The organism is Marinobacter sp. DY40_1A1 (assembly GCF_016597815.1).
Lineage (GTDB): Bacteria > Pseudomonadota > Gammaproteobacteria > Pseudomonadales > Oleiphilaceae > Marinobacter > Marinobacter xiaoshiensis.
The window spans coordinates 1-57,671 of the sequence record NZ_VCHA01000004.1 but is presented as its reverse complement, the minus strand read 5'-3'; the positions used below and the strand labels follow the sequence as shown (position 1 = coordinate 57,671).

Annotated in this window: 46 protein-coding genes and 2 pseudogenes (1 of these 48 running past the window's edge); 27 read left to right on the top strand and 21 right to left on the bottom strand. The window is 54.0% G+C overall.

The features are described 5' to 3' along the window. The 3 genes in view from FFI61_RS11135 to FFI61_RS11125 are tightly spaced (each overlapping or abutting the next) and all read right to left on the bottom strand, a layout consistent with a single transcriptional unit that may run on beyond the window. On the bottom strand, window positions 1-131 hold the 5' portion of the coding sequence (locus FFI61_RS11135) for a c-type cytochrome (RefSeq protein ID WP_200370424.1). It extends 526 nt beyond the left edge of the window; the window shows 131 of its 657 coding nt (coding positions 1-131); the start codon lies at window positions 129-131; its stop codon lies beyond the left edge, outside the window. Continuing rightward, a complete protein-coding gene (locus FFI61_RS11130; protein WP_200201359.1) occupies window positions 128-757 on the bottom strand; it encodes a cbb3-type cytochrome c oxidase subunit II in 630 nt (209 codons plus the stop codon). The genes FFI61_RS11135 and FFI61_RS11130 overlap by 4 nt, the downstream gene beginning before the upstream one ends. Next, the gene (locus FFI61_RS11125; RefSeq protein WP_200370423.1) at window positions 754-2,370 is read right to left on the bottom strand and encodes a cbb3-type cytochrome c oxidase subunit I; all 1,617 of its coding nucleotides are present in this window, start codon (window positions 2,368-2,370) and stop codon (window positions 754-756) included. The genes FFI61_RS11130 and FFI61_RS11125 overlap by 4 nt, the downstream gene beginning before the upstream one ends. A 386-nt stretch (window positions 2,371-2,756) precedes the next feature. On the opposite strand from FFI61_RS11125, the gene FFI61_RS11120 reads away from it, so the two are divergent. Beyond that, a complete protein-coding gene (locus FFI61_RS11120; protein ID WP_200370422.1) occupies window positions 2,757-5,087 on the top strand; it encodes a DUF6351 family protein in 2,331 nt (776 codons plus the stop codon). 16 nt (window positions 5,088-5,103) lie between these two features. Here FFI61_RS11120 and FFI61_RS11115 read toward each other — a convergent pair whose 3' ends face one another. Genes FFI61_RS11115 through FFI61_RS11105 form a run of 3 tightly spaced genes read right to left on the bottom strand, consistent with a single transcriptional unit; the run spans window position 5,104 to window position 11,426 of the window. Then, complete coding sequence (locus FFI61_RS11115) at window positions 5,104-7,323, bottom strand: EAL domain-containing protein (protein ID WP_200370421.1); 2,220 nt, start codon at window positions 7,321-7,323, stop codon at window positions 5,104-5,106. Then, entirely contained in the window at window positions 7,274-8,185 is a 912-nt protein-coding gene (locus tag FFI61_RS11110; protein ID WP_200370420.1) for a GGDEF domain-containing protein, read from the bottom strand. The genes FFI61_RS11115 and FFI61_RS11110 overlap by 50 nt, the downstream gene beginning before the upstream one ends. Window positions 8,186-8,189: 4 nt before the next feature. Continuing rightward, entirely contained in the window at window positions 8,190-11,426 is a 3,237-nt protein-coding gene (locus tag FFI61_RS11105; protein WP_200370416.1) for a CHASE domain-containing protein, read from the bottom strand. A 130-nt stretch (window positions 11,427-11,556) separates the two neighbouring features. Between FFI61_RS11105 and FFI61_RS11100 the strand changes: the two genes are divergently transcribed. Further along, window positions 11,557-11,790, top strand: a complete 234-nt coding sequence (locus FFI61_RS11100; RefSeq protein WP_200201353.1) for a hypothetical protein — start codon at window positions 11,557-11,559, stop codon at window positions 11,788-11,790. On the opposite strand, the gene FFI61_RS11095 is transcribed toward FFI61_RS11100, so the two are convergent. Further along, on the bottom strand, window positions 11,787-12,842 hold the full coding sequence (locus FFI61_RS11095; protein ID WP_200370409.1) for an AraC family transcriptional regulator: 1,056 nt from the start codon (window positions 12,840-12,842) through the stop codon (window positions 11,787-11,789). The genes FFI61_RS11100 and FFI61_RS11095 overlap by 4 nt on opposite strands. 188 nt (window positions 12,843-13,030) lie before the next feature. On the opposite strand from FFI61_RS11095, the gene FFI61_RS11090 reads away from it, so the two are divergent. The 5 genes from FFI61_RS11090 (at window position 13,031) to FFI61_RS11070 (ending at window position 17,613) form a co-directional block, all read left to right on the top strand. Continuing rightward, window positions 13,031-13,351 carry a 2Fe-2S iron-sulfur cluster-binding protein gene (locus FFI61_RS11090; protein WP_200370408.1) on the top strand — a complete coding sequence of 107 codons (321 nt, stop codon included), beginning with the start codon at window positions 13,031-13,033 and terminating at the stop codon, window positions 13,349-13,351. 58 nt (window positions 13,352-13,409) lie between these two features. Continuing rightward, entirely contained in the window at window positions 13,410-14,801 is a 1,392-nt protein-coding gene (locus FFI61_RS11085; RefSeq protein WP_200370404.1) for a cytochrome P450, read from the top strand. A 4-nt stretch (window positions 14,802-14,805) separates the two neighbouring features. Beyond that, on the top strand, window positions 14,806-16,083 hold the full coding sequence (locus FFI61_RS11080) for an NAD(P)/FAD-dependent oxidoreductase (protein WP_200370403.1): 1,278 nt from the start codon (window positions 14,806-14,808) through the stop codon (window positions 16,081-16,083). Window positions 16,084-16,230: 147 nt separating this feature from the next. Further along, window positions 16,231-16,620 carry a DUF6858 family protein gene (locus tag FFI61_RS11075; protein ID WP_200370402.1) on the top strand — a complete coding sequence of 130 codons (390 nt, stop codon included), beginning with the start codon at window positions 16,231-16,233 and terminating at the stop codon, window positions 16,618-16,620. A gap of 24 nt (window positions 16,621-16,644) precedes the next feature. Continuing rightward, a complete protein-coding gene (locus FFI61_RS11070; protein ID WP_200370400.1) occupies window positions 16,645-17,613 on the top strand; it encodes an arsenic resistance protein in 969 nt (322 codons plus the stop codon). Window positions 17,614-17,625: 12 nt separating this feature from the next. On the opposite strand, the gene FFI61_RS11065 is transcribed toward FFI61_RS11070, so the two are convergent. Continuing rightward, entirely contained in the window at window positions 17,626-18,795 is a 1,170-nt protein-coding gene (locus FFI61_RS11065) for an acyl-CoA dehydrogenase (protein WP_200370399.1), read from the bottom strand. 261 nt (window positions 18,796-19,056) lie between these two features. Here FFI61_RS11065 and FFI61_RS11060 point away from each other — a divergent pair, with 261 nt between their 5' ends. Then, window positions 19,057-21,969 carry a ricin-type beta-trefoil lectin domain protein gene (locus FFI61_RS11060; protein WP_200370397.1) on the top strand — a complete coding sequence of 971 codons (2,913 nt, stop codon included), beginning with the start codon at window positions 19,057-19,059 and terminating at the stop codon, window positions 21,967-21,969. A gap of 152 nt (window positions 21,970-22,121) precedes the next feature. After that, window positions 22,122-23,168 (top strand): AraC family transcriptional regulator, encoded by a 1,047-nt coding sequence (locus FFI61_RS11055; RefSeq protein WP_200370396.1) that lies wholly within the window; start codon window positions 22,122-22,124, stop codon window positions 23,166-23,168. 18 nt (window positions 23,169-23,186) lie between these two features. Here FFI61_RS11055 and FFI61_RS17805 read toward each other — a convergent pair whose 3' ends face one another. Together FFI61_RS17805 and FFI61_RS11045 are read right to left on the bottom strand one after the other, a co-directional pair. Then, window positions 23,187-24,659, bottom strand: a complete 1,473-nt coding sequence (locus FFI61_RS17805) for a fibronectin type III domain-containing protein (RefSeq protein WP_227714857.1) — start codon at window positions 24,657-24,659, stop codon at window positions 23,187-23,189. A gap of 196 nt (window positions 24,660-24,855) precedes the next feature. Continuing rightward, window positions 24,856-25,485, bottom strand: a complete 630-nt coding sequence (locus FFI61_RS11045; RefSeq protein ID WP_200370395.1) for an HPP family protein — start codon at window positions 25,483-25,485, stop codon at window positions 24,856-24,858. A gap of 174 nt (window positions 25,486-25,659) precedes the next feature. On the opposite strand from FFI61_RS11045, the gene FFI61_RS11040 reads away from it, so the two are divergent. From FFI61_RS11040 to FFI61_RS11030, 3 genes are all read left to right on the top strand, one after another. After that, the gene (locus FFI61_RS11040) at window positions 25,660-28,065 is read left to right on the top strand and encodes a neutral/alkaline non-lysosomal ceramidase N-terminal domain-containing protein (protein ID WP_200370394.1); all 2,406 of its coding nucleotides are present in this window, start codon (window positions 25,660-25,662) and stop codon (window positions 28,063-28,065) included. A gap of 100 nt (window positions 28,066-28,165) precedes the next feature. Next, a complete protein-coding gene (locus FFI61_RS11035) occupies window positions 28,166-29,212 on the top strand; it encodes a spermidine/putrescine ABC transporter substrate-binding protein (protein WP_200370387.1) in 1,047 nt (348 codons plus the stop codon). A gap of 15 nt (window positions 29,213-29,227) precedes the next feature. Further along, on the top strand, window positions 29,228-31,714 hold the full coding sequence (locus FFI61_RS11030) for an EAL domain-containing protein (RefSeq protein WP_200370385.1): 2,487 nt from the start codon (window positions 29,228-29,230) through the stop codon (window positions 31,712-31,714). Window positions 31,715-31,750: 36 nt separating this feature from the next. On the opposite strand, the gene FFI61_RS11025 is transcribed toward FFI61_RS11030, so the two are convergent. The 4 genes and pseudogenes from FFI61_RS11025 to FFI61_RS18050 form a co-directional block, all read right to left on the bottom strand. Next, window positions 31,751-34,576 carry a M66 family metalloprotease gene (locus FFI61_RS11025; RefSeq protein ID WP_200370383.1) on the bottom strand — a complete coding sequence of 942 codons (2,826 nt, stop codon included), beginning with the start codon at window positions 34,574-34,576 and terminating at the stop codon, window positions 31,751-31,753. Between the two features lie 159 nt (window positions 34,577-34,735). Continuing rightward, the gene (codA, locus tag FFI61_RS11020; protein WP_200370382.1) at window positions 34,736-35,992 is read right to left on the bottom strand and encodes a cytosine deaminase; all 1,257 of its coding nucleotides are present in this window, start codon (window positions 35,990-35,992) and stop codon (window positions 34,736-34,738) included. A gap of 130 nt (window positions 35,993-36,122) precedes the next feature. After that, complete coding sequence (locus FFI61_RS18055; RefSeq protein WP_353962130.1) at window positions 36,123-36,437, bottom strand: hypothetical protein; 315 nt, start codon at window positions 36,435-36,437, stop codon at window positions 36,123-36,125. Window positions 36,438-36,500: 63 nt separating this feature from the next. After that, window positions 36,501-36,614: pseudogene (locus FFI61_RS18050) on the bottom strand (CarD family transcriptional regulator); the annotation flags it as partial. Between the two features lie 203 nt (window positions 36,615-36,817). Here FFI61_RS18050 and FFI61_RS11010 point away from each other — a divergent pair. The 10 genes from FFI61_RS11010 (at window position 36,818) to FFI61_RS10965 (ending at window position 46,295) form a co-directional block, all read left to right on the top strand. Next, a complete protein-coding gene (locus tag FFI61_RS11010) occupies window positions 36,818-37,510 on the top strand; it encodes a MotA/TolQ/ExbB proton channel family protein (protein ID WP_200201335.1) in 693 nt (230 codons plus the stop codon). After that, window positions 37,500-37,898, top strand: a complete 399-nt coding sequence (locus tag FFI61_RS11005) for an ExbD/TolR family protein (RefSeq protein ID WP_200201334.1) — start codon at window positions 37,500-37,502, stop codon at window positions 37,896-37,898. Before FFI61_RS11010 ends, FFI61_RS11005 begins: the two co-directional genes overlap by 11 nt. Continuing rightward, window positions 37,895-38,320: an ExbD/TolR family protein gene (locus tag FFI61_RS11000; RefSeq protein ID WP_200201333.1), complete on the top strand. Its 426-nt coding sequence runs from the start codon at window positions 37,895-37,897 to the stop codon at window positions 38,318-38,320. Before FFI61_RS11005 ends, FFI61_RS11000 begins: the two co-directional genes overlap by 4 nt. Then, the gene (locus tag FFI61_RS10995) at window positions 38,317-39,156 is read left to right on the top strand and encodes an energy transducer TonB (protein WP_200370381.1); all 840 of its coding nucleotides are present in this window, start codon (window positions 38,317-38,319) and stop codon (window positions 39,154-39,156) included. The genes FFI61_RS11000 and FFI61_RS10995 overlap by 4 nt, the downstream gene beginning before the upstream one ends. Before the next feature lie 143 nt (window positions 39,157-39,299). Continuing rightward, window positions 39,300-41,324 carry a TonB-dependent receptor gene (locus FFI61_RS10990; protein WP_320159566.1) on the top strand — a complete coding sequence of 675 codons (2,025 nt, stop codon included), beginning with the start codon at window positions 39,300-39,302 and terminating at the stop codon, window positions 41,322-41,324. Between the two features lie 25 nt (window positions 41,325-41,349). Continuing rightward, complete coding sequence (locus FFI61_RS10985; protein WP_200370378.1) at window positions 41,350-42,513, top strand: HmuY family protein; 1,164 nt, start codon at window positions 41,350-41,352, stop codon at window positions 42,511-42,513. Window positions 42,514-42,518: 5 nt separating this feature from the next. After that, window positions 42,519-43,610 carry a hemin-degrading factor gene (locus FFI61_RS10980; protein ID WP_200370376.1) on the top strand — a complete coding sequence of 364 codons (1,092 nt, stop codon included), beginning with the start codon at window positions 42,519-42,521 and terminating at the stop codon, window positions 43,608-43,610. Beyond that, window positions 43,601-44,482 (top strand): heme/hemin ABC transporter substrate-binding protein, encoded by an 882-nt coding sequence (locus FFI61_RS10975; protein WP_200370374.1) that lies wholly within the window; start codon window positions 43,601-43,603, stop codon window positions 44,480-44,482. The genes FFI61_RS10980 and FFI61_RS10975 overlap by 10 nt, the downstream gene beginning before the upstream one ends. Then, entirely contained in the window at window positions 44,472-45,512 is a 1,041-nt protein-coding gene (locus FFI61_RS10970; protein WP_200201328.1) for a FecCD family ABC transporter permease, read from the top strand. Before FFI61_RS10975 ends, FFI61_RS10970 begins: the two co-directional genes overlap by 11 nt. A gap of 12 nt (window positions 45,513-45,524) precedes the next feature. After that, complete coding sequence (locus tag FFI61_RS10965) at window positions 45,525-46,295, top strand: heme ABC transporter ATP-binding protein (protein ID WP_200370370.1); 771 nt, start codon at window positions 45,525-45,527, stop codon at window positions 46,293-46,295. A 43-nt stretch (window positions 46,296-46,338) separates the two neighbouring features. Here FFI61_RS10965 and FFI61_RS10960 read toward each other — a convergent pair whose 3' ends face one another. The 5 genes from FFI61_RS10960 to FFI61_RS10940 all read right to left on the bottom strand — a co-directional run bounded on the left by FFI61_RS10960 (window position 46,339) and on the right by FFI61_RS10940 (window position 51,026). Further along, a complete protein-coding gene (locus FFI61_RS10960; RefSeq protein ID WP_227714856.1) occupies window positions 46,339-47,100 on the bottom strand; it encodes a M15 family metallopeptidase in 762 nt (253 codons plus the stop codon). A 4-nt stretch (window positions 47,101-47,104) separates the two neighbouring features. Further along, the gene (locus FFI61_RS10955; protein WP_200201326.1) at window positions 47,105-48,382 is read right to left on the bottom strand and encodes a TRAP transporter large permease; all 1,278 of its coding nucleotides are present in this window, start codon (window positions 48,380-48,382) and stop codon (window positions 47,105-47,107) included. Next, window positions 48,379-48,870, bottom strand: a complete 492-nt coding sequence (locus FFI61_RS10950) for a TRAP transporter small permease (protein WP_200201325.1) — start codon at window positions 48,868-48,870, stop codon at window positions 48,379-48,381. The genes FFI61_RS10955 and FFI61_RS10950 overlap by 4 nt, the downstream gene beginning before the upstream one ends. Window positions 48,871-48,947: 77 nt before the next feature. Continuing rightward, window positions 48,948-49,973, bottom strand: a complete 1,026-nt coding sequence (gene dctP / locus FFI61_RS10945; RefSeq protein ID WP_200201324.1) for a TRAP transporter substrate-binding protein DctP — start codon at window positions 49,971-49,973, stop codon at window positions 48,948-48,950. A 126-nt stretch (window positions 49,974-50,099) separates the two neighbouring features. Further along, window positions 50,100-51,026, bottom strand: a complete 927-nt coding sequence (locus FFI61_RS10940) for a LysR family transcriptional regulator (protein WP_200201323.1) — start codon at window positions 51,024-51,026, stop codon at window positions 50,100-50,102. 95 nt (window positions 51,027-51,121) lie between these two features. Here FFI61_RS10940 and FFI61_RS10935 point away from each other — a divergent pair, with 95 nt between their 5' ends. Next, window positions 51,122-52,057 carry a ketopantoate reductase family protein gene (locus FFI61_RS10935; protein ID WP_200370369.1) on the top strand — a complete coding sequence of 312 codons (936 nt, stop codon included), beginning with the start codon at window positions 51,122-51,124 and terminating at the stop codon, window positions 52,055-52,057. Between the two features lie 73 nt (window positions 52,058-52,130). Here the strand turns inward: FFI61_RS10935 and FFI61_RS10930 are convergent, their stop codons facing one another. Then, entirely contained in the window at window positions 52,131-52,310 is a 180-nt protein-coding gene (locus FFI61_RS10930) for an RSP_7527 family protein (protein ID WP_200201321.1), read from the bottom strand. Between FFI61_RS10930 and FFI61_RS10925 the strand changes: the two genes are divergently transcribed. From FFI61_RS10925 to FFI61_RS10905, 4 genes and pseudogenes are all read left to right on the top strand, one after another. Beyond that, complete coding sequence (locus FFI61_RS10925; protein WP_200370368.1) at window positions 52,299-53,078, top strand: LysR substrate-binding domain-containing protein; 780 nt, start codon at window positions 52,299-52,301, stop codon at window positions 53,076-53,078. The genes FFI61_RS10930 and FFI61_RS10925 overlap by 12 nt on opposite strands. A 617-nt stretch (window positions 53,079-53,695) precedes the next feature. Beyond that, complete coding sequence (locus FFI61_RS10915) at window positions 53,696-54,139, top strand: hypothetical protein (RefSeq protein ID WP_200370366.1); 444 nt, start codon at window positions 53,696-53,698, stop codon at window positions 54,137-54,139. Between the two features lie 948 nt (window positions 54,140-55,087). Then, window positions 55,088-55,327: a hypothetical protein gene (locus FFI61_RS10910; protein WP_200370364.1), complete on the top strand. Its 240-nt coding sequence runs from the start codon at window positions 55,088-55,090 to the stop codon at window positions 55,325-55,327. Further along, a pseudogene (locus FFI61_RS10905) lies at window positions 55,320-56,210 on the top strand (IS3 family transposase); the annotation flags it as partial. The gene FFI61_RS10910 and the pseudogene FFI61_RS10905, both read left to right, overlap by 8 nt. Here the strand turns inward: FFI61_RS10905 and FFI61_RS10900 are convergent. Then, window positions 56,120-57,298, bottom strand: a complete 1,179-nt coding sequence (locus FFI61_RS10900) for a DNA phosphorothioation-associated putative methyltransferase (RefSeq protein WP_200370362.1) — start codon at window positions 57,296-57,298, stop codon at window positions 56,120-56,122. The pseudogene FFI61_RS10905 and the gene FFI61_RS10900 sit on opposite strands and share 91 nt — an antisense overlap. Window positions 57,299-57,671: the final 373 nt, after the last annotated feature.

Below are 57,671 nucleotides of genomic sequence, written 5' to 3'. Positions count from 1 at the left end.
CAGGTGTAATAGCCCACGCCCCATACAATCAGTATTGCGATCCAGGCCAGCACAATTTTTGGCGTGGCGCGTGTGCCTTCTTCCGGTTCGGGCGCTTCACGGTATTGAGCGCGATGGTCATGCTGGTTCATGGCGCACGGTTCTCCTTGGGCTCATCGGATTTTGGCTGGGCTTTTGGCAAAGTCGGTGCCGGATAAGTGTGGTCAAGGGCGAGCATGTACTCAGCCAGGGCTAAAGCGTCCTCAGTGGCAACGATTTTTCCGGTTTCTGGACCGTAAGGTGGCGGAATGTTCACCACTTTGTCGCCTTCTGCCGGTTCATTCACATGACGGAACAGGAAGGGGTAAGACGGCATAATGCTGCCTTTAATGATCGCCCTCGGGTTGTACAAATGCATCAACTGCCAATCGATACTGGGCTGGCGAGCGCCAATGTTGAACAGGTCCGGGCCGGTACGCATGGTGCCCAGTAAATGTGGCTCATCGTAGGCGTAGTCTCCGGGAACCGATGGCCGGCCCCAGCCCCGAGCCTTATCGCCGGGTGCAAAGCTCGGGTCCCTCGGTTGCTGGCTGTGGCAATAAACACAGCCATTGGCAATGTACACCTGGCGGCCACGTTGCTGCTGTTCCGTGTAGGGCTTGAGATCGGGCGGTACCTGTTCTGCAGACATTTGCAGATAAGGCATAACCACCAGGGTAAGCGTGGCCAGCAACAGAATGAGCGCTGCGCCGACCATGATTGCAAGAGCACGTTTCATTGGGCGTTCTCCTTGGTGGCTGGGCGGAAGAGAGTCGGTTGCTCAGTGGCGGCGCCACTTCGCATTAACATGGCGATGAAATGGAACGCGAACACCAGGTGCCCCAGCGTCATCAGAGCACCACCGACGGTGCGGGCCTGAAGTGCGGGCAGTGTCATTTTCACTATGTCCATGAACGGCATGGCGGCATCAAGCAATGCAACGCCTTGCTTCCAGCCTGCGATGGTCAGCGACACCACGTAAATCAGAATGCCGATGCTCACCAGCCAGAAATGCAGGCTGATCAGCTTGCGCCATGGCCATTCCCAGTTCGTGAGGCGAGGCATAATGAAATACACGGCACCAAACAGAATGAAGCTCAGGAAGGCATACATGCCGAGGTGCGCATGAGCCACGGTGTAGTGGGTGAAGTGAGTAATTACGTTAATGCTGCGCAGTGCTTCCATGGAGCCTTGAAGCGAAGCCACGGTGTACATGAGCGCACCAATCCATACAAAGCGCAGGGTTGGCGAGTCTTTCAGGCGCCCGAAACTGCCCATCATGGTGCCGTGATGGTTGATGGCTACGGTAATCACCGGAATCGACATCATCACACTGTGCACAATCGAGAGTGTGACCAGCCAGGTTGGAATGGGGCCGCCAATCAGGTGGTGGATACCCACCTGACTGTAAAACAGCGCCAATGACCAGAAGCCAATGAGCGATAGCTGATAGGAAATAATCGGCTTGCCGAGAATTTTCGGGATCATGTAGTAAGCAATGCCAATGCCGATGGGCGTTACCCAGAGCCCAAGTACGTTGTGAGCGAACCACCAGTTAACTGTGGCGCCAGAGGCACCGGGAAAGGCAAAAGGCAGATTGGCAATAAGGAACAGGAAAGGAAACCAAACCAGCGCCGCCATCAGGTACCAGCTGGTTACATACAGGTGCTCCACCTTGCGGTTGGCAGCAGTGAGCAACAAGGGAATAGCACACAGAGCGCCTCCTATCACAAACAAAATGTCGATTTGCCAGGGAAACTCCAGCCACTCCTCGCCATCGGATAGGCCCAGCGTGATGGCGCTCAGCCCGAGAACCAGACCAATGTTCCAGATAAAGCCGCCAAGAACAGCGTATTTTCCGCCAGCCAGAGAGGTTTTAAACAATCGTGGTATCAGGAACAGCGCAACGCCAATACCGGCCATGGAGGCCCAGCCGTAGGTAACGGCGTTCAGGTGTACGGGGCGAATCCGGCCGAAGGTAAGGAACTCACTGGCCGTCAAAAAGTCCGGAAGGTGCATTTTCATGGAAGAAGCCAGCCCGAAAAACGAGCCCAGAAGCAGCCAGAAAACCGACGAACTCAGCCAGGTGAGGACCGCTGTTCTTGAGGATTGATCAGCTGTCCAGCGTGCCTCTATGGCCGCGGCCTGCTCACTGGTGTTGCCGGTAAACGTCGGGTCTGAAGGGCGCGCAGGGTCCTCACTGTGGCCTTCCTCCCCCGGAGAGAAAATAGTGCGTGCCGCTGCCTGACCGTGACTGAACTGATTGTTGGCAATAGACCAGATCAGAAGCAGCAAACCTACCGTGGAGAGCACGAAGGTAATGATCAGGAGAATGGCGATGGTGGGCGTCATAGACTGTCCTGTTGATGCATTACAAATACCTCTTTGTGGGAGCCGCCACTCCGAATCTTGGGAAGGCGGACTTTCAAAGCGGTATGTGTATTCGTTTGGAAGATAACGAAGAGTCGCAATACAGTAACGCGACAAGCCAGATCGGACGATAGTTGTCGTTGTTCTAAATCAAGTCTGGGCGGCAGCGTGAAGGTTTACGCTTTACCGGTGGCGCCCTGTACCTGCGGTGAAAGGTGGACTAGGATTGAAAAGAAAAAAACACAGCTTTTCGTGTAGTGCCAGCTTCCAGCTTCGATAAAACGCTCGGTGACAATAATAACGCCAAGAGGGTATTTTCGATGCTTACTCGCCTGATAGCGCAATCCTTAACGATTGCAGGAATATCTGTGTTTCTGCTTAGTGGTTGTTTTGGTGGCTCCAGTAGCAGTTCCTCAAGCCCGCCAGATCTTGATCTCGTCAGTCTTTCCAGTGCGCCAAACCAAGTCAGCGGCAATACGGTGCTGGTTGGTCTGGAGGGTGATGCAACAACAGTCTCCAGAGAAATGAACAGCCTCAAATTCTGGCTCAACGGCACGATGGTCAGCCCGGAAGTAAGGACTGGTCGGAATGGCCCCGAGATTCTGGTGGCCGGGCTCGTGGAGGGGGAAAACCGGCTGGAGCTGCACCATAGTGAATCCGGCCCCCTGAGTGATCTCACTTTGACCGTTCACCCAGTGAGTGGGCCAATATTCTCTGGCCCTCAGCAATATCCGTTCGTATGTACCGTTACAACCGAGCTGGGAAAACAGCCTTTGGTGGATACCCAAGGCGATGCCGGCTTCCCGGTTATGGATAGCGATGCTAACAAGATAGGTTTGAGCAAGGACTGTTCGATCGATTCTTATGTGGAGTTTGTCTATCGCACAACAGGCGCTAGCTGGGCTGCGTTGCCTGACGATGGTTCCCGGCCTGCAGATATGGCCACCACTGAACTGACCGATGGTCGCACTGTTGATTTTGTGGTTCGACAGGAGCGGGGCACTATCAATCGGTTTATCTACAGTTTTGCCACACTTGCCCGTATCGGGGATGAGCCGGATGACACATCGGCTGCAAACTGGAATGGCCGGCTTCTGTTCCACTTTCAGGGCGGCGTTGCCATAGGGCATTCACAGGGCCGTGTTAGCAACAGCCGAGCGTTGCGCCCAGATGCCCTTGCGAAGGGTTATGCCATTATTTATTCCACCGGTACCAAAGCAGACACCCACTACAACCTTCAGGTGGGTGGCGAAACGGCATTGATGGTGAAGGAGCACTTCATCAAGCGCTTTGGTGTGCCTGAGTACACCGTGTCCGTCGGCGGATCTGGTGGCGCTATCCAACAGTACGTTTATTCTCAGAATCATCCCGAATTGCTGGATGCAGGTATGCCCCAGTACTCCTATCCCGACATGGTCACCCAGACCATTCACATCGGTGACTGTGAGCTGTTGGAGTACTACATGGACGTTACCGATAAGGCCAATACCAAGTGGCAGATCACCAAAAACCGTTCCTGGCTGGTGGGGCTGAATGCCACCGACGACTACCCGGACCCGTTTGCGGGTGCAAAGCAAACGCTTGGGTTCAGTACCGCGCCGGGAATGACTGAGTGCATCCCGGCATGGCGCGGGCTTACGCCTTTGGTGATGAACCCTGCGTTTGGGTATGCGGATAATCAGGAACTTATGGAGCCAGCCGGCGTGATGGGTACTGTGGAATGGTCTCATTATGACGACCTGCGAAATATCTACGGCGTTGATGAGAACGGCGACCCACGTACTCTGTACGACAACGTTGGCGTACAGTACGGCCTCGGAGCATTGGTTAATGGCAAAATCACCAAAACCGAGTTTCTCAAGCTGAACGCGCAGGTTGGCGGATGGAAACATCCTTCCGAAATGGTGCAGGAGGGCTTTCCGTTTATTGGTACGGAAGCAGACGTCTTTGCTGATCCAACCAAGTTCGACCCCTGGAGCTCCCGCAACATGAACCTGAGTGCCGATGGTACGGCGCCAGCACCTCGCACTGAGGGTGATTTGTTAGCGATTCAGGCGGCCTATGACGTTGGGATGGTCTTCGACGGCCAGCTCAATATTCCGGTTATAGATTGGAGGCACTACTTGGAGGAAGTGCTGGATATGCACAACAGTCACCAGTCCTTCTCGGTGCGCCAGCGCATCATCAACAAGATGGGAGACTCAGGTAACCAGGTAGTCTGGTTTACCGACGGCAGACCAACCGACACTTCGGATGGAAACAGACCGAGGCCGGATAAAAGCTCAGACCCAACGATGGATGCGCTGGGAGTGCTGCACGACTGGCTGATGAATATGCGTGAGAATCCCGAGCTGAGTATCGCCGACAACAAGCCGGCGGCAGCGGTAGATAGCTGCTTTAAAGCGGACGGTACTCTTATCGCCAAGGGAGACAGCGTATGGAACGGCATTCTTGATGACCAGCCAGATGGCGCTTGTACTGCCGAATTCGAAACCTACACTACTTCTCGGATAGTGGCGGGTGGCCCTATCGAGGGTAGTATTTTCAAGTGCGCGCTAAAGTCGGTTGAAACAGCATTGAACGACGACACCTACGGAACCGTTTCATTCACGGAACCCGAGATTACGAGGTTGAATGAAATCTTCCCGGATGGGGTTTGTGACTACAACCAGCCGGATCAAGGACGCCCCGCAGGCTAAATGAAACCCGGAAGAGTCAGTTGAGCACTGACTCTTCCGGGTCTATAAACGTTTCAATAGGCTGTGGAATCCCGAAGAAGTAACCCTGCAGGCATACGTGAGGATGCCAGGCTGCGAGAAAATCTGCATGAACTTGGGTTTCGACACCCTCCGCAACAACGCGAGCGCCCATGGTGTCGCCAATCCTTACAACCATTTCAACGATGTTGGCGTTCATAGGCTCATTGGGAGCTAAAAGCACGAAGCTGCGGTCAATCTTGACCTCGGATATAGGCAGGCGTTGCAAACGGGATAGCGACGAATAGCCGGTTCCAAAATCATCGAGTGAGAAGGTGCACCCCAGGCTGCGCAAGGCCTGCATCTTTTCGATAACGGTTTCCAGATTGTCAGCTGAAACGCTTTCTGTGAGCTCCAGGGTAAGCAGCTTGGCGGGAAACTCGGACGCGGCTAACAGGTTTTCCACAGCCGCTACAAAATCATCTTCTGCGAAGTGCTTGATCGATATGTTGATAGCGCAGCGAAGCTCGGGATGAGTTCTGTGAACTTCTACCATTCTTTCCATGGATTTGCGCAGAATCCAGCGCTCAACCTTCACAATTTGCCGGGTATTTTCCGCAAGAGGGATGAACTCGCCCGGGCCCAGAAGACCGCGTTCGGGGTGATCCCAGCGAACCAGAATCTCAAGCCCGTAGAGAACCCTCTCTGGAGACAGTTGGGGCTGTGCGTATAGCACCAGTTCATCCCGCTCTAGCGCCAGCTTCAGTTCCGATTCAATCTGAAGCTGGTGGCGAATTTGATCGCTCATCGAATCTTCAAAAATAGCGATTGGCCGATTAGCCGCTTTGGCACTGCGGTGTGCTGTTTCCGCGTGTTGGAGTGCGGATGTCGGTGAGTCTGAGCTGTCGGTAGGATATAAGGCGGCACCAACTGTGACTTCAAGGTGGAGAACGGGGTTGTCGCCATTTTGAATTGGCTCGGTCAGGCTATCCTGGATACGATCGTATAACCCCAGTACAACCCGATACGCGTCATCAATGGCCCACTGTTTAGGGGCCAGAACGATACCAAACTCGTCGCCAGAGAGCCTGGCTATGGAATCGTCGGTAAACACCGCACTGCGCAGGCGTTTCGCGAACTCTCTGATCACCAGATCGCCGGATTTAAAACCGAAGGTTTCGTTGATATAGCGGAAGTTATTGATATCAACTACGAGAACAGCGGTAGACACACTGCCACGGGTGCAGAACTTCAATACTGTACCGAGCTGATTCAGAAACAGGGCGCGGTTTGACAGGCCGGTAACCGGATCGCGCCACTTCAGTTCTTCCAGCCGCTGTTCTGTCTCTTTTACGCTGGATATGTCATTAAACACGACTACGTAGTGCGTGACATTATTGGTGTTGGAGCGAATGGTGCTGATGGTACGGAGCTCCGGATAGAGCTCGCCGGATTTTCGCCGGCTATGTAGCTCGCCAGACCAGTGGTCGTTCTCCCTCAGATACTTGCGGATGCTGTTCAGGCTTAGTTGAGTATCAATATCTTTACTCAGATTTGCGTAGCTTTCATTGAGCACGTCTTTTTCGGAATACCCCGTAATGCGGGAAAACGCAGAGTTCACTGCGATGATGGTGTTGTTGGCGTCCAGGAGGATAATGCCTTCCGAGGTTGCCATGAAGACTCTTTCGAACAGGTTGTTGTCGGGCTGTTCGGAGTTGCTCTGCTTTTCAATCTGTTCTTTGAGTTCTTTGTTGAGAGCTGTGATGTGATCAAGCATACCGCTGAGGGAAATATGCGTGCGCACTCGCGCTCTCACGGCAGGTAAGCGGATTGGCTTGTGGATATAGACCACGGCACCGGCCTTAAATCCCTTCTCCTCCGATTTGGAGTCGCTCAGGGCCGTGATAAATATAACTGGTATATGCTGCAAATCGCGCCTGGCTTTCAGGTCGCGGCACATCTGGAGCCCATCCGTTCCTGGCATCATGATGTCCAGAAGAATCAGGTGGGGTTTATCGCCTTGTTCAAGAATGCTCATGGCTTCCGCCGCGCTGGATGCGACCACCAGATCGTAGTCCTGGCTGAGGGCATCTGTAAGGACGCGAATGTTGGTCGGCTCATCGTCAACGACCAGGATCTTGGGGTTGCCACTTAGCCTGAACATTTCTGATCCATCTTGCGCGGTTAATTCAAAATAAGGGTCTGACACAGTTGCGCCCTCCATCTTCCTTGGCCTCATAAAGACTCCTGTCTGCGGCTTCGACCAATTCGGCGGCATTTGACAAAGATGACGGTTGAATGGCCGAGCAACCGACGGATATAGTGAAAGGGGTGCAGGTTTTCGCACGCTTTGGGCAGCTCTGACATTCTGCCCGAATGGACTGGATCAGGTTGTTTGCCGCCAATACGGTGCTTTGTAGATCGGCCCCGGGTATAAGTGCGACAAACTCGTCACCTCCGAGGCGCGCAACCACCTCACCAGCCCGTGCGAAGCTGGTATTCATGGTAGCTGCGAGTTTTTGCAGGCACAAGTCGCCTTGAGCGTGACCGTGCTGATCATTGATCTGCTTGAAATGGTCCAGATCGATCAGTACCAGTCCAAGGGTGTTGTTCTGGCGCGAAGCTCGTCGCCATTCCAGGTCAAGCTGCTGATTGAACAGGCGCCTGTTGCCAATCCCGGTTAAGGGGTCAATGAGTGCTGCTTCTGCCAACATGTCGGTTTTGCGTTTAAGGTCAATAAACGTCGATACTTTGGAGCTTAGTATGGTTTTATTGAACGGCTTCAGCACATAGTCTGTTGCGCCATGCCGAAAAGCCTCCTCAATATCCCGTGTATTGTCAGAAGCGGAAATGCAGATAACAGGTACGTAGGCGTACCGCTCAGACGCCCTGAGCTCGTTCAGAAAGACGAGCCCTGAGCCGTCGGGCAGATACAGGTCGAGAAGAACAGTATCGATTTCCCCAGACAGAAGCCCTCTTGCTTCAGCCAGGTTCTGACTGATGATCAGCTCACAGGCGTCCCCCAGAATGCCAACGAGGCTGGCAATGCCTACGGGTTCATCTTCTACGATCAGCACCGTTGGTGCTCTATTTATACTCATCAGGCTAACTGCCCCGGCCTTCAGATTCGATCTTCGAGAGCAAATCGGTGGCCTCGCTAAATTTGTAGGTTTCAAGTGCCCGGCACAGGCGGGACGCTAAGGTGGTTTCGCCATTCTCTCGCAGAAATTCCAACACCTGATCAATATCACCGTCACTCGCAATACGGTTGCCACCTAGTCGCTGCATCATCCGCTCAATGACCTGATTCACAGGATCGCTCATCTTGTTATCGGCCAAAACCGGGGATTCTGCAGCGCTGGCCATTTCAGAAAGCTGCTGGGCATGCTCCACCAGAGTCGCCAGAAGTACTTCTGGTCCGGGTGCTGAGTTGCCCGATTCGGTGGCTTTTTCAACCTCATCAGCAACCCTCGCCAGCTCAGTGTCAGCGATATTGGCCGCCGCCCCTTTAATCTTGTGAACAATGGCCTTGGTCGCTGCTGGATCGTTATGCTTCACGCAGTGCTCCAGGGCAGCGATCATCTCTGTGGAGCTGGCCAGAAAGCTGCGCAGGCAACGGTTGAACAGGCCGGGGTCGGCTCCGAATAGAGTCTGGTATGCAGATGCGGATATAAAATCGGGCAGTTCAACATTAGATGTTTGTTGCGGCGGTTTTGCCGCTCGTGGCGGGGGAGATGGCTCGCCGCTTGCGGCATGGTCTTTGAAAAAGGCTTGCAGCAACCTTTGAATGTCTCCGGGAAGAACAGGCTTGGTCAGGTAGTCGTTCATACCTGCGCTGTATGCACTGCTGCGATCATGTTCAGATATTGAAGCCGAAAGCGCAGCGATGATGGGTTGGCTGATGCCTTGGTGCCGTCGAATCTGGCTGGCAATGTCCTGTCCCGTTTCACCATCCAGATGGAGATCCATCAGAACAAGATCGAATGGGCGGCTTTCCAGGCGCTGCATGGCTTCAGCTCCGTTATGAACAGACTCGGACTGCACATCAAAGGAGTTTAGGTAGCTTGCAACGATTTCGCAATTGAGTTGCACGTCATCAACAATCAGTACCCTGAGATTCTGGAATCGAGGACGAGGAGACGACGAGAGAGTATGTTCTTCCAGCTGTTTCGGCGCGAGATGCTCGAAAAGTTTGGAGGGGGTCAGGGGTTCGTAGGCGGTGCGCCCGCCGGCATTCTGAAACTCAATCATCCAGTTATGTTTGAAACCGGCAGGTACAACCACCAGCAGCGCATTCAGCTGGTATTGCTCCGGTGCTGCCAACAAATCCTGCACAAACTCTTTGATTGCTTCTGTTTCAACATCCTCCATATCGACAATCGCCATCGACGGCGTGCCAGTTCCTTCGTCAGGAGTATCTGCCAGTATGGACTTGACCTCATCAAGGGTTGCGGCTTTTGTCAGCTCCAGAGACCAGTGATCGCGGTAGGTTTCCAGCAGGCCAAGATTGTGTTTCATACCATAGTGATAGACGTGAACAGGGCTAGTAACATGGCGAGTGCCGATGCTTTTCTCGTTCTCGGCCAGAGCAACGGGGATCATCAGAGTAAACTTGGAGCCCTGATTCTCAGCACTTTCCAGGCTGAGCGTCGCATCCATGAGCTTGGCAAGGTGGTTGCTGATTGCCAAGCCAAGGCCTGAGCCACCAAACACGCGGCTGGTGGATTCGTCGGCCTGACGAAAGTTCTCGAAAACCCGTTGCTGGTCTTCTTCCCTGATCCCTATGCCGGTATCTTTTACCGTGATTTTGAGAACCCCGTGGGTCTTGTCGGTACTGTTAAACCCGATACTCACACTCACGCTGCCTTCATGGGTGAACTTGATAGCGTTCCCGACCAGGTTGGTGCATATCTGAGAAATTCGCATAAGATCGCCAGTTACACACCTGGGTGTGGACGGCGCAATGTTCACGCGCAGTTTCAGCCCTTTCTCTTCGGCAGTGATGGCAAACAACTCAATACTGCGTTGAATCAGCGCTTCGATTTCAAAGGGCTGATAGTCCAGTTCGATATGGTCTGCTTCAATTCTGGACAGATCCAGAATGTCATTCAGAAGCTGCAACAACACCTCGGAGGCTAAGAATGCTTTGCTTACCAGGCGGCGGGAGTAGGCGTTGAGGCGGGCCTCTTTCAAAAGCACCAGCATGCCGATAATGGCATTCATTGGCGTACGGATTTCATGGCTCATGTTGGCAAGGAATGCTGTTTTCACCTTAACAGCTGACTCGGCTTCAAGCTTCTGCATGTTCAGTTCTGCTGTCTTCTCGATAACTTCCTGCTCGGCCCGCCGTTTGCCGTTGGAGAGGAGAAGGAATGCAAGCAGGATAAGGCCGTTGATGATCAGACCACTCACCAGAATGGCTGCGGGTTGCCTGCTGGCGTTGTATTTGTCGAAAAGCCGGGTTGTCTGAACGTCAAATTGCCACTCCCGCCCATAGATATCGAGAGAATAGGAAGTCTGGAACATGGGTGAGGTGTCGTAGTTATTCTCCCCTGTTTCATTGAACTCACTGTAAAGCTGGTGCTCGCCATCACTGATTTGAAAGTGCAGCAGCCGGTTGGTGTTGGCCAGGGTGCCTTCCATTAGCCGGGACACAAGAAAAGGCGCGTACACAAGGCCGAGGAAGTCAGCTTCCCTGTTATCGTTATGCTGTGCTTCGAGGGTGCGATAGAAGGGGTGGAAAAACAGAAAGCCGGGCTTCTTTTCATCGTCCTGAACCAGCGCTATGGGGCCGGTAATTTGTGTTTGGCCTGTGCGCATGGCTTTCTGAGCTGCAGTGAAACGGTTCGATTCGTGTGCCATATCAAGGCCAATAGCGGCTTCGTTTCCGGCGAGAGGTTCAAGGTAGGTGATGGGCCAAAAATCCGAACCTGTGTGAGGCGGGTGAACACGAAAGCCCGGGCGCTCTTTTCGCTCTTCTGCCAGATAGGCTTCAAGGTTACTTTCCGGCACCCTTTTGATAACGCCAATGCCGCGAACCCCGGGTAACCGGTCTTGCACGGCAAGAACTTCTGCAAATTGCCGCCACTGGGTGAGTGAGAGGTCGTTGTTGTTTGCACGGATGGCACCTGCTCCGGAAATCAACGCAAACTCGTACTTTTGCATCCGGTCCATTAACAGTTCGTTGAGCTGCTCAACCCGTTGATCAAAGTGGTCTTCAGCCCTGGCATCGGCGATCTGTGACGAGATCTGCCAGGCTGCAACAGTCAGCAAAAAGGAAAGGCAGATCACTATCCAATGCAGTTTGGTTATCTGAGCTGCGGCGCCCCTAGTCTTTCCCATATACTTATCTGTTAAACGGTGAGTTTGAGTACCAAGACTCAGGTTAGCTGAGGACTCTGGGAACTACTAGTAAGACAAACAGTTAGGAGGCTGGACGTGAAACTGTATCGGTGTGTAATAAAGGAAGCTTATGAGCCCTGAAGAATGGCAGCAGGTTCTGGAAGTGATTCCGGACGTGCGTGATGGCCTGACACGTACAGAAAGGCTCATCCTGTACCTGATACATGAAACCCAAAAAGAACGGAATGGGCGGAACGTTCCAACCGTTATGCTTTATGGGCGGGTGCTTGAATACGTTGATATGAGTGAGGCAGAGCTGCACGTTTATCTGGACAGGCTGGGTGTGCGAGGCGATGGGGTTTAGCTTTGACGGATTGCCTGCTTTCGATACTGATCAGGCGTTAGCTGAAACCAGCGTTTGAAGGCTCGCCGAAAATTGGAGCTGTCATGGTAGCTGAGGATAGCTGCAATCGCATCCACCGACATAGTGCTGTTGAGCAGATAGCTACTGGCCTGCTGCGACAGTATTTCATCGCGAATACTTCGAAAGCTGCGGCCTTCCAGATCCAGCCTTCGGGCCAGGGTGCGCTTGCTGATGAACATCATGGCTGCCGCTTCTTCTTCGCTGAGCACCCCCGGAGGCTGCGAAAGCATCAGTTTTTGCAGGCGATGGGTCCAGTTATTGGTTTTGAGCGGTAGTTTCTGCAGCATTGATTGGCATTGCCGCAGTGCCAGTGAGTAGTTTTCATTATTGGCCGCGGCGTTGGGAATATCGCAAAGAAACGCGGGGATCTTCAGTATCAACTCCGGAGATAAAAACTCGATGTCGCCTGGCAAGAATTCAGCATAACGCGTGCTGTAATCAGGCTCCGCAAAGGAGAAGCAGGTGCGCGCGCCCTCAACTGGTCGCCCGATAATGAACTCTGCACACTGAAAGAGAATGGATGCGTAGGCTTCCGAAATAACCCGGTGCACATCCGCATCAAGCGCCATATCAAAGTAGCAATAGCACTCCCAGTAGTACTCGCTGCGCTTCAACTCCAGGTGGGAAAAGTCGGCTCGGGTGGGAAGGTAAGTCTCGAATGCCTTGAGCGCGATCAACAGGTTGGGGCTGCTGCTGGCCAGAAACCCCATGGCCCCGTGGGTGGTCGGCGTCAGGCATTGCCCAATTCGCAAGCCGAATAGTTCATCATCAGTCATCCGCAAGGCGTTTTGCAGTATCTGCATTTGCTGGGTGGATGTGAGCAAGGTGTCGTCCTGCATCAACTGATCCACCGAGAGACCTGTCTGCGTGAGTAGAGTGGGCAGATCCCTAGCTTGCAGGCCCAGTACCCGGGCGATCAGGCGAGAATAATTCGGGGGTATGCAGGCGGTATGTCCCGCATTTCGACCCGTGGCCTGCGGTTTGTTCTTCATTTCATTTCGCCTTTCAAGTAAGCGCTTCGAAACCACAGTGTCTTTAAATGACCCTGCAATGTCAAAAAATGACCTCTTTTGCCGGGCTGTGATTGCCTAGTCTGGTGTTATCGGACACGAAGGTATGTCTTTACCCGTCGCCTGTGATGCAGGTGGCAATACGATCAACCGGTTTTGTGGAGCGCTATATGGGCAGTATTACATTCATCGAACACGACGGTGCAGAACACGCTGTTGAAATAGAAACGGGTAAATCCCTGATGCAGATAGCCATGAATAACGGCGTGCCTGGCATAGATGCAGACTGCGGCGGTGAAGCGGCCTGTGGTACCTGCCACGTGATCGTTGATGGCGACTGGATTGCAGCCACAGGCAAGGCCGGCGATGAGGAGTTGCAGATGTTGGATATGACGCCGGATAGAGCGCCCACCTCCCGATTGGCTTGCCAGATCATTGCAACGGATGCGATGGATGGATTGGTTGCGCGTTTGCCTGAGTTTCAGATGTAACAAGCTCTGATCACTCCCCACCCTCAAAAAAGACAATAACCGCAAGGATGGACCCATTATGAATTTCGTTAATCAGCTCGCCGAGAAGGGCACCGCCATTATCCCAATGCCCCTGCAAATTAAGGCTGCCCATGTGCTTTACAAGGCCAAAACCAAACTGGGCATATACAAAGAGTTTCCGGAGTTTGTGGAAGCGCCCATTCCGGATGTATCAACGCTGGCGATAGAAGATGTTGATGTCAGCAATCCCTTTTTGTACCGGCAAGATCGTTGGGAGTCTTACTTTAAGCGTTTGCGGGATGAATGCCCGGTGCACTACCAGAAGAACAGCGCATTCGGCCCCTTCTGGTCGGTTACACGCTATGACGACATATTGTTTGTGGACAAAAACCACAAGCTGTTTTCCTCAGAGCCTTTTATCGTTATTGGTAAGGCGCCAGATGAGCTTGCGGTGGAAATGTTCATCGCCATGGATCCACCCAAGCACGATGTTCAACGTGCTGCCGTGCAGGGTGCTGTCGCGCCGAAGAACCTGAAAGAAATGGAAGGGTTGATTCGAGAACGTACCCGGGATGTTCTCGACAAGCTCCCGCTGAACAGGCCCTTCAACTGGGTGGAGGATGTCTCCATTGAGTTGACCTCGAGAATGCTGGCAACTCTGTTGGACTTTCCTTATGAAAATCGCCGCAAGCTCGTTTACTGGTCTGATCTGGCCGGTGGAGGCACTGAATCCACTGGTGGTTTGAACGATTCGGATGAACTGTTCCGCGGTATGGTGGATATGTCCCGGCATTTTTCACGCCTGTGGTATGACAAAAAGGCGAGAGCGGCAACCGGGGAAAGAGCTGGCTTTGATTTGATCACTCTGCTGCAAAGCAATGACGAAACCAGAGATTTGATCAACCGGCCGTTGGAGTTTCTGGGTAATCTGGCGTTGTTGATCGTCGGTGGCAACGATACCACTCGTAACTCCATGACCGGTGGCGTGTTTGCGCTGAATCGGTTCCCGGATGAGTTCACCAAGCTGAAGAATGATCCCAGTCTGATTACGAATATGGTGTCAGAAATTATCCGCTGGCAAACGCCCCTCGCGCACATGCGCCGTGTTGCAACACAGGATGTTGAGCTGAACGGCCAAGTCATCAAGAAGGGTGACAAGGTAGTCATGTGGTACGCCTCGGGCAACCGCGACGAACGCGCTATCGACCAGCCGGAACAATTCATTATTGATCGCAAAAATGCCCGCAATCACCTGTCCTTCGGCTTTGGTGTGCACCGCTGCATGGGCAACCGTTTGGCCGAGTTGCAGTTGCGCATCTTGTGGGAAGAGCTGCTGGCGCGCTTTGACAGGATTGACGTGATTGGAGAGCCAGAATACGTGCAATCCAACTTTGTGCGTGGTTATTCAAAGATGATCGTTAAGCTGACCGCCAAACCCACGGAGGCATGAGCTTATGAACCGCACCTGCATTGTCATCGGCGCCAGCCATGCCGCCGCGCAACTGACTACCAGCCTTCGCCAGGAAGGTTGGGAGGGTGACATCCTGGTGATTGGTGATGAGCCCCACTTGCCTTATCACCGGCCCCCGCTGTCCAAGGCGTTTTTGTCTGGTGAGAAAACGGCTGAGAGCTTGCCGATACGCCCGGCTGCGTTTTATCAAAAGAACGATATACAGTTTCGCCAGGGACGGGTTACTGCCATCAATCGGGATCAGCAGACACTGACTTTGGTTGGGGGTGGTGGAGAGAGTGAACAGCTGAGTTATGACAAGCTGGCGCTCTGCACCGGCGCCCGGGTCCGGAAGGTAGAACTGCCCGGCAGTGATCTGGACGGGATTCATTATTTACGCGATATGGCTGACGCTGAATCCATCAAACGGAGTGTTGCCGAAGGTCAGCATGCCGTGATCATTGGCGGCGGGTATGTTGGCCTGGAAACAGCAGCATCGCTACGGCAACTGGGCATGCAGGTCACCCTGCTGGAAAGAGGGCCGCGAATACTGGGGCGGGTAACCGCGCTCGAGGTATCCGAGTTTTACCATCGGGTACACACGGAAAGTGGTGTGTGCATTCACACTCATGTGCCTGTTGCAGGATTCTCCGGCAACGGCCGCGTGCAGAAGGTTGTCTGTGCTGATGGCACCGAGTTTCCCGCGCATCTGGTTGTGGTTGGCGTGGGGGTCATGCCGAATACGGAACTTGCAGAGATGGCAGGGCTGAACGTGGACAGCGGCATAGTGGTGGACGAAGGTTGCCGCACCAACGATCAGAACATTGTTGCCGCAGGGGATTGTGCTAATCAGTTAAACAGGCTCTACGGTTGCCGAATCCGCCTGGAGTCTGTTCCTAATGCTACGGAACAGGCCAAAATTGCTGCTGCGTCTGTTTGTGGCAAAAGCAGTGCCTCAGAGTTTCTGCCCTGGTTCTGGTCCGACCAGTACAACCTGAAACTGCAGATTGCCGGCCTGAGCCAGGGTTATGACCAGCTGGTTATTCGCGGCGACAGGTTCACCGGGCGAAGTTTTGCGGCTTTCTATTTTAAAGAAGGGAGGTTGATTGCTGCAGACTGTGTAAATCGCCCACAGGAGTATCTGTTGAGTAAACGAATCATCGCGCAAAACCTGGCTGTTCAGCCGGACCGGTTTGCGGATGAGTCTGTGCCGGTCAAGGAGTTGCTGCTGGCGGATAGCCCGGTGCTGGTCACTGTCGGGGGTTGCTCACAAACTGCGTAGCTTGCTTGGTGACTTTGTCACTGTGCTTTGTGTGTTTCTGGCCTAGCCTTGTTGAAAGGGCTGGGAGACCTTGAACGCAGATCGAGCCAGGGTCGCTCAGCAATGCGGTTTACATCCGCATTTCGCTGACAAACTTTAGAGGCCGGCATGAAGCAGCTGAACTTTCAGGAAAAGTACCCCATCACCGTTTTGGATATCAAAAAGTCTGAAACTCAATATGAATCTGCCGAGCAGATTGCGGATTACTTTAAACGCTGCATAGAAGAGGCTCCCAGAGTCTCCTATATCACCATGTTTGATCACCTGGCCCACAGCCGTGAAATCGAAGGTGATGTCGCGCCTGATATTCAAGCCGCAATAAACGTGGTGTTCTGCTTTGGGCGTGCGCTTCCGAACCCCTTTGTGTTGGCGGTAAGACCCCGCTCCATTGGCATTGCCGATATGGGGGATCATTTTGTGGTGAGCTTTATGGATGCCCCGCAGGCGCCAGCCAACGAAGCCATGCGTGCCTGGGCACTGGCGCTTCGTAACAGTTAACCTGTGTTCGGGGGAGGAAGACCTATGTGGCCATTACTATTCTGGATGCAGAAGCATCTGGTTTGGAGTATTCCGCTCGCCATGATTGCCGGCTTTCTTGCCGGGCAGATTGTGGAGCCAAGTCCGTTGCGGTGGGCGATACTCCCACTCACCTTCCTGATGGTTTACCCCATGATGGTCACCATGAATCTGCGCCAGTTGTTGCAGCCCGGGGGTGGCAAGTTGATGTGGGTAACTCAGCTGCTCAACTTTGTTCTGGTTCCTGCTATAGGTTATGGCGCAGGTTTGCTCTTCTTCCCGGATGAGCCTTTCGCCAGGCTGGCGCTCCTATTAACGTCCTTGCTTCCAACCTCCGGCATGACCATATCCTGGACAGGCTTCGCCAAAGGCAACGTGCCTGCTGCGGTGCGGATGACGGTAGTGGGCCTGATTGCCGGCTCCCTGCTTGCGCCGCTCTATCTCAAAGGCCTGCTAGGCGCGGTGATTGAGATTCCGGTTTCACAGGTGTTCATGCAGATCGCGCTGATTGTATTTTTGCCATTGGCGTTGGGTTATTTCACCCAGCGGGCGCTCATATCAAAGCACGGCCAGGAAGAGTTTCAGGAGAACATCAAACCCAAGTTTCCACCCTTCTCTACTCTTGGTGTTCTGGGTGTGGTGTTTGTTTCCATGGCGCTGAAGTCGCAGGATATTCTGAACAATCCGGGGTCGCTGCTGGCGTACCTGATACCTCTGTTACTTATATACGCACTGAATTTTGTTATCAGTACGCTTGTTGGCAAGGCGCTGTTCCCGCGGGGTGATGCCATTGCGCTGGTGTACGGCACGGTCATGCGGAACCTGTCCATAGCGCTGGCGATCGCCATGGGTGTATTTGGCGAGGAGGGCGCGGATGCGGCCTTATTGATCGCACTGGCATATATTGTTCAAGTTCAGGCGGCCGCTTGGTGCGTAAAATTCACGGACCGCCTGTTTGGTGTGGCGAAGGGCTAGCAGAGTGTGTTGCTAGCTAAACGCTGCTATGCCTGTCTGGCCGCGGCCCAGAATCAGGGCGTGAACATCGTGGGTGCCTTCATAGGTATTCACCGCCTCCAGATTCATAACATGGCGGATCACGTGGTATTCGTCTGATATACCGTTCCCACCATGCATGTCGCGGGCAACCCGTGCAATGTCCAGGGCCTTGCCGCAGTTGTTGCGTTTTAGCAGGGAAATTGCATCGGGCGTGGCATCACCGGCATCCATCATTCGGCCCAGTTGCAATGCCCCCTGAAGGCCCAGAGTGATTTCGGTCTGCATGTCCACCAGCTTTTTCTGGATCAACTGGTTGGCGGCCAGTGGTCGACCGAACTGCGTTCGCTCAAGGGTGTAACTGCGGGCTGCATGCCAGCAGAACTCGGCAGCGCCCAACGAGCCCCAGCTGATACCAAAGCGGGCTTTGTTCAGGCAACTGAACGGGCCTTTCAGGCCTTCTACCTCCAGTTTGTTTTCCTCCGGTACAAACACCTCATCCATAAAGATTGAACCAGTGTCGGATGCACGCAGTGAGAACTTGCCTTCGATCTTCGGGGTGTCGAGGCCTTTGGCGCCGTCGCGCTCGATAACAAACCCGCTCACCTTGCCGTCCAGCTTGGCCCAGACCACAAAAACATCGGCGATGGGAGAGTTGGTGATCCAGGTTTTGGAGCCGCTCAGCAGGTAGCCACCGTCTGTTTTCTTGGCGCGGGTTTCCATGCTGCCCGGGTCAGATCCGTGGTTGGGCTCGGTCAGGCCGAAGCAGCCGACCAACTCGCCTGAGGCCAGTTTGGGCAGAAGGCGTTGCTTGAGCGCTTCTTGCCCGAACGCATGAATCGGGTGGATTACCAGTGAGGACTGAACGCTCAGTGCCGAGCGGTAGGCAGAATCAACACGCTCTACCTCGCGGGCGATCAGGCCGTAGCTAACGTGGTTCAGGCCAGGGCCGCCGTATTCCTCGGGCAGGGTAGCGCCAAGCATGCCCAGTTCGCCCATCTGATTGAAAATGCTGCGGTCGAACTTTTCATGGCGGTTTGCTTCAAGAATGCCTGGCATAAGGCGTTGGTCGCAAAAGCTGCGAATGCTGTCCCGAACCTGACGTTCGGTTTCATCCAGTTGTTTATCCAGCAGCAGCAGGTCATTCCATGGAGCGGAAGCCATATCGATTCTCCTCAGCGAATAGTAGGTAAATTGTACCCGTGTCAGGCGGGTTAGAACCACGTTCCTTCGATTTTGAAGCAAGTGTTGGTGGTGGATGTCATAACCTGCCACCTGGCCCGTACTGACACGCATTCAAGAAACTGCACAGCTCTTTCATGTTATGCAAACCTCTTGCTGTGGCGCCAGCCAGGTCCTGCTCCTATTGTTTGTGACGGATCCACCCAGTCAATCCGATATAACACACAATAAAAGGACAGGATCATGGCTCGATTCATCTTGGCGCTCTTCGGAGCCGCCACCTTACTTGGTTCAACAGCCCATGCCTCTGAAGCCCATGCATTTGAAGAAGGCTCAGACGCAGTGTTTGGGCTTGCACAGGGTTGTTATGCAGTTCAATCATTACACAATGACCGGTATATGCGCCGCTATAAGACCAATGGCACCATTAATAATGGCTGGAGTTTTGACTTCAGGGCAGAGAATGCCGGGCAAGCGGCAAGTTTTTACTTCAAGCCCAGCGGGCTTGGTACCTACCTGATGCGCGACCAAGCCGGTCGCTTTCTGGATACAAGGCTCCCGGCTGAAATCACAGCGGGAACCGATCCCGCCCAGCATGCCAATTGGCGTATCGACCAGCGTGAGGAGGCTGGAGAGCACCAATTCAAGTTCACCAGTCTGTACCTGAAGCGCCAACTACGGCATAACTGGAATAGCCGGGGCATCTATTTTATTGATTTGTTGAACCCCTGGAACAGGAACAGTGAAGACTGGTTTCGCCTTGTACCCGCGGAAAACTGTGCAGATTTCCCTGAGGCCGAGTTGAATATTGCCGGAGACCGGGATCAGCTTAAAGGAAGTGCGAACGCACCGGTTCGCGGTTCTATTGATGCACACACTCACATCACCTCCTACGAATTCATGGGTGGCACGATGATGGGCGGTGATCCTTTTCATCCCTTTGGTGTAACCAAAGCGCTGGCAGACAGTTCCGATGTTCACGGCCCCAATGGCTCGCTGGATGTTATCGGCAACCTGATGGGCTTCAACGATATCAACTTCCGCTACGACACCGCGGGCTGGCCAGACTTTCCTTTCTGGCCCAACCACCAGAGCTTGTCTCATACCGGGTATTACTATCGCTGGATCGAGCGGGCCTTCCTGGGTGGGCAGCGCATGATGGTGACCCATCTGGTAGAAAACGAAGTTCTGTGTAATCTGCAATCCACCCTGTTGCCACAGAGCTGGGGCGGTACCAACAGCTGTAATACGATGGAGAGTATCGATCTTCAGATTCTCCGCTTGCATGAAATGCAGGCCTATGTGGACGCTCAGGCTGGCGGCCCGGGCAAGGGATTCTTCCGGTTGGTAAGCTCCCCCGAACAAGCCAGACAGGTTATCGCTGATGGCAAGATGGCGATTGTTTTGGGCATCGAGGCTTCCGAGCTCTTTAACTGCGGCCTGAAAGATCAAACCTGCTCCCAAGCTTATGTGGATGCCCAATTGCAAAAGTATCACGACCTGGGTGTTCGTGTGGTCTACCCCATTCACCGGTTTGATAACCAGTTTGGTGGCGCCAGAATTGAAGGCGGGTTAATCAATGTGGGCAACAACCTGTCGACCGGCCGGTATTTCTCCACCAGTGCCTGTGCTGGGGAAACCGAAGGCCAGATGATGATTAACGACCTGGGACTGTTCGGACTCGAAGGCTTGCTGGGGGTGAGTGGCTCTACCAACTACGATGAAACCACGGGCCAGTGCAACAATCGCGGGCTAACCGATCTTGGTATTTATCTGGTGAACCGGCTGATGGATATGGGCATGGTCATCGAGGTGGATCATATGTCCCAGCATAGCCACGAAGCCGTGCTCGATATTGCCGAGGCGCGACAGTACTCCGGGCTGATTTCCGGCCACAGCCACATGCATGCCGGTACGAACGGGACTGTGCATCCGAATGCGGTTCGGATTGCTGAACTTGGCGGCATTCTGGCGCCCTATAACAGCGATGCGGACACGATTGGCGACGCGATTTCCGGGTTTCTGGACAAGGTCGAGGCCACGGATTATCTGCCGGGTGTGACCTTCTCTACCGACATGAGCGGAATCGGGAACCAGCCCGGCCCCCGCGCAAGTGTTGCGGTATCACCACTTGTGTATCCATTCACTACGGAGTTCGGGTTTACGGTAGACAAGCAGATTACCGGCAATCGCAGTTTCGATCTCAACTCTGATGGCATGGCGCATTATGGTCTGGTTGCTGATCACATTCAGGATATTCGTGAGCGTGCGCCTAGCCGCGTATATGAGTCTGTTATGAACTCCGCAGAAGCCTATCTGCAGATGTGGGAACGGGCTCGCGGCAACACGAATCGCCAGTTTGTGAATCCGTTGCCGAGCTACGTCACTATCTATAACCGTGGTACCAACACCTGCATGGATATTCCGGGGAACGACGATGGCGTAACCAGTGGTGCCTGGGTAGATCATTACGCCTGCCAGCCTCTGGCCCGGGATCAGCGGTGGTTGTTCGATCTCGCACAGGGAACGATCTCCAACCAGGAAGGCGACGATGCATTCTGCCTGGATAACAATGGTACGCCCTGGAACAACGGCTATCCCAACCTGCAGGCGTGTAACGGCAGTACACAGCAAAGCTGGCAGTACTCCGGGCAGCGGATAACCAATGCGGGCAGCAATAACCACTCTCTGGATGCCTATGGCAGCGGTTGGGTAGGATTCTGGCAGTCCCACGGTAACGCGAACCAGCAATGGGAGTTGCGCATGGATTCTGCAAGCGCTCGCTGGGCAGAGTATCGCAGCGCCAAGTCTGGCTTGTGCCTCTCTGCGAGCGGTGTCGGTGCTCAACTGAACCTTGCGGCCTGCTCAGGAGCCGACGCTCAGTTGTGGCAATGGCAGCCCACGTTGGGCGTGTTGCGCTCCGGGCTTGATCCCGGCTTGTGTGTGTCCAGCTCGGCCCAGACCACCAACAACACACCGCTGGTGCTCGCCGCTTGCAGTGCCAGTGCGGCTCAGCAGTTCGAGCAGCATGCCGATAAATCCTTCCGGCTGAAACAAAACAGCCAATACGCTATGGATGCAGCAGGCCAGGCTTTGGTGATGTGGCAGCACCATGGTGGTAGCAATCAGCAGTGGATTGCGACATTGCCTCAATAGTTGATAGCCGCCTGTTCGTCATCATTGACGAGCGGGCGGTTCCTCCCTCTACAGTCACCGTTTTCAAGGCTGCAAACCAGTCGACGCATAATCCCCTGAATTCCTCCTATACTTGATAAAAAATAATAACATCAACAATCGAGGGGTTCGCTTTGCTCGCGCTCACTGGGTTCGGTTTTGGTTCTCTGGCTGCTCTGTTCCTGATTTCCTGGCGAGACTTCCGACACTTGCGGGTAGGAAAGGTCTTTCTTCTGATTATCCTCGCATCAGTTGCATACCTTATGGACCCGCTCGCTCCGGCTCACTGGCGCTGGCTAACCTCTGATCTTCAAACTGCACTGCCCGCGTTGTTCTGGGTGCTTTGTCAGCTTGTCTTTGCGTCGCGCCCACGATTAATGAGCGTGTGGGGCGCAATGGCTCTTTACAGCTTTGCTGCTCCCGCGTTATCCACACCCTTCATAGAGGCTGGGCATTGGTCTGATTTGGGTGCTTTATTTGGGCTGAAATTGGGGCAGTGGTTTGAGTATGTGGTTGTGCTGCATGGTGTTATCTATGTGGTTCGCCATTGGCGCAACGATCTGGTTGAAGCGCGCAGAAAACTCCGTTTGGCGCTGCTGCTGATTCTGGGGAGTGCAGTGGGTACCGCAACCATCAGCCTGAATTTTGGTATATACCCTGAAGCGACCAGGGGCATGATTGTTGGCCTGGCATCGCTGGCAATCCTGTTCTGTATTATCTCCTCCCGCGATGTGTTGCTGGAATTGACACCCAACGAGCAGGTAGCTGAAAGCGAGCAACAACCGGAGCCGCTAGCTTGCGCTTCAGGTTCAGTTGATGCCCCGCGGCAAGTGGACTGTGATGATGCGCTCAAGCTGGAAGAACTCATGAAAGGAGGGTTCTACAAGAACGAAAAGCTGACGTTGAAACAGTTGGCAAATGCCTTGGGTATTCCCGAGTACAGAGTACGCCGCCTGATTAATCAGAAACTCGGGTATCGCACCTTCAGTGATTACATCAACCATCTTCGCATCGCGGAGGCGTCTAGCCGCCTGGTCGATACGCCAGACGAGCCTGTGCTCAACATATCTCTGGATGTGGGGTACCGAACCCTGAGTTCCTTCAATCGCGCCTTCCGGGACATTATGGAAACTACGCCAACTGCTTACCGGCAAGACCGAAGCATGGAATCTATAGTTTAAAAGTTTGATTTCCCGGAGTTACCGGGAAATCGTTTTGCTTGCAGAAACGGACCAGTCGCTTTCAAGGCCATTGGTATCTACGGTTTTCATTGCGAAGTACCAGGTACCCTCGGTAAGGCCGGCCACTTGGTATTCCATCGCTTGTCCGTCTTCTACTGTTACTTCGTTCGTTCTGTCTTCAACGTTTTGTTCGGTGCCGTATTTAACGATGTACCTGTCGATCTCGCCCATGGCCAGTGACTCTCCGTTGACGCGGGTGGCAGGCGCACTCCAGCTCATTGTTGCGTAACCTGTTATCGGCTCCGGAGTTGGTTCTGGCTGTGGCTCAGGAGTCGGCGCCGGCTCAGGCTCAGGTGTTGGCTCGGGCTCTGGGGTGGGTTCTGGCGTTGGCTCGGGTTCTGGCGTTGGCTCAGGCTCGGGAGCGGGCTCTGGCTCTGGCATTGGCTCTGGCGCTGGCTCAGGTGTCGGGTCAGGAACGGGTTCCGGCGCTGGCGGAGCTGTCGGCATTGTGGAGCCCAGGGTTTGTTCGAGGCTTGCAAGGGTGTTGTCCATAACCGCATCTTTAACGCCAGCTCCTTTCAGCACGTCCCATAGTAGATCGGCCTGCACAATGGCTGCGACAGTTAGCAGCTCAACGCTCAGGTCCAGATTCTCTCCGGCGCTTAGCGGCAGGTCACCATTGGGTTCAGAAACCTCTTTGGCAGCACCGAGAACATCGCCCAGTGTCTGCCATTCTTGTCCGTCTACCAGGCTAAGAAAGGCAATGTTCAACAAGGCGGTTTTCAGGTCCTGGGCTTGAATGCTGCTCAAATCTGCGGCTGCAAGGTCCATTGGCTTCTTCAGCAAGGCGCCGGCACCAAGGCCAAAGTGCTCTTCCTGATCGCGAAGCAATTCCGTGAACCGGGAAACGCTGTGATCCGATGACTTGAGAAACTTTTCAAATGCCAGAGTTACCAGTGGTGTTAAAACAACACCTTCGTTGGCATTGGACGGCACTACAAGGGATTTCAGCTCCAGGTTGTTACCCGGCCAGAACCATTCGCCAAAGCTGATGCTGACTCCGGAAGGTGTTTTACACGAAGGTTGGGCATCGCAGCGCATGAGGGTTTCAGTATCTGACTGCAGAATCACCTTTAACGGCTCAGCTGAATAGGCCTCAGGTACTGAGATCCGGAATCCACCATTTTCGTTGGTTCTGACGGTGTCACCGATTTTCACCCAGTTGCTATCCATAGTGCTGGTCATAGCGTCGGTTTCGTGATGCCAGATCGAGATAAGCCCACCGTTCACAGCTCCTTTAACGGCATAACCTTCCACCCAAAACTTCTGCTCCGGGGTTTCTTCCGGGGTGTTGTTGTCACCGGGCGTGGTCACCGATGAGTTGGGTGTTTGAGGTGATGGGGCTGACGAATCGCCACCACCACAGGCGGTAAGGAGTGAGCTCAGCGCGATGATAAAGAGGCTTGAGCGTGAGCTTGTAAGGAAGGACATTGTGCATCTCCGGGGTATTTGGATGATGCAATCCTATCGGGCAAGCGTGTTAAATGGTGTAAAATATGGCGCTATTTGGTTACTTTTTGAGCCAAAAAACCGTCGACACCGAGTTCGATAAGCGGGGGTGTGGACGCGTTAAGCGTGGTGTGCGGTGGCCGTGTTGTGCCCTTACTATGCCCGTGCTACAGCTCTATTACGGCCTTTCGGGGCTTAGGGACAGTGCTGGCCCAGCCGCATCAGATGACCACAGTGGGTAGGGTATGCCCGACAGACGGTTCATCAAAAATGCATGCACCAGTAACACAAGTACACCTGCCATCAAGATAGGTAACTGGGAAGGGTTGGGCATAAGCCCCAAAGATACGATCAGCGCAGTGGCGCCTGCGGGTGGATGGGCAACTTTCAGTAAAACCATCAAACAGCTGGTCAAGCCCAAAGACACGGCGGCGGCACCCACGCGCGGTAAATCCACAGAGCTGACAAATGCTGAGGGCGCATCCTGTAAGCCAAACAGATACAGCGCTAACAGCCCCATCAAAGCGCCAATTAAATGTCCGCACAGGGTGTTTCTTGGTGAGGCTGGTTGAGCCATGGGCACATAGAAAAGAATAAAAGCAGTCGCGCCCAAAGACGGGAAAATAAAAGCTTCCTGGGTGATCAGCGCGATAAATGACACCAGAGCGATGCTTAACCCACCATTAACGAGGTTGAAGCCAGCCATCACGGTTCTGCGGCTATATCTGCTTGCCAAGCGTTCCAGGTGGAAGGCTCGTAAAACGCCGGAAGCCAGTTGCCAGCGTAATCGTTCGTTCTTGATACCCATGGTGCGTCCGTACACAAAAAAGTGGGCTAGAGTACGTTGTGGCAGTGGTTTTCGCAATTTCCCGTTTGTTATATGGTTATTTTTTTAATGCCTGAGTCAGTGCAGTCAATGCATCGCAGCAATCTGGCGCTATGCTGTGCCGGCTAAGAAATACGGCATTGATTGGAGCCAGTCGTGATTCGCAACATCAAGGTGAGGTTTTACGCTTTATTTTTGCTGGCCTTCGCCTCGGTTGTGGCACCCTATGCTGCGGGCAGGGAGGCCCCAAAACCCTTCGCGAACCCGGCGTTGGCGCAGTGTGTTATGGAAAGCCCGCTTCGGGAGGTTGGGGCAGGTCTGGATGCCCCATCAACACACCCGGCTGGTCATCGAAAGCCTGCTATCCCGGCAGAGTTCAGAAGAACGCCTTGCCGTGATAATCGAGCGTTCCGCTTTGGCAGTGGTCTGTCGGATATTACGGGTCCTGTGGCGCTGAAAAGTGGTGCCGGCTGGGAAGACACAGGCCAGGTTATGCACGGCCTTCATCAGCGGCACTATGCGCGGGCTTTTGCGGTGGAATCACCCTGCAACGGCAAGCGGCTGATGTTGGTGTCGGCCGACATCGGCTTGATGTGGGGAAGCATTCGGGCTGGGGTGCTCAATACGCTGGCGGCAAACCCTGATCTGGTGGGGGTATATTCCGCAGACAATCTCATGCTTTCCGCCACCCACACCCACAACGGGCCCGCCGGCTACGCCCACCATGAAGCCGGGAACTCACTGCACTTGGGCTTCGATTCTCTGGTTTACAGCACCATAGTGAACGGGATTACAGACGCCATTACCCGTGCCCATCAGAACCTTGAAGCCAATCCCGAACCCGCGTCTATTTCCATGGCAGAGGGTGAACTGCTCAACACCAACATCAACCGCTCGCGGCCTGCTTATGCCATGAATCCGGAACAGGAGCGGCAGCAGTACCTGAACGTGAGGGGCGAAGAGGTTGATGTTAACAAGACCATGGTGCAGCTGAACTTGCGCCGCGGCAATGGCAACGCCGTAGGGGTCATCAACTGGTTTGGCGTGCATCCCACGGTGATGGGGCCCGAGGTGCCGTACGTCAGTTCTGATATCAAGGGCTTCGCCTCCTTGGGTTTTGAAGAAATAATGGGCACTGAATACAGAGATGACCCGGCAACCGACAGTTTTGTAGCCGCCTTTGCCCAGGCCGATGAAGGTGATGTTTCCCCTAATATTTTCATCAACGAATTTCCCCACCCGGACCCCCGCCGTGGTGGCGGTGAAACGCCGATGGATTCCAATGCAATATCCGGAACGAAGCAGCTGGCCAGAGCACTGGAACTTTGGCAGGCCGGACAGCCGCTTGAGGGTGGTGTGGACTACCGGTTGATGCACGTACAGATGAACGAGGTCACCGTCACAGACGCGCAGGTTCTGGCTAGCCTGCAGCATCCCCCAAAGCTGGATGCGACAGTTAAACAAACCTGCAATGCAGCTCTCGGGTTGTCCTTCCCGGCCGGTGCAGAAGATGGGCCCGGCCCCTTGAGTCGTGAAGGGCTTGCGTGCAGCACTTCGCCATCCTCAGAGTCCAGCGGGACCCTTGATATCGCCAGCGCTGCTTTTCCTTTCAATATTCTCGGGGATTTGTTGATGTGCAAAACGCAGCAACTGCCGGGGTTGGGGTTGGGCTGCCACGCTGAAAAGCCGGTGCTGATGTTCACCAATGCCGGGGAGGTATTCGATGGATTGTCTGGAACGCTGGGCAAGCTGTTCGGATTGACCCTCAATCTCGAACCGGCGGTGCAGCCGTTTCAGGTGTTTCGTATCGGCAATCTCGCTATGGTTGGCCTGCCATGGGAGCTGACCACTACCTCTGCCCGGCGCATACGGGCGATGGTACTGGAAGAGCTGGTGCCGGTGGGTGTGGACACGGTGGTCATCGCCGGTTTGTCGAATGGCTACAACCACTACCTGACCACCCGGGAAGAATACGCCAGCCAGCAATACGAAGGCGCGTCGACAGTATTTGGCCCCTGGAGTCTGGCCGCTGTTACTCAGGAGCTGAGAAAGCTGGCGGTCTCGATGGCGGAAGGAACGGCTTTGCCAGAGGGCCCGGCTTATCCGGATGTCACTCCGATGTTGCGCAGGCCTCCTTACATAGCGGGTGACCGCCCCGGCGCCCAGGGTTTTGGTGCGTTGATCGAGGATGTTCCCGCCCAGGCGGCACCTGGCGATCAGATTGCAGCCCGGTTTCAGGCCAGCCACCCTCGCAACGATTTGATGCTTAACGACAGTTACGCGTTTGCTGAAAAGCTTGATGACGATGGCCGCTGGGCGGTGATTGCCACCGATCGCCATCCGGACCTGCTGTACACATGGCACCCCGAGTATTTGCCGCCCATGCCTTTGGATTTGCCCTTCACCGGAGCGTCGGAAGCCACGGTTAGCTGGAAACTACCCCGTAATTTGGCTCCGGGCAGCTATCGCCTCAGAACCAAAGGTGTCGCCAGCCCTGGTGGAGCCTGGGAAGGCGTGAGTGGAACCGTGAAAGTAGAGGGTGTGCAAGCAAGTTGCCCATAGCAGGGGATGGAAGCCAACGAATCCTGTAGCATTGTCGAAGGTTGGTTCGTGGCACAGGGCGGACAGTATGCGTTGTTGACTGTAGACGGTGGGAAAGAATATGCGCTCAAGAAAACCTCTATGGCTAACGCTTTGTTTGCTCGCCACTGCAGTGTTTGCCCAGGCCGCTGAATCAAGGGAACTGGTGTTCCTCAACTGGCAGGATTACATGGACCCTGCGATTCTCGAGGAATTTGAGCAGCGCACGGGCATCGCTGTAAAGCAAAGCTATTTCGATTCCGATACCTCCAGGGACGAACTGCTGCTTGAAACGGAAGGCAAGGGCTTTGATGTTGTGCTCATCAATGGGGCGTCCATCCGAATTCTGGCCAAGCGCGGCTGGCTCGAACCTCTTGGTGAATCCAGCATTCCCAATCTGGTGCATGTGGACCCGCGTTGGCGCTCCGCGTTTGAAAAAGCCGAAGAGTATGGTGTGCCTTATTTCTGGGGAACACTCGGCATTGTCTACCGTAAAGATCTGGTTCCCTTCGAGGTGACAAGCTGGATGGACCTGTTGCAGCCGGTGGCAGAGCTACAGGGCAAAATCGCCATGATCGGCGACAGCGCGGATATGATTGGCGTAGCGCTCAAGGCGCTGGGCTACTCGCTTAATAGCACTGACAGGCAAGAGCTGAGAGAAGCGGAAGCGCTTCTGCATGCACAGGCACCAGCGGTCGAAACCTATCGCTACATTTCCCTGAATGAGGACTCTGCCCTGCTATCCGGCCAGGTTGTCATGAGCATGATGTACAACGGCGACACTCGTATGTTGCAGGAACACAGTGACGATGTTGTGTTTGTACTCCCTGAGGAAGGTAGCAATATCTGGACTGATTATTTGGGGGTACTCCGAGCCTCCACCAGAAAAGCGGATGCCAAGCGATTCATCGATTTTCTCAATGAGCCTGAGATTGCCGCGCGGCTGGCCCGGTATGTCCATTATGCAACCCCGAATCAGGCTGCCGAAGCATTGCTTCCCGCGAGCTTCAGAGATGACCAGGTTATCTATCCAACAGGGGAGGCGCTGGACAACTCGGAAGCCTATAGCCGTCTACCGCCTCGTGCCAAAAAGAACCGTGCCGTTATCTATTCGCGCCTCGTCAACTGAGACTCAGATACGCCTATGCGTCTTCATGCCAAGGTTCTGCTAGTCGTCGTACCCTTAGCGGTAATTCCGCTAATGATTCTGGGCTGGCTGGCCTACGAACAGCTGCGCTCGACGGCGGTGGAACGTAGCTCAAGCCAGATGACAACGCTAATGGATCAAATGGCGCGCAACTTTCAGGTGCATAGAGACGTTGCCAAAGCCAACGTGAAACTGTTTGCCGATGCCTCGCTGATGCGGGCCTATGCGCTAACGGAGGATGAGGAAGAGCGGTATGCATTGATGTTGCCTTCACTGCTTAAACTGTTCTCCAGTTATCTGCGTGCTTACCCCGATTACACGGAGATTCGATACCTGCTGCCCGATGGTTATGAAGATGCGCGTGTCGCCTTGGCGTCGGCGTCAAATTTTGGCGAAGAGGAGGGGGATACACCGTTCTTTCAGAAACTTAGCCAGTTTGAGGGTGAGACGTTTGTGTGGGTTACCCCTACCCCTGGTAGCAGTGCGGTATCTCTGCAAATTGCGCGGCCCATGCGGCTAATCGACCCAACCACCCAGGACCCGCTCAACAGCAAGCCGACACTGCGCGGTTATCTGGTCGTCACCATGGGGCTGGGCTTCATGGTGGAGCAAATGGCTGCGAGCAGGATTGGCGAAGACGGCCACACCCTTATTATCAATGACGATGGCACGATTTTGTTCCATCAGGACCGCTCCCGTTTGGGTCAAAAAATACCTGAGTCCCTGTTGAGCAGGATCTCCGGAACGGAAAATAGTGAGCAGCTTGTGCCGGCGTCCTACCAGCAGGAAGCGAGTCTTCTCGCAACCCGGCGATTGCACGAAGGTTTGCTGATGATTGGCGTGCTGCCGGAGCGGGAATTGCTCAAAGAAAGTCAGCAGCTGGGGACAACGGTTGCCTGGATCATACTTGGCACCGTGGTGTTGATGATTGTCGGGCTGTTTATATCCATGAATTTGCTTATGGTTCGCCCATTGCAAACCCTGATGAGAGCCATACGCGAGATAGGCCATGGAAATCTCTCGCCAAGGATTGCGCTGTCCTCCAGAGACGAGTTAGGCCAGCTGGTGCAGAGCTTTCAGGAGATGGCTGGCAATCTGGACACCTCTCGCACCAGAATCGAGCGGCTGGCCTATCACGACAGTTTGACGGGCTTGCCCAACCGATTCCGAGCCCACGAGACACTGCGCCGTATGATTTCCCTCGCCCGCAGGGAGGATGGCAAAATGGCCGTGTTGTTTCTGGATCTCGATAACTTCAAGCGGGTTAACGACTCCCTGGGCCATCAAGTGGGTGATCTACTGCTCAAGGAAACGGCCGCTCGTCTCACATCGGTACTTAGGATGGAAGATGTGGTACACCCGGAAGTACCCCAGAACACGTCGGGCATCCTCGCCCGCCTGGGTGGCGACGAGTTCGTTATCCTGCTGCCCAAAGTTGATAGCTCCCAGGACGCGGCAAAGGTTGCTTCACGTATCCTTGATGCCCTGAAAGCGCCGTTCCACTTTGGGCATGAGGAGATTTACAGTAGCAGTAGTATCGGAATCTCCCTGTTTCCGGATGACGGCACCGGGGTGGACGATCTGATAAAACGCGCTGATGCCGCTATGTATCAGGCCAAGGAGCAGGGCCGTAATAATTTTCAATTTTATTCCGCTACCTACAACCGTGCGGCGCTGGAACATATCTCCCTGGAAGCCGGTTTAAGGCGAGCGTTGAGCAATGACGAGTTGGAGCTGTATTACCAGCCTCTGGTGCAAGCCTGTACCGGTAAAGTTGTTGGACTGGAAGCCTTGCTGCGCTGGAATGATCCCCGGGAAGGTGCCATCGCCCCGGACAGATTTATTCCGGTCGCTGAGGATAGCGGTTTGATTCTGCCTCTGGGTGAGTGGGTTATACGTGAGGCCGGGCGCCAGTTAAGTGTTTGGCAAGCCGCAGGACTCAGCAATGCCTGTGTATCCGTCAACGTATCTGCTATACAGCTCCAACGGCAGGATCTTGTAGCGATTGTTGATGATGTGCTGGAAGAGAATGGACTGAATCCCTGGCAGCTTGAGCTCGAAATCACCGAAACCGCACTGATGAAGATCCGGCCAGAAGTGATTGGTTATCTGGATAAGATGCGCCAAAAAGGTGTGACTATTTCGCTGGATGATTTTGGTACCGGGTACTCGTCCTTGAGCCTCCTTCAGGAATTGCCCATCAGCAAGCTGAAGATCGATAAAAGCTTTGTGCGGGATATGCTGATCGACCCAAAGGACGCCGCTATCGTCTCTGCGGTGCTTTTTATTGCCAAAAGTCTGGGGCTGAGTTCAACCGCCGAGGGCGTGGAAACGCCGGAGCAGGCGGCTTATCTTGCCAGTGAGGGGTGCGATCAGCTTCAGGGCTATCTGCTTAGCCGGCCGTTGCCGGCGGCAGAAATGACCCGGTTTTTGAAGAGCAGAAAGGCATTGGATCTACTCAAATCAACCCTGCAGGTGTCGTGACCCCATCGGCTGATAAACCGCATGGGGACACCCTGATCAGTCAGCCAGAATAACCCCGTAAACCCCGGTAAGCAGACTGCCATCCAGCAGTGCCAACAGCTTGCTTTGTGAAGTGGTGACTCCCGTCCACTGCTGGTTCCAGTTACCTGAGCAGCCATAAGTGATCAGCGTGCCGTTGTGACGAGCATAGTCCAGGCACTTGCCATTGTCTTCATTGCGCAACTGTAGTGCCTCAGGGGTGTAGGTCCACCGCTGTGCAGCGTTGTCCTGCTGGCAGAGTGCCAGGCCAAGACGCTCGCCGGAGGGGGTCAGGCATTGCCAGGGCGTTGCCACAGGATGAATGCGGTTTTCAAGATCCATTACCCAGTGGCTGGCATCTTCAATATTGTCTGGCACAGACGTCACGGCAACGTATTTGGCATCCACAAGATTTGTGTCGAAATACACATTGTTTCCCTGGATAACACCGTCAGTCAGCAGCAGTTCATCTATCGATTCAATTAATCCGTTAGCCGTCAGTGAGTGCGTCAACCGGTTTCTGGTTTCCTCTGGAGGCAGGTTCTCAAACCGGGCCTTGGCAATGATAACCGCAATCTCGGTCGTGAGCCTTTGGTCGTTTTTGATCTTCTCAAGCAGTCGCCATGCCGGGCCAGACAGCCCATTCTTTAACTCTTGCTCAGTATAGCTGGCTACCTGGGTTGCAAATTCTCCACTCAAGGTATTGAAGCGGTCGGCGTCCATGGCATTCAGCCTGTCTTCAATTTCGGCTATTTCTCGTGCGCGCAATTGCTGATGTCCCACTTCCTGACCAACAATCGCCACGGGTGGCAGTTCAGGTATTTCTCCGTTAAAAGCGGTTTCTGTGAGTTTCTCTTCGGTGCCATCGCGCCGGCAATAAAGGCTGGCACTGGTTGGCCTGAAGTCTGCCCGTAAATTGAAATGGAGTTGGTTGATACTGTCCGAACTGTGTCGGGAGGCCGCAACGCGGATTCGCTTTCGCTCGCCCTTGCGGTTATTGACCTCTACCCAGCACTGGTTGGCTGCGGAACTGAGATCAGGTTCCGGCAGGTCGAACAGGTTCCCGTAGTTGCCGTGGAATACCGGATAGATGACGGCGTTAGTGCCATCGGGATCATAGCCGCCAAGAATGGTCGCAACCGCCACACCCACGGCCACTGGTGCAGGATGTGAGCTGGCGTGATTCTCATACTGGCCGGTGGTTGTATTCCACTTTTTGTAACCAGCCGGGTGGCGGGTGTCTGGAATGGGAAGCCTGGCCAGATCGTTTTGAATGATTCTTGCGGTATAGCCCGTGTAATGAGTGTAGGCAGAGAAAGGCCCACGGTGAGAGCCGCCCGACATGGCGTCCCGCTTGTAGTTGTAGGCGCCTTCATTGTTCAAGCCAAACAGGTTTGCGCGCATCCGGTTGCGGTGCGCAATGTATCCCCAGCCACTGTCGGCATGATGGTAAGCCCAACGATGATCATCAGTCAGATTTTCACCCGGATAGTGACCGAGGCCATAGGCGTGACCCCACTCGTGGCTGGCTTCGTTGCCTCGGGAGTCGTAAAGCGTTCCGATTCCGTTGCCACCACTGAGGCCATGACCAACGCGACCGTTCGTGTACATGCCCCAGGCATGGTGATTGGTTATCTGTTTGAAGGCGTGAGGGTGCTGCTGCTTCATGTTGTTGCTGGTGTAACCGAAGTTGGCCATGTTTATGCCAACGCTGACCTGCGATTTGCCAACGTTCTCGCGCATATCGCCCTCGTATACGCTACCTGTAACCTGGCTGCTACCATCAATGTGTTTGTCGTATATGGTGCCCGAGCGGATGATTACCCGGTTGAGCACGGCATCAGCGTAGCTGCCCATGACGAGCTTCGAGACAGGAAGGGTCTGGAAGTAATCCGTAGCGGCCAGTACTGGGTCCCGAAGCGTGTAGTGCCCATCGCTCTGCCCGGGCTCGGTCAGCATGCCTAAACGAATGCTCTGGAAAACAATTCGGGAGGCTTCGCCAATATCGATATTGGCGGCAGGTAAGTAGCCGGAAGCTCTGTTTTCTGCGTTTTTATCAACAATAAATTCAAGAGACAAACCGTTTTTTACGGTATCCCAGGGCAGGTTCACGGACCATGCCTTAGTGGAGTACTGAATGGGTTGAGCGCCCGCAACGTCGGATTTCGGCAAGTCGTTTGGGTGGGCCATTGGCAGCGTCATCAGGGGCTGGCCATTAACGCTTACTTCGGCATGCATGGTAATTGGCTCAATCCCGTTTTTTGGGATAAACAGGAGCAGGGTATCCCGCAGCGCTGTTAGCCGGGGCATGTATTTGCTTTTGGTCTCATCGGTCGTGTTGCGTTCAAAATTATTGGCGGGCGCAACAGAGTGGGACTGTACAAATTGAACTTCGCCTTCTAGTTCGCCCCCTGAAAGGTCGTTTCTTGGCTCTCGCGGGTTGCCATCAAAATCCTTGGCGTAGAAATCCAGTGCGGGCGGGCTGAGAAAAGCGCCAGCGTGTTCCACCTTGATGGTGTCCATGAGGATCAAGCGATGGGAGTCATTGGATGCTGCGATTGAAAGCTCGACCTGCGCCGATGCATGCTCCGGGCCGGGGGTGCCGGAAATGATTCCGGTTCTTGCATCAACGGACGCCCAGTCCGGGAGGTTGTATCCGCTATATCGTACGTTTCCCGGTAGCACCTCATGTTTTGGCTGATACTGATAACTGACCATAGAGATAGCATCAGGAAAGCTGACTGAGTGCCGGGATTCGGTGATTGTTTTGCTTGAGGAACTTCCCCCGCAGCCTGAAAGTAAAATGGCGGTTAACCCGAGTGCTGCAGCACCTCTGAAATACATCCTGAATCCCTTATCGCGGTTTTGGTGGTGTACTTTTCTTAATTGCGGGGATTCTGCTTAATTTACCGACTGTTACAAACAGCCAGATTGTTGTAGAAGTGTAAAAATGTGGGGAGCGTCACCTTTGCGCTCCCCTTTGTCAGTGTTGGCCAGTCGGTGTTACCTGGTTTTTCTGAACAGATCCAGTTCAATGTCGTAGCTGGGCTCTGATTTCCGAAACAGGTATTCCCCGTTGCGGATGGATGCCAGTACATCCGCTCGCTGGCGAACGGCTTCAAACGAGCTGGTGGCATCCAGCACCAGAAAGTTCGCCGGTTTGCCCACATCCAGGCCGTACTGGTCTTCAACGTTCAGGGTTTTTGCACCGTTGAAGGTGATCAGGTCCAGACAGGTATCGAGTTGATCCATCGACATGGTTTGGGCCATGTGAATGCCGTTATCCAGAATGTTCATCAGGTTTCCGTTGCCTACCGGATACCAGGGGTCGTTGATGGAATCCTGGCCGAAGCAGACGTTAATGTTGCTCTCCCAGAACTCTTTTACTCGCGTCATGCCTCGGCGTTTCGGGTAGGTGTCTTGCCTGCCTTGCAGGTAGGCATTCTCAGTGGGCAGGGCAATGAAGTTCAGACCTGATTTCTGGAACAGTCTCATCATGCGAAATGCGTAGGCGTTGTCGGCCGAACCGAAGGAGCAGGTATGGCTGGCCGCGGTACGAGTGCCTATGTCTTCGGTCATGGCCAGGGCGTTCAGAAGTTCAACAAAACGACTCATCACATCGTCTGTTTCGTCGCAGTGTACGTCGATAAGCTTGTCGTATTTGATGGCCAGCTCAACGGTGCGGTGAATGGATTTCTCGCCGATTTCACGGGCCCACTCGAAGTGGGGAATGCTGCCTACGCAGTCGGCGCCCATCTTCAACGCTTCTTCCACCAATTCGTCACCGCCTTTGTAGGCATACATCCCTTCCTGGGGAAAGGCGACGATCTGAATGGTGACGTTATCCTTAAGTTGTTCACGAACCTCCAGCATGGCTTTTAGCCCGGTGAGATTCGGGTCGCATACATCGATGTGGGTGCGGATGAACTGCACACCTTTTGAGACTTCTTCCTGGATGCCTTTTAGCGCACGTTCTTTTGCATCTTCGAACGATTGGTTCTTTTTCACATCGTGCCAGCGAGCTATGCCCTCGAACAGCGTGCCAGTGTTGTTTTTGGCCCCCTTGCTGCCGCCGGTGTAGACGTAGTCGAGGTGAAGGTGGGCATCTACATAAGGAGGCACAACGAGGCGGCCTTTCAGGTCGATTGTTTCCTCAGCCGGGGGGAGGTCGGTTCCAAGTACTCGAATAACGCCATTTTCCACGAGGATTTCGGTGGCATCGTTGTTGCGGTATATGTTTGCATTAATAAATTTCTTCATATAAACGTCCTCGTGTAATGGGTCGCTGAGAGCTCACCCCCACATTGTAACGAAAAAGGCCCTACGCTCTCGCGTAAGGCCTTAAAAGTACTGAGCACACGTTGGATTATGAGCTCGCGCTGCCTGTGGGTCAGGCTGCGGTTGGCTTTGACCTGGAAGCTTCTTCTATAAGCTGCTGTACCCGCTCTTGCGTTTTGCCCAGTGCACTGGAAAGTTCTTCACACAAAAACTTTATACCGAGGTTCAGGTGCCTGCGGTCTGTCATGCTCAGCGGGTTTTCCTCTTGCATAACGCTTAGGCCCTTAACCATCTCCGCATAACCGTAGGGGTCGCCTTTATCAATAGCGGCCTGGTTAGCGGTTGACCGGGTTTTCCACTGTTCGCTTAACTTTCCTTGCCAGCTCTTCACATGCTTGATGATCTTCTTCGCTTCCTGAGCACTCATGGGGAAGCGAATGTTGCTTGGGAGATCATTGGCGCGCACCAGCCAGGTGAGGTCGTCACGTTCGAAATAAAGTTTTACGAACTTGGTTTTGTCCTCGCCAGAGAAACTCTTTTTAAGAATGGATTCAACGATTCCGATGCCATGACCGGGGTGAAAAATACGATCGCCTTGATTAATAGTGATAATATTCTCCTTGTTTTACTAAGAAAATGTTCCTTTTAAAAAATAACTATAATCAGCATGTTACGCTATTTCTGCACAAAAATCAAACAGCCGGTTTTGTTGCCTGAAAGTCAAAGTTCTCTCGGTGCCCTTGCGAAGGCAAATGATAACAATTAGCATTCACGAATATTGTTGATGTTTACTCGAGGGGGAGCGTTGTGGGCGCTGGTATATCTGTTCCGTTTTTTGCACAGCTACAAGGGCTGTTGGTTACTGGCGGCCCGGTGGTGTGGATTCTGGCGGTGTTTTCTGTAGTTGCCATGACCATAATTCTGGTCAAAATGTGGCAATTCATGCTGGTGCGCGCGGAGAGTACTGCTGATGTGGACGCTGCGCTAAGCCTTTGGAAAAAGGGTGACCGCAGGAAGGCAATGAAGGCCCTGAATGTGCAGCGGCCCATTTCATCGGTTGTGGCTATGGCAATGCAAGGGCAGCTCAACACCACTGACGATGGCATCCTGCGTGAAGAAGTTGAGCGAGTGGCGACGGGGTACCTGAACGACCTGCGTAGCTTCTTCCGCCCTCTTGAGATGATTGGTTCACTTAGCCCGCTGCTGGGCTTGCTCGGTACGGTCATGGGAATGATCGTGGCGTTCCAGCAAATGGAAGCCGCTGGCAATCAGGTAGATCCTTCCGTGCTTTCTGGTGGTATCTGGCAAGCGTTGCTGACAACCGCCGTTGGCCTCTCGGTAGCCATACCTGTTGTTGCCGTGCACTCCTGGCTTGAGCGCAAGGTTGAGCGGGTATCTGCAACTATGAGCGATGCGGTCACAAGGGTTTTTACCTGCTCGCCCACGCTGCCGCCGTTTGAGACCGCGGCATCATCGGAGGCGCTGCGGAATGCAGCTTGATGCCTCACCGGTAAGGCGGGCCAAAGGCATCAGCCTGACACCGTTGATTGATGTGGTCTTCATTCTGCTGTTGTTTTTTATGCTGTCATCCACGTTTATTACTTGGCGGCAGCTGGATGTTGCATCGCCTGCCGACAGTAATTCCGCGCCACCGAAAGACATACAGCTGATTCGCCTAACCTCTAATCAGGGTCATTTTGAGCTGGAGGGGCGGGTCTACAGGGACCCCAGTCGCGATGAGCTGGCTGAATTGGTGTCGGCTAAACCCGATGCGGTGTTTGCTATTCAGGCTGATGCAGGTCTTCACACGCAGGCGCTTATCACCCTGCTGGATCGCTTGAAGAATGCTGGCGCTGCCCACGTGTCGCTTGCAGAGGGGCCGAAGTGAGGCTCTCGGCAACCGCCCCGAAAAAGGATCTGGCTTCGGATGATAACCTGGTGCCATTGATCAACATTGTATTTTTGATGCTGATTTTCTTCATGGTCGCCGGGCAAATCACTGCTTCTGATGCGGTGATGGTTCAAGCTCCCGAATCTCTTACAGCAGCTCAAGGAAAAGAGCACTCAGCGACGGTTTTGGTTGCGGCTGATGGTTCTATGTACCTGGATAACACCGAGGTGTCTCCGGATCTCCTGGTAGAAAAGCTCGGAAGCCTACTGGATGAAGCGGAAACCGTTGATGGAGTTTCTGTATTGGTTAAAGCCGATGCCATGTTACCGGTTGAGGTATTGCAGGAAGTGCTGCACCACATCAAAAAGGCCGGGCTGTTAAAGGTGGCTCTGCTAACCCGCCAAGGTGACGCTGAATGATTGCAAGGCGTCACTGGCTCGGTGCAGCGGTATTGACGCTGGCACTTCATTTGTTGGTGCTTGCGGCGTTTGCGCGCACAGCCACCCTTCCGGAAGGGGCTGAGTCTCCGGGGGAGGCGGGTGTTGAGGTCGATCTCGGTATGTTGGGTGATCTGGGTGTCGAGGCCGAAACCCAGGAGGCCGCTCCAGCCCCTGTCGAGCCACCCAAACCGGTCCCGGCACCTCCCAAACCGGAGCCGGTAGTAAGCGAGCCGGAACAGCCCAGGCAAACAGCAGAGGTGAGCGTAGAAGAATCTCCAAAGCCTGAGCCAGAACCAGAACCAGAACCAGAACCAGAATCAGAACCGGAGCCGGAGCCTGAACCAGAGCCGGAACCAGAACCAGAACCAGAACCCAAGCCTGTGGTTCCGGAGCCTCCCATAACAACGACGTCTAGTCAGACGTTGCCGGACACCGAAGCAACCAAGGATGCCGCTGCTCCGGCGCGCAAGGCTGGCAGTGGCGAAAGCAGCGCCAGTGCCTCTGGAGGCAACCCCGGTGTCCGAAGTTCCTATCTGGCCGTGGTTGCAGCCAAGCTTGCCCGTGCTAAACGCTATCCACGATCCTCCCGCCTGCGGCGTCAGGAAGGGGTAGTCGGGCTCAGCTTCACCCTTGATCGCCAAGGGCGCATTGTGGAATCCAGTATTACCACGCCGTCCGGTTACCCTGAGCTGGATAAAGCGGTCATCCGTATGCTTGAAAACGCGGCCCCCCTGCCGGCCTTTCCGGATGATCTCGACCAGAACACCCTGAGCGTGTCCATTCCCGTGGCGTTCAAACTCAGCGATCGCCGATAGATACCATAGCCAGGCCCCTTTTTTCTTCCCTGCATAAAAGTCCCTGTTTCTTGTTGACAGAAATCAAAATCTAAACAAGAATGCTTCTCGTTACTTTTTGGGCGGCTGTTGTTGGCCTGCCCACTTGAGAGGAGTGGAAGTGAGTGAGTGCTGCATGCGGGAAGAATCGTTCGACACTGCCTTTGTTCTCTATGGCTGTACTTACTCTGAGTGTTTGCGGGCAGGCGGCAGCAGACACCGCGCCACAATCCTCCTACTACCTGGATGAAATCGTCGTTACCGGTACCCGCTCCAACCGCATGCTCAGTGACACCCCCGTGCGGACTGAAGTTGTAACAGACCGGGAATTGGAAAAAACCCACGCCAGAAACGTCGCAGAGGCGATCGAGAACGTTGCCGGAGTGCAGCTGCGGAACATTCATGGCAAGGCCGGGAAGGAAGTCTGGCTTCAGGGTGTCGGTGCTGATCGGGTGCTGGTGCTGGTAGACGGGTTGCCACTCACGGCCACAACCGGCTCATCGGTGGATGTAAGCCAGCTGGCGCTGCTGAATGTGAAGCGGATTGAAGTGGTGAAGGGCGCGGGCTCTGCGCAATACGGCAGTGCGGCCATCGGCGGTGTCGTTAACGTTATTACCCGCGATCTTGAGCCGGGCGTCCGGGGTGAGGTTACCCTGGATGGTGGCAGTTATGGTGAGCAAAACCCGAGTGGCGACCGTGCTGATTTTGGTCGCTACGGTGCACGAGCCAATATCGACATGGGCAGTGAACATCTGCGGCTTCGTCTGAGTGGATCGCACCAGAAATCCAATGGTATTGATCCGGAGCCCTCTACCTGGGCGAGGCCAGGAGATGAATACGATCGCAACCAGTTCAATACCCGGCTGGAGTGGCTGCCGGAGAGCGATCACAAGTTGTTTGCTGAAGCCGGTTATTTTGATGAGGCCTCCGGCTCCCGGTTCTTGAACGAAAAAGCCGGCACTGTTGTCAAACAAGGAAAGGAAGAGTCGGTCGAGCGCTGGCGCACGGTGCTGGGTGGCGAGCATGTTGTGAGTGAAACGCAGGCTGTTTTCTGGAATTTGCTGCGGGAAGAACTCACAGACAATACCTATAAGTATTCAACCTTTGGCCAGTTTGATCATCGCGATGCGAATCAAGTGTTGTCCCAGGCATCGGCTCACAGTGAATTCGCCATGGGTGAGAGTCATCTGCTCATGGTGGGTGCCGATTTCCGCCATGAAACCCTGGAACAAACGATTGATGGCCAGATGGAACTGGATGGCGGCAAACGTTCGCGCAACAGCAAGGAAATCTGGTTTCAGGATACCTGGATGCCCTCGAGCCGTTGGGAGTGGGTCGCCGGTATCCGCGGCCAGCAGGACTCCGATTTCGGCGACCATTATGCCCCCAAGCTAAACACCCGCTATGAATTGACGCCAGATAGCCCCGCCAGCCAATACCTCCGTGCAAGCTGGAGTGGCGGCTATCGAGTGCCCAACCTGAAAGAGCGTCATTACCGATTCGACCACAGCCAGCTTGGCTATGTGGTTGAAGGCAACCCGGACCTGTTACCAGAAACGTCGCAAAACCTGCAGCTCGGTTGGGGTGTCAATTACCTGAACACCGGCTGGTTTGAGGTTAATGCCTTTCAGAACCTGATCGATGATCTGATCCAGACCCAATTTGATGCTGATGCAACCGCTGCCCGTGGTGATGGCGTGGATGTGTATCGGTACGCCAACGTTGATAAGGCGCGCACCCGTGGAGTGGAAACCACGGCTGGCTGGCAGTTCTCCCCTGGCTGGGAAGTGACCGCTGGCTACACCTATACCCAGGCAGAAGACCGGGCCACTGGCCTTGAGTTACCCAATCGGCCGCAGCACCAAGCGCGGCTTGGCCTGGATGGGCCAGGAGGCATCCCCGGGCTGAACTGGTCGGTGCGGGTGCGCAACCAGAGTTCGGAGTACGTGGATACAGACGAAACCAAAAAGTCCCCGGGGTACACCACGGTGGATCTGAAACTGAATCAGACCTTTAGCGACAACCTGCAACTGTTTGCCGGTGTCGACAACCTCACCAATAAACAGCGTGACTTCGACGATGTCGATGATTTCGGCCCGGTGGCAGGACGATTTGTGTACATGGGCGTGACGCTTGGCTTTGGAAACTAACGATCGATCAACAAGGAGAAAGTGCATGAGTGGTATTTACCGGGGACTCGGGTTGGCAACAGCAGTGGTATTGCTGGCTGGTTGTGGCGGCAGTGATAACAGTCTTGGCGGGTCAGATGAGACTGATGGCAGCGCAGAAACAAAGCGCCAGGTGGTGGATGCGAAATCCTATAGCCAGGCCACCTACCTGAATTTGAACACTGGCGCGACCATGCAAATGACGGCGGAAGAAGCGCAAGGCCGAACCGACTGGCACCTGTCATTCAAACGCGACACGGTGCAGGTGAATGGCGGCGCCTCGGGGGCGGGCAACGTGGCTGGGGCTGTTGCTAACTCCCAGGGCAAGTTTTATGACGATGCAGGCGAACCCAACTTCAATCTTCTGGTGAATGCCACGGCATCATCAGAGGAAGAGGCCTTATTGGCGGAGTATCCAGAGCCGGGCAGCAGGGACTGGGTTAGTGATTCAATCACCAACAGCTTTGGCAGTGATTGGTACAGCTACAACCCTGACGGCGGAATCATGAACGCCAATTCGGACAATGGTTGGTTGGTGCGGTCAGCGGAAGGCAATAGCTACGCCCGTATGCGAATGATCGAAATGGATTTTCCTACCCGCACGGGTGAGGGCATCAAGAGTTTTACAGTGGCCTTCGATGTTCAGGTTCCAGGTACCGACACTTTCACTCAAACGGCGACGTTTACCGGGTCGATCGGCGCGGCTGGAGGCGAAAGCTGCTTTGATTTTGATGCGGGCTCTTCGGTGGACTGTGAAACCTCTGCAAGTTGGGACGTAAAGCTGGGCTTCGCTGGCCGCGATATCTACCTGAGAAGTAACAGTGGCACCTCGGGTGATGGCGACGGTGGAGTATTCGGGCCCTTTGAATGGACCGTTCTGGAAGGCTACCTCAGCGCCACCATAGCGCCTGCTTCAGGCGAGGATCTGAAAAGCCGATACGCCGCGGACACAACAAGTGGCGTGTTCAAGGCCACAAGCTGGTACGCCTACGACCAGGCGGGTGGCCATCTGCTTCGTCCCAATTTCCGCGTGTACCTGATCGATACCGACTCCACCGATCCTGAAGCGTCTGTTTATGCCGTTCAAATTGTTGGCTATTACGGCGACGACGGTGTTTCAGGACAGCCCATCGTTCGTTGGACTAACGCATCACTAACCGCAGCAGAGTAAATATTATGAACGCAACCATAGAAGCCCCTGAGGTTCAGTCAGAAATTTCGCTAAAAGACCGCTGGCAGCTGCTGATGTCTGAGCAGCCAAATTTGCGGATTCGCAATGCTGCGGCTTTGCTCGGCGTTAGTGAAATGGAGCTGATGATGTGTCGTGAAGAAGGCGCACTTACGCCTCTGACGAATGATTTTGGTGCACTGATAACGGAGCTGGAATCTGTTGGCGAAGTTATGATGCTCGCCCGCAATGATGAAATGGTGCATGAGATTACCGGCCACCTGAAAGGGTTCAAGGTAACCGGCGGTGGTTCCATGGGCCTGTCCGTTGGTGAAATGGATCTGCGGGTGTTCTTCCGCAGCTGGGCCTTTGGTTTTCAGGTGGTTGAAGAGGTGCGTTCCGGCACACGCCATAGCCTGCAGTTTTTTGATGCCAGCGGGCGAGCTATCCAGAAGGTGTATAAAACTGCAGGCACAGATGCCGAAGCCTGGGATGCATTGGTCGCAAAATACCAGGCCGATCAGCCTGTAACGCCGGAGTTGAAATCCGCCCCCTCGCCGGAGCCGCGTGTGGACCCTGCCAGTGTGGACGTGTCAGCCCTGCAGCAGGATTGGGCAACACTGAAAGATGTGCACCATTTCCACGCCATGCTCAAACGCAACAAAGTCGACCGCCTGACTGCGGTTGAGTTGGTTGGCCCTGCCTACACCCGAAAGCTCATGCGCAGTACGGACTCGATTGAGTCGCCGCTGGATGAGCTGTTGCTGCAGGTAAAAACCAACCAGTGCCCGATTATGGTGTTTGTGGGTAACCCCGGCATCGTGCAAATCTGGACAGGTCAGGTGGATAACATTCGCCGGGTAGGCGAGTGGATGAATGTGCTGGACCCGGGGTTCAACCTGCATGCAAAGACCGGCGATGTGACAGATTGGTGGACCGTGAAGCGGCCTTCTGTGGACGGCACCATAACTTCATTGGAAGGCTATAACGCAAACGGTGAAATCGTACTTACTGTCTTCGGAAAGCGTAAGCCTGGCCAGACAGAATCAGCAGACTGGCAGGCCGAAGTGAGAGTTCTGGAGGCAAAGCTATGCGGTTGATAGGCATTTTGCTGACAACCCTGCTGGCACTTCCGGCTTATGCCGGAAGTGCCGGTGAAGTAGACGCTGGCAGTTCACGCATTGTCAGTGCCGACGGCGCGGTGACGGAGATCTTGTTTGCGCTTGGAGTGGAGGATCAGCTGGTGGGCGTTGATACCACCAGTAAATATCCGGCTGCAGCAAATCAACTGCCCAAGGTGGGCTATCTGCGTGCTTTACCCTTTGAAGGCGTGTTGTCGCTAAACCCGGATCAGCTGATCACCACGGAAGAAGCAGAGCCAGAGCAAACCTTGCAGCGGCTTGAACAGGTAGGAGTGAAGGTGACTCGACTACCCGTTGCCCAAAGCCCGGAACAGACGCTGCAGCGGATTACCGCTATCGGCGAGCTGGTGAACCGGGAAGCTGAGGCCGCAAAGCTTGTCAGCGACCTGCAAAGGGTATTTGACGGTATTGATAAGAAAGTGGCTGCGAGGGAATGGGCACCCAGCGTATTGATATTGTTAGCCGCAGGTAATCATGGTGTCTCATTCGGCGGCAGCCACACTGGTGCTGATGCCTTGCTTGATAGTATCGGTGCCACCAACGCAGTCAGTGATATTCGAGGCTATAAACCGGCGAGTCGCGAAGCGATCATCAGCGCCAATCCTGATGCCATTATTGTGGCGGAGACTGCTCCCGGGCAGTTCCGAATTACAGACTGGCCGGAGCTGGCACAACTGCCCGCCTGGAAAAACGGCCACCGCTATGTGGGTGACAGCATGTTGCTGCTGAGTTTTGGGCCACGGCTGGCAGAGGCCATGCTGGCCATTGATCAGATTCTCCCGGAAGGGCCGCGGCCAGAGAACACCTTCGCCAGCAATCATGGCGACTGATACGGCGCGGCGAGTTCCAGCTGGCGCCACCTTCGGGGTTCTGGCTGCGTTGGCTGTTCTGGCGGCTCTGTTTTCTTTGACCAACGGTGCTTATCCGTTAGGCGCTAAAGATGTGCTGAATCTGCTGGTGGAACCGGCTCTTGCAAAGCCCGCCACCCAGATGGTGTTTTTCGAGGTTCGCATGCCCCGCTTGGTTTTAGGGTTTCTCACCGGTGCTGTGCTGGCCGTTTCGGGAACTCTGCTGCAGGGGTTGTTTCGCAATCCGCTGGCAGACCCGGGATTAATCGGGGTTTCTGGTGGTGCCGCATTGGCCGCGGTGTCGGTGATTGTTCTTGGGGGCAGTTGGCTGTCTGGTTGGGCGTTGCTCACCGGCCGTTGGGCTTTGCCGCTGGCGGCGTTTCTGGGGTCGGTAGTTACAACCCTGTTGGCCTGGCGCGTTGCCAGTCGCTCTGGTGGAGTGGCTGTGGCAACTCTGCTGCTGGCAGGTATAGCCATTAATGCAGTGGCCGGTGCCTTAACAGGCCTGCTGACCTTCTACGCCGATGATGGGGAGTTGCGGTCGTTGACCTTTTGGAGCATGGGCAGTCTTGGCCGTGCCAGCTGGGAAGACATTCGCATCGCTGGCCCCTGGATGCTGGTGGCTCTGCTGCTGGCACCCCTGTTGGCCAAGCCTCTTGATGCTTTCGCACTCGGGGAATCGGTAGCGGGTCATCTCGGGTTTTCGGTGCAGTGGGTAAAGCGGGCGACGGTTTTGCTGTCTGCACTGGGTACGGGCGCTGCGGTGGCGGTAACCGGCCTTATCGGGTTCGTTGGGTTGGTGGTGCCGCACCTGTTACGACAAATTGTCGGCGCTGGGCACAGGGTATTGATCCCCGCCAGTGGACTGGCAGGCGGTGTGTTACTGGTGGCGGCAGACAGCTTGGCGCGGGTGGTTGTGGCGCCGGCGGAACTGCCCATTGGTTTGATGATGTCGCTGTTAGGCGGGCCATTCTTTTTGGTACTGCTTATGAGAATGCGCATTGGCGCATAGGGAGCTGGCACCATGACAGTTTTAAGGGCTAAGCAGTTAGGGCTGACCATAGGGCGAAGCCGAATACTGCAAGATGTGTCACTCACCGTCGAACCGGGTGAGCTGGTTGCGTTGCTCGGCCCTAACGGTGCCGGCAAGTCATCATTGTTGAAAACGCTGGCGGGAGAGTTGGCATTTGGGCAGGGCACCATTGAACTGTTCGGCCGCTCAATTCAGCAATGGAAAGGCGCTGAGCTTGCCCGCCAACGGGCGGTGATGCCCCAACGGGTGGATGTGAGCTTCCCATTCACGGTTCGTGAAATAGTGGCATTGGGATGCTCGGGCCTGGCTGCCGCAGAGCGCAATGAACTGATTGATTACCTGCTGCAGCGATTGGGCATTGGCAATATGGCCGGCCGTTTGGTGCCAACCTTGTCTGGAGGTGAGCAGCAGCGGGTGCAGCTCGCCAGAGTGTTGGCGCAAATCTGGCACACAAACGGGCCACGGCTATTGCTGCTGGATGAATGTACCTCGGCGCTGGATCCTGCTCAACAGCAAACCGTATTCAGCCTGCTGCGGGAGCTGGCGAAAGATCAGGGGTATAGCGTCGTAGCGGTGATACATGATCTGAACGTAGCGTCATGCTACGCCGACCGCCTGGTGATGATGGCGGCAGGGCGCATAGTAGAAAATGGCGCAGCAAATACCATTCTGGAGCCGGGGTTGCTGGACAAGGTGTTTGGTTTAAAGGCGCGAGTGCTGGCCTTGCCAGAGGGCTACCCTATGGTGATTCCGCAGGCATAGTACGGCCGATTGGCGCGCCAAGCCTGCATGTTCATATTAGCCGTTACGCCAGCTGTTGGCGCCAGCGGTTTTCAATGGTGTCCAATTCGGCCGGGCCGTAGCAGGCCTGGTCATGGGCGCCGTAGTAAGCCCATAGTTGATCGCCAAAATCGTAGTGCCACCATTCACTGGGCAGGTTGGTGAAACCCTGCTGTTTCATGGTGTTGAATAGCAAGCGGCGGTGATCCCGTGCTTTCTTCTGCTGCGACGTGAGGGTTTCGAGTTGCTCGAAATAATCGCTGTGGGAAGCCGGTAGTGCTTCATCAAACAACGTACCCATATCCAACGGCAAACCATCAGCATCGCAGAGCGTCACATCCACTGCACCGCCGGTAAGGTGCGGGCTTGGGGCTGTCGGTTCGCGGCTTGGAACCGAGACAAACTCCCTTGTTCTCTCAAGTAGTGCTGCTTCGTCCAGGTCGGGTTGCTGATGCTGAATGGCCTCATGCAGGGTGTCGAACAAGTACTGTTGCACCCGCCATGGGCGCCAGCCGTCCAGAACGATGATGCCGATCCCTTCGGGCAGACTGCGCGCCGCAGCGAGTAGTGCCCGGTACACACCTTCACGAACAAAGCATTCCTGTATCGCACCGGGTATGCCCATTCGGGCGTAGGCAGGAAATACCTTTATGGGTGCAGGAGCCAGGCTCATTGGCACCAGGCTCTCACCGTTATCTTCAATCGACACGGAGCGCAGAGTTTCCCAGCTGGGAGCCGGGTAGCTGGGGATGGGCGTCAAATCACTCAATAACGTAGTTAAAGGCATTGTCTTATCCAAACTGGGTAGGGAGCCACAGCGTCAGCGGTGGGAACAGAATTAATAGAATGAGTACCGCAACAGCCGTCAGCACAAAGGGCCAGATGGTTCTGAACAGCGAGACTATCTCAAGCCGGCTGACCGCCGCTGCGACGAAAACGCAGGCGCCTAGCGGTGGTGTTATCAGCGCAATGGTGATGTTCAGCGTGATGATGACACCCAGATGAACCGGGTCTATGCCGGCCATCATGGCCACGGGCACAAAGATTGGCGTAAGCAGCATCAGCGCCGACACTTCTTCCATAAACATGCCCGTGAAGAAGGTGATAAGGCTCAGCAGCAATAGAATGATCACACCATTGTCGACATAAGGTGCGAGCAGAGACACAAACTGCGCAGGAACCTGAGCGTAGGAGAGAAGCCAGCTAATGGTGGCAGAGGCTGCCATGATCAGGAAAATCGCAGAGGTCAGGCGTGCTGTATCAACGACCGCTTTCCAGCACTCCTGTAAACGTAGCCCGCCAAGCACGAAACCACACAAAGCCACATACAGAGCTGTGAGCGCCCCGGATTCGGTCGGAGTTACAAAGCCAAACACTATGCCTGCAACGATAATGAACGGTGCAATCAGAGCGGGCAGCGCACCAATAAATGCGACTCCAAGTTGGCCGAAGGAAGGTAGCTTTCCGCTTTTGGGCAGCTTCTTGCGCCAGGCATACCAGGCGTTCATGCCCATAAAAGCCACGCCCAGCAGCAAGCCAGGCACAACGCCCGCCAGAAACAGATCACCCACTGAAATGTTTGTCAGTGAGGCATAAAGAATCATGAAAATGCTGGGTGGAATGATCGGGCCTATGAGCGAGCTGCCTGCGGTCAAACCGGCGGCAAAGGCCCTTGAGTAGCCTTCTTTCTCCATGGCTGGAACTAACAGAGAGCCCAGTGCCGATGTGTCGGCCACGGCAGAACCGTTGATACCTGCAAAGAAGATGCTCGAAACCACGTTAACGTGGCCCATGCCGCCCCGTAAGTGCCCAACCAGCAGTCGAGCCAACCCCATCAAACGCTCGGTCAAGCCACTCACGTTCATCAGGTTGCCGGCGAAGATAAACAATGGAATCGCCATCAGGGAGAATACGTTGATCCCGCTAAAGAACTGCTGCGGCATCATCCGTGGAATCATCGACGGATCAACAAATAGGAAGCCTACAATTGCCGTTGTAATCAGCGCGATGAACAAAGGCAGTCCAAGTAAAACGTGGACAAGAAAAACGGCCAACATGGTGAGGATCATAGCTGGTCCTCTATGGTCTTGAGGGGGGCAGGCCCATACAGCAGTGCATGCCAGGCCAGCAGTAAAAAGCCGAGAGGTAATGACATCAGAGGGACTGTTCGGCTAATGCCGAGCCCGGATGTGGTGAACATGTTGACCGACAACGCATAGCGATAGCTGGCCCACGCTGCTCCCAGGGCAACAAACAAAGTAAGCAGCCATTGGTAGACAACCAGCACTCGTGCGATTGGTGCGGGTAGCAGCTTTTCCAGCAGGCCAACACGCATGTGGCCACCTTCAGCCCAAACCGCGCCAGCCCCGAGCATAACGGTGCCTATGATCAAAAAGCGTGAGAGCTCATCTGTCCAGATAGGCGCACCACCAGCAATGTAGCGTGCAAAAACCCCAAACAGAATGGCTGCGACATTAAGGGATAACAAAGCTCCCGCCAGAGTCAGGGTAGACGGGCAGCTTATAGCCAACAGGCGATAACGAAGCTTGGTGAGCATTGCAGCGTTCCAGTATGCGCAGAAAGATAAAGGGCTGGCGAAACCAGCCCTCTGTCGTGGTAAAGAAAAGGCGTGGTTTAGCGTTTCATGCCCGCATCTTCCAGAGCCATGTCAATCCAGCGCTGCTCAATACCGCGCTCTTTGAGCCATTTCAGGTAGGCGGGCTGGCCAATGTTCTGGAACTCGGCCAGGTCTTTTTCAGAAGGACGAATAACTTCCATGCCTTGCTCTTCCAGGAAGGTGATGCGCTTTTCAACTTGTGCTTCATTGAGCTCCCTGGCGTTGCGGTTGGCCTCGGCGACGGCTTCCATAAAGGCGCTGCGAATATCCTCATCCCAGCCTTCGATCATCTTGCTGTTGCCCACAAGGAACTGATCGGAGTACTGAATATTCGCAAGGGTCAGGTACTTCTGAACTTCATGAAGACTGCCCAGGGCGATGTACATGGGCGGGTTCATTTGGCCGTCAGCTACTCTGGTACGCAGAGCCATATAGGTTTCTGTCCAGGGGATAGGCGTGCCGGACGCACCAAATGCTTCATAAAGTGCTACCTGGCTTGGGTCCATGGCGCGGAAGCGCAAACCTTCAAAGTCAGCAGGACGGCTGATGGGCCTTTTGTTGTTGGTGAAGGCCAGAAAACCGCCTTCTTCAACAACAGCCAGCATATCGATGCCAGCACGCTCTTTCAGGGCAGCGCTTACTTCCTGCCAATATTTGCCTTCATCAAAGAATGTACGTGCGGCAGCAAAATCTTCGAACAGGAACGGGATGGCGCTGACAAAAATCTCATCTACCAGAGGCGAGACACCCGCAAAGGATGCGATGTTGAGCGACGGCGTGCTCATGGTTTGCTCCATGCGCTCCTGCTCTTCGCCCAGCATGCTGTTGGGGTACAGCGTCAGCTTTAGCTGGTCATTGGTTTTTTCTTCGACCAGCTCTTTCAGGTTCGTGGCAAAAACGTGAACAGCGTTCTTTTCCAGATCTGGTGCGCCGTTGTAGCTCAGGTTAATTGTGGTTGCTGCGAGGGCGTTGCCAGCCATCAAGGCAGAGCCAAGCAGGCAAGCTGAGATCAGGCGCTTGGGTGAAAAGAGTTTAGTCATCATATTTAATTTCCTGTTTTATTGTCATTAGTTGCGGGGCACCAAACACGAACCCACAGGTGCTTCAAGGATGCCAGTTAGTAGGCTATGTGTTGAAGTGTTGACTATGCAATACCTAAAGTGTGGACTTTATTGCAACAGTCGAGGGGCGTCAGCGGAGAAAAAACGCATTCCTTTTTGCAAATGGTCGATACACGCGGCTGCCGCAATCGTTAACTCCTGGCTTCTGAGGCTGACAATCTGGGCGCGAGTATCGTTCATAATCGGGTATTGCATGGGTAGCGGAATGATTTCTCCTCGCATTATTTCATCCATGACGGTGAGTTCTGGCATAAACGTAACGCCGATCCCTGAACGGACAAAATTCTTCAAAACAGAGACGGAATTTGTATGAAGGCGGGCCTCAAGGTGCACATGTTCCTGGTGAGCTGCCATATTCACCATCTGCCGCATACCAAAGGGGTTGTCCATAAGTGCCAGTGGCCACCCTTTCAGATCGTTGAGTGTTACGGGGCGGTTCAGCTCCGTTAGCGGGTGGTCTGGAGGCACAATCAGATCGAGTGGCTGGCGGGTTTCCACATGGCAGAAAAACTGCGGATCTGCCGGTGGCGCATAGAGTAGTGCTATGTCGACCTCACGATCTTTGAGAAGCGACATGGCTTCGTTAACGCCGGCCATGCGGATTTCAACATTGATCCCCGAGAACTCCGACATAAAAGTGCCTAGCGGGGCGGCAATCAAATCTGCGACAAAGCCTTCCCCCACGGCTATTCGAACTTCGCCTTTGGCCAGGTTTTGCAGAGCCATCAGTTGGGAAAGTACAGCCTCTTCGGAAGCTCTCTGGGAATGAAAGTGGTGAACAAGTAGCTGCCCTGCAGCAGTTGCCCGCATACCACGCCCATGCCGTTCACACAGGCGCGTGTCCAGCTCTTCTTCCAGAGCTTTTATCTGGCGGCTAACAGCGGAGGCGTCGACATTCAGATGGGCGGCTGCGCGCCTTAAGGAGCCGCGGCGAATGACCTCGTTCAGGTAGGCAAGTGCACGTTGGTTAAGCATATAAAACGCCGGTTGGTGGGGCAGTGCGTAATGAACTATCTTTACGGGCTTGGTGCAAACAGCCATTCGGTTGATGTAGAAGAGGGTAGGTAAACATGAGTAAAAAGCCAAGCATGCTGATTGTTGGCGCCGGAGCGATTGGTAGCTTCTACGGTGCCATTCTCAAGAAAGCCGGATGCGCTGTGAGCGTTGTGGTGCGTTCAGATTATGAAGCGATCAAAGAGCATGGCATTCGAATCGAAAGCCCGCTCGGTGACTTGTCCTTCGCGCCTGATCATGTCTATCGGTCTGGCGACATGCCAGAAACCTATCCCGACTTCCTGATTCTCTGTGTGAAAGTGCTTCCCGGCGTAGACAGGGCAGCCATGATTGCTCCCTGGATGGGTGAGAATACTCGCTTGGTACTGATTGAAAACGGGCTGGATATTGAACAAGAGTTGGTGGATGCCTACCCGTATAACCCGCTCATAAGTTGTCTGGCGTTTGCGGCGGTAAGCCGGGTGGATTCCGGAATAGTCGAGCACAAGGCCTTTGGAAAGCTGGTGTTTGGGCGTTACCCGCAAGGCATTGATGGGGGCTGCCAGATACTTGCTGCATTGTTTCGGGATGGCGGGATCAATGTTGAACTGACTGAACGCGTAGTGGGCGAGCGTTGGCGGAAATGTCTCTGGAATACTCCGTTTAACCCCCTGTCGGTCATCGCCAATGGTGCGGACACGCGAACCCTGGTGGACACAGATGGAGGCGAAGAGCTAATGCGGGCAATGATGCGCGAGGTGATGGAGGTAGCGGCGGCCGACGGCTACCCCATGGACGAGTCGTTGATCGACAAGAATATCGCGAGTACCCGTAAGATGCCCGCGTACAAGAACAGTATGGCGCTGGACTACCTGAACGGTCGCCCGATCGAACGGGACGCTGTGCTTGGCAGTGTGGTGGCCATAGCCAAGCGCCATGGTATTGCAGTGCCACACCTGAACACGGTGCTGGTCACTTTGAAAATGCGTGCTGCCCTCGAAGGGCGAGCTTAAACAGCTATCCTCGCAACATGAAATTTACTTTTATTCAGTTGCTGGACGAGCTCAGTTTCCGAGATTGCCGTTATTAATGGCTGGGAGAAACCTTGCCCGTTGCAGATTGCGCTGAAGAGCGAAAGATTGCACTCAGCTTTGCAGGCAGCGCGCTAATTAGCTCTGCCATGTATTCGCTGCGCTCTTTTTTGGCCAGTTCTACAGCCTGACTGATTTCTGTAATGCTGGGAATGTGTGATGCTTGAGTGTTCATAAGGATGGTCTCCTGAGTTTTCACCACATACTTGTTGAGCTAACGCCTTCTGGCAAGCAGTACCTGGTGTCTGTGAAGCATGCGCTGAACGAAATTGAAGTGGCGACTCACAGGCTCACGGCCAGCAAGGAAACGAATGTGGTCCAGATCAGCGTCGCGCCCAACTTCCTGACGCGCTGGCTTATGCCCCGTATGTCTCGTTTCAGAGAGATGTTTCCGGATATTGAGTTACGGATAAGTGCCTCGGTTGGATTGCTCGATTTCAATCAGTCGAGTACTGATATGGCGGTCTACTACGGCAATGGTGAGTGGGACGACATTGAGGTCTACTTCCTGCAAAAAGTAATGCTTGTACCTGTGTGTAGCCCCAAACTCCTGGAAGGAAAACACCCTTTGCTGGATCCGGCCGATTTGCGACATCACACATTGATTTATGTCAGCACCCGCATGTGGGAGTGGGAGAACTGGTTTCAGGTGGCCAGTTCGGAATACATTACGCCAAAAGACAGCCTTCAATTGTCGAGCAGCCAACTGACCACTGCCGCAGCGCAAGAAAATCTTGGCGTTGCACTTGCTGATCTCACATTGACCTCAAGAGAGATCAGTTCCGGGAGTTTGGTGGTGCCCTTTAATATCCCACTCGACACCCGGAAGGCCTTCTACCTTGTTCATCAGAAGCATCGCCCTTTAACGGCGGCTATGAAAGCGTTTAAAGAGTGGTTGATTGCCGAGATCCAGGCGTCCAATGTGTATGGTGTGGGGGCGTGAGCTTCGCTCAGGTATTTTTGTCAAAGCTAGTGCATCTGCTCATTTCCAATGAGCCCGACAAAAATGCTTTGCAGAACAGCAATGCCTTAACAGGTTTGTACTTGCCGTCCATTCCCATCCATGAATGGGTGAATCCATAAAAAAACGGTGATGGGCGCAGACGAGGCTGATCAGCTGTTTATTACCCGGGTAGCGAGCTGGCCGATATTCGTCGCAAAACTCCTTCCATCAAACTACTTAAGCCTTTAGCTTCTGGCGTAAGGTGCCGCTCTGCGCTTCAGCTGAGCTATCAGGTCAAACCCCCCATGCTTTCGAAGCGCGAATTTTTGCGAGATAAATGGTGTTATCTCTAGCTTGGGTGTGGTGTTTTTGTCGGATCTGGAAGCTCCTCCCGGCCTGGCAATTCGTGGCTTTAAGAAGAAATTTTTCGAGCCAACCAGAGCCAGGAATTCAAAAGAGGTGCTCGCGTACTTCCTAAAGGCATACTCCGTTGGCTCATGCGGCAACTTCACGCCCGGCGTTTGACCCGCATCCATACGCCCGGTTGCAACCGGCGGTATCCTGATAGGTGACGTTATCTTACAAGCGCCGCCAATTGGCTTATCAGGGAGAGCACAATGACAAACACAGAGAAAACCACCGGGCTCGACAGCTTCACCCGGAAGTATCTGTATGTGCTGGCCGGCTTGGTGCTGGTCGGTTTTGTTTTATGGCTAGGCAGCCTGGACTTCCGCGCCCGTGAAATAAATTCTGCGCTGGAAGCGGATTCAGAGCTGGCCGCCTACCCCTTTCCATTTCGTGTGCTCACGCTGGAGAACGGCGTGGCACGCATGAGCAGTCCGCGCTCGGCCCAGCTGTCGGTCATTCAGTCATTGCGCGTGATGTTTCCGGAACTGCAGCAAAAAGATCCCGTGTCTGACGAAATGCAGGCGGCGCAAGTAGAGCTGGCGCGTCTGCAGTCACGTGCCGCTGAACTGGTAATGAAGGAGCCGGGTGTTAGGTCGGTAAGATGGGTGCTGGATAAGCAGTGGCTGGCAAAGCGCGGGATTTACGTGGAGTAGCTTTGCGATTTTATCGATTCTTGAATTGGTAGCAGAAGAGTAAAAGGAAACAAAAAAAGGCCCCACGCTCTCACGTAAGGCCTTGAAAAATATGGCGCGCCCGACAGGATTTGAACCTGTGACCCCTGCCTTCGGAGGGCGTGGGGACACCGAGTTTCAAACTGTTCTTAATCGGTTCCGAATCCGCAAGATCAATCACTTATCCAAATAGCTGTTCGCATGAAAAACACCTATATATCAGCAATTTGACCGATTAGCGCCAGTTTAGGGCACGGTGTTGTCCGGTTGATGATGGTTCTAACTGGACAGTTTGATACCTGCCTTCCAAGCGAATTGTCACTTTATCCTGCTTTGACTAGTTCCGCAACGCCGTGAAATTTGTCCGGTATGGGGTGTCCGTAATTGGACGAGTATTTCTATACGGTGGGCAGCTTGGTGCGATCAGATTCTATGGGTGGCTAATGTTGTGAGCCTACGAAGCCCGGCAATCAATATTTGTCTTTTATCTCACTCGCTGAGATGGAGTGCGCCCGCAATGGTTACCGATACACATATAAATATACATAAAACATACAAGTATATTATTGGCAGTTAGCACGCTGAGCACAATGCACCAGGAAGCGCTCTAACAGTGAAATGACGTTCCTAAGTCACTTCAGAAAAAAGAGCGGAACTCCATGCTGCTGAGTGCCAGGAGCCGTTTTCGGCCGTATGCGGAAGTGCGATTATAAATATGAACATGTAAGATAAATTGACATGAAAGTGTGTGATCGTCATTTAGGCTGGAGTTTCAGGGCGCAAGGATTTAATTGGCAGCGCCAACCTAAAGAGCAGAAAAACAAGGCCAAGCGTTTATAAAACATTTGGCTGAATTCCTATAGTTATATAGAAAATATGGAAAGGAAGGTCATGGGCAACCAGCACAGCAAAACAAAGATATGCATCACAATGGCAATCGCAACAACACTGGCCGCCTGCGGTGGTGGGGGCGGTAGCGAAAAAGGCGCAACGACGCCGCAGGTGATCACAAACGAGGCCGCCATCAGCATTGCAGAAGGCCAGACGGCACTTTACGAAACAAGCGGTGCCAAAGTAACGACCATCACAGTGCAACGGCCAGCCAGCAACGTAACCTTGAGCAACGCAGGCGACACTGGCGGTGTACTGATTCAGGCAGGGCTCTCTTGATGTCGGACGAGATGAATCGTACGCGCTGATAGACCAGTTGAGTGAGCAGGAGCCGATTGAGATGGTCTGTAAAGCGTTTGAAGTATCAAGGTCCAGCTATTACAACTATCGCCGCAAGCGGTCCGTGGTGGATGCTAAGCGAGTGGTTCTGCGAGCCGATGTGAACCGGATCTTTCGTAAGAGCCGAAGCTCAGCGGGAAGCCGTATGATCACCACCATGCTTAATGAAGAAGGGGTTGTGATCGGACGCTTCAAGGTTCGCCGCCTGATGAGTGAGCTGGGACTGATCTGCAAACAACCTGGCCCACACGCATACAAACAGGCCACTGTGGAAAGGTCAGACATTCCAAACCGGCTGAATCGTGAGTTCAGCGTCAGCCAGCCAGACCAGGCGTGGTGCGGTGACATCACCTATGTGTGGGCGGGTCAGCGCTGGAGCTATCTTGCGGTTGTTCTGGATCTTTACGCCCGCCGAGTCGTTGGCTGGGCGCTATCAGACCGGCCTGATGCCGAGTTGGTGGTGAAGGCATTGGATCATGCGTATGAGCAGCGAGGAAAACCGACTGGGGTTCTGTTTCATTCCGACCAAGGCAGTCAGTATGCCAGTCGATTATTCCCTCAAAGGCTCTGGCGATACCGCATGGAGCAAAGCATGAGTCGCCGGGGAAATTGCTGGGATAATTCCCCGATGGAACGGGTCTTCCGCAGCCTGAAGAGCGAATGGATTCCTTCACTCGGATATCGATCAATTCCCGACGCCAGGAAAGACATTGGTGATTATCTGATGGACTACTACAACCGGCAGCGCCCCCATACATTCAATGACGGCATGCCACCTGTGGTCGCGGCAGAAAAACTTAAAATACTGTCCGGGATTAGTTGACCACTACAACCATCAAGCCAGCCCAGTCCTTTTTCCGCTGCTTCGGCACAAGCTGATAACACCTTTTGTTTGTCTAAAACCTGGAGCAGGCTGTTTTCGCCAGCTGATTGGGCATTGGCAAGATTGCCAAAAAAATGCCGTACATCTTCTTTAAACTGCTCCGGCATGGGGCGGGGCGGAGGGGTGCGGTAGAATTTATACTCGGCGAATTGAACAGTTAGGTCGTCGTAGCGGGTGAAATGTGCTTTCTCCAAAATGGCAACACCTTCATCACCTTTGACCGTCCTAAGGACCTTCAAGGCATTTGGGTAGGAGCCAAGAAGTCTTCGAATGTCTTCAAGCTTTTCGATTTCGTTCGATTTCGGTGCTCGCCCTAGGTTTACCCATGTAGTCCATAACTCTTCCAGAATTGCTGTGTTGTTTTGGTATTTTCTGAAGCTTGGAGAGACATGGGATTTTGGTTTGGTTCGAAATGCTGGCAATCTTCGAGAAGTGAAGTCCGACGGCCTCCTTCGTTGAGAGCCCTTTCGGGTCAAAAAAGCAGCTTTAGCCCCATCTGTTTTAAAAGCATAAAAAATACCTGGAGCGACTGGAACCGGTTCGACTCCAAGAACTGATTCAATAAAGGCGCCAAGCTCAGCCTGCGAGAAGTACTTTTGAAAGGTGTTTCTGGATGTCCGTACGCCATCTTTGAAAGGAGTGCCGCCGCGAGCATTCGCGTTTTCTAGCATCGCAGACACAACGAGGCAATCACCAGCGAGTTTATACGCAGAGGCAAGGGCAAGTTTACGCTCTGCCAGGTCTTCAATTACGTTGATGACGAACCCGAGATTGACGATGTCCGAATACTTCTTTATTGCATCGGGAGAGTAGTATGGATCCCAGCCTGAGGCATCCAAGCCGCTATCCCTAAGAAGTTCAACATCGCTGCCTTTTCCGCAGCCATAATCAAATACCGATTTGGATTGATCAAGGTATCCGTATCTCGCCAGGCTCTGCATGGGAGCAGAAAGCTGGGTTCGAGTTAGCGCAGTCAGGTGCCTATGGATTTCCTGGCTTTCTTCAATGTTGCCTGAGAGTTCTGACATGTCATTGGCAATGGGGAGAAACGAGTGATCGTTGACTTCATAGCCTTTAAGCTGGAGTAAGCGCTCCCACTCTCGGAGAAAACCAATTCTGCTAGTGTCGTCGAATAAGCCGATATGCTCAGCTTCTTTGGTTAAATCCGAAAAACGCTGAAAGTCAGGGTGGTCAGGCGCCAGGAGTAGTTCTTTGCGATGCAGAATCGGTGGGTTACTCGACTCCGAATAAGCTCGGTAACGATATAAAGATGTAGATATCCCCCTCTGTCAGCCTTGTTGTCCAGTTGGCAATTTCGCCTGAATTTAATCAGTTGGGGCGGCATGGGAGCATTCATGCCACGTTATTCCGAAGAACGTAAAGCCGCCGTGTTGAAGAAGT

What these genes read in the sequence shown, in the direction of transcription:
- FFI61_RS11130 (WP_200201359.1), bottom strand. Translation starts at nt 757, where the DNA reads ATGAAACGTGCTCTTGCAATCATGGTCGGCGCAGCGCTCATTCTGTTG.
- FFI61_RS11125 (WP_200370423.1), bottom strand. Translation starts at nt 2,370, where the DNA reads ATGACGCCCACCATCGCCATTCTCCTGATCATTACCTTCGTGCTCTCC.
- FFI61_RS11115 (WP_200370421.1), bottom strand. Translation starts at nt 7,323, where the DNA reads ATGAGGCCAAGGAAGATGGAGGGCGCAACTGTGTCAGACCCTTATTTT.
- FFI61_RS11110 (WP_200370420.1), bottom strand. Translation starts at nt 8,185, where the DNA reads ATGAGTATAAATAGAGCACCAACGGTGCTGATCGTAGAAGATGAACCC.
- FFI61_RS11105 (WP_200370416.1), bottom strand. Translation starts at nt 11,426, where the DNA reads ATGGGAAAGACTAGGGGCGCCGCAGCTCAGATAACCAAACTGCATTGG.
- FFI61_RS11100 (WP_200201353.1), top strand. Translation starts at nt 11,557, where the DNA reads ATGAGCCCTGAAGAATGGCAGCAGGTTCTGGAAGTGATTCCGGACGTG.
- FFI61_RS11095 (WP_200370409.1), bottom strand. Translation starts at nt 12,842, where the DNA reads ATGAAGAACAAACCGCAGGCCACGGGTCGAAATGCGGGACATACCGCC.
- FFI61_RS11090 (WP_200370408.1), top strand. Translation starts at nt 13,031, where the DNA reads ATGGGCAGTATTACATTCATCGAACACGACGGTGCAGAACACGCTGTT.
- FFI61_RS11085 (WP_200370404.1), top strand. Translation starts at nt 13,410, where the DNA reads ATGAATTTCGTTAATCAGCTCGCCGAGAAGGGCACCGCCATTATCCCA.
- FFI61_RS11080 (WP_200370403.1), top strand. Translation starts at nt 14,806, where the DNA reads ATGAACCGCACCTGCATTGTCATCGGCGCCAGCCATGCCGCCGCGCAA.
- FFI61_RS11075 (WP_200370402.1), top strand. Translation starts at nt 16,231, where the DNA reads ATGAAGCAGCTGAACTTTCAGGAAAAGTACCCCATCACCGTTTTGGAT.
- FFI61_RS11070 (WP_200370400.1), top strand. Translation starts at nt 16,645, where the DNA reads ATGTGGCCATTACTATTCTGGATGCAGAAGCATCTGGTTTGGAGTATT.
- FFI61_RS11065 (WP_200370399.1), bottom strand. Translation starts at nt 18,795, where the DNA reads ATGGCTTCCGCTCCATGGAATGACCTGCTGCTGCTGGATAAACAACTG.
- FFI61_RS11060 (WP_200370397.1), top strand. Translation starts at nt 19,057, where the DNA reads ATGGCTCGATTCATCTTGGCGCTCTTCGGAGCCGCCACCTTACTTGGT.
- FFI61_RS17805 (WP_227714857.1), bottom strand. Translation starts at nt 24,659, where the DNA reads ATGTCCTTCCTTACAAGCTCACGCTCAAGCCTCTTTATCATCGCGCTG.
- FFI61_RS11045 (WP_200370395.1), bottom strand. Translation starts at nt 25,485, where the DNA reads ATGGGTATCAAGAACGAACGATTACGCTGGCAACTGGCTTCCGGCGTT.
- FFI61_RS11035 (WP_200370387.1), top strand. Translation starts at nt 28,166, where the DNA reads ATGCGCTCAAGAAAACCTCTATGGCTAACGCTTTGTTTGCTCGCCACT.
- FFI61_RS11030 (WP_200370385.1), top strand. Translation starts at nt 29,228, where the DNA reads ATGCGTCTTCATGCCAAGGTTCTGCTAGTCGTCGTACCCTTAGCGGTA.
- FFI61_RS11025 (WP_200370383.1), bottom strand. Translation starts at nt 34,576, where the DNA reads ATGTATTTCAGAGGTGCTGCAGCACTCGGGTTAACCGCCATTTTACTT.
- codA (WP_200370382.1), bottom strand. Translation starts at nt 35,992, where the DNA reads ATGAAGAAATTTATTAATGCAAACATATACCGCAACAACGATGCCACC.
- FFI61_RS18055 (WP_353962130.1), bottom strand. Translation starts at nt 36,437, where the DNA reads ATGAGTGCTCAGGAAGCGAAGAAGATCATCAAGCATGTGAAGAGCTGG.
- FFI61_RS11005 (WP_200201334.1), top strand. Translation starts at nt 37,500, where the DNA reads ATGCAGCTTGATGCCTCACCGGTAAGGCGGGCCAAAGGCATCAGCCTG.
- FFI61_RS10995 (WP_200370381.1), top strand. Translation starts at nt 38,317, where the DNA reads ATGATTGCAAGGCGTCACTGGCTCGGTGCAGCGGTATTGACGCTGGCA.
- FFI61_RS10985 (WP_200370378.1), top strand. Translation starts at nt 41,350, where the DNA reads ATGAGTGGTATTTACCGGGGACTCGGGTTGGCAACAGCAGTGGTATTG.
- FFI61_RS10980 (WP_200370376.1), top strand. Translation starts at nt 42,519, where the DNA reads ATGAACGCAACCATAGAAGCCCCTGAGGTTCAGTCAGAAATTTCGCTA.
- FFI61_RS10975 (WP_200370374.1), top strand. Translation starts at nt 43,601, where the DNA reads ATGCGGTTGATAGGCATTTTGCTGACAACCCTGCTGGCACTTCCGGCT.
- FFI61_RS10970 (WP_200201328.1), top strand. Translation starts at nt 44,472, where the DNA reads ATGGCGACTGATACGGCGCGGCGAGTTCCAGCTGGCGCCACCTTCGGG.
- FFI61_RS10965 (WP_200370370.1), top strand. Translation starts at nt 45,525, where the DNA reads ATGACAGTTTTAAGGGCTAAGCAGTTAGGGCTGACCATAGGGCGAAGC.
- FFI61_RS10960 (WP_227714856.1), bottom strand. Translation starts at nt 47,100, where the DNA reads ATGCCTTTAACTACGTTATTGAGTGATTTGACGCCCATCCCCAGCTAC.
- FFI61_RS10955 (WP_200201326.1), bottom strand. Translation starts at nt 48,382, where the DNA reads ATGATCCTCACCATGTTGGCCGTTTTTCTTGTCCACGTTTTACTTGGA.
- FFI61_RS10950 (WP_200201325.1), bottom strand. Translation starts at nt 48,870, where the DNA reads ATGCTCACCAAGCTTCGTTATCGCCTGTTGGCTATAAGCTGCCCGTCT.
- dctP (WP_200201324.1), bottom strand. Translation starts at nt 49,973, where the DNA reads ATGATGACTAAACTCTTTTCACCCAAGCGCCTGATCTCAGCTTGCCTG.
- FFI61_RS10940 (WP_200201323.1), bottom strand. Translation starts at nt 51,026, where the DNA reads ATGCTTAACCAACGTGCACTTGCCTACCTGAACGAGGTCATTCGCCGC.
- FFI61_RS10935 (WP_200370369.1), top strand. Translation starts at nt 51,122, where the DNA reads ATGAGTAAAAAGCCAAGCATGCTGATTGTTGGCGCCGGAGCGATTGGT.
- FFI61_RS10930 (WP_200201321.1), bottom strand. Translation starts at nt 52,310, where the DNA reads ATGAACACTCAAGCATCACACATTCCCAGCATTACAGAAATCAGTCAG.
- FFI61_RS10915 (WP_200370366.1), top strand. Translation starts at nt 53,696, where the DNA reads ATGACAAACACAGAGAAAACCACCGGGCTCGACAGCTTCACCCGGAAG.
- FFI61_RS10910 (WP_200370364.1), top strand. Translation starts at nt 55,088, where the DNA reads ATGGCAATCGCAACAACACTGGCCGCCTGCGGTGGTGGGGGCGGTAGC.
- FFI61_RS10900 (WP_200370362.1), bottom strand. Translation starts at nt 57,298, where the DNA reads ATGTCAGAACTCTCAGGCAACATTGAAGAAAGCCAGGAAATCCATAGG.